The 57,671-nt window shown below is 34.0% G+C and carries 60 protein-coding genes (1 of these 60 cut by a window edge); 17 read left to right on the top strand and 43 right to left on the bottom strand.

Annotated features, from left to right (window positions below; all coding sequences use genetic code 11):
- From NHF50_RS15355 to NHF50_RS15315, 9 genes are all read left to right on the top strand, one after another.
- Positions 1-671, top strand: the 3' portion of a protein-coding gene (locus NHF50_RS15355; protein ID WP_252777267.1) for an FtsX-like permease family protein. It extends 571 nt beyond the left edge of the window; 671 of the gene's 1,242 nt are visible here — the last part of the coding sequence; its start codon lies beyond the left edge, outside the window; the stop codon is at positions 669-671.
- Positions 672-683: 12 nt separating this feature from the next.
- A complete protein-coding gene (locus NHF50_RS15350; RefSeq protein WP_252777265.1) occupies positions 684-1,358 on the top strand; it encodes an ABC transporter ATP-binding protein in 675 nt (224 codons plus the stop codon).
- An 11-nt stretch (positions 1,359-1,369) separates the two neighbouring features.
- Positions 1,370-2,257 carry a DUF6268 family outer membrane beta-barrel protein gene (locus tag NHF50_RS15345; RefSeq protein WP_252777263.1) on the top strand — a complete coding sequence of 296 codons (888 nt, stop codon included), beginning with the start codon at positions 1,370-1,372 and terminating at the stop codon, positions 2,255-2,257.
- Positions 2,258-2,271: 14 nt separating this feature from the next.
- Positions 2,272-3,252, top strand: a complete 981-nt coding sequence (locus NHF50_RS15340) for a sensor histidine kinase (protein WP_252777262.1) — start codon at positions 2,272-2,274, stop codon at positions 3,250-3,252.
- Positions 3,249-3,998, top strand: coding sequence for a LytTR family DNA-binding domain-containing protein (locus NHF50_RS15335; protein ID WP_252777261.1), 750 nt, complete (start codon positions 3,249-3,251; stop codon positions 3,996-3,998). The genes NHF50_RS15340 and NHF50_RS15335 overlap by 4 nt, the downstream gene beginning before the upstream one ends.
- A 417-nt stretch (positions 3,999-4,415) precedes the next feature.
- On the top strand, positions 4,416-4,841 hold the full coding sequence (locus tag NHF50_RS15330; protein ID WP_146193500.1) for a hypothetical protein: 426 nt from the start codon (positions 4,416-4,418) through the stop codon (positions 4,839-4,841).
- Positions 4,842-5,020: 179 nt separating this feature from the next.
- Positions 5,021-6,112 carry an efflux RND transporter periplasmic adaptor subunit gene (locus NHF50_RS15325; protein ID WP_218925804.1) on the top strand — a complete coding sequence of 364 codons (1,092 nt, stop codon included), beginning with the start codon at positions 5,021-5,023 and terminating at the stop codon, positions 6,110-6,112.
- A gap of 23 nt (positions 6,113-6,135) precedes the next feature.
- Entirely contained in the window at positions 6,136-9,300 is a 3,165-nt protein-coding gene (locus tag NHF50_RS15320; protein WP_109570467.1) for an efflux RND transporter permease subunit, read from the top strand.
- Entirely contained in the window at positions 9,290-10,729 is a 1,440-nt protein-coding gene (locus NHF50_RS15315; RefSeq protein ID WP_109570466.1) for a TolC family protein, read from the top strand. Before NHF50_RS15320 ends, NHF50_RS15315 begins: the two co-directional genes overlap by 11 nt.
- A gap of 66 nt (positions 10,730-10,795) precedes the next feature.
- Here NHF50_RS15315 and NHF50_RS15310 read toward each other — a convergent pair whose 3' ends face one another.
- The 39 genes from NHF50_RS15310 to truA form a co-directional block, all read right to left on the bottom strand.
- On the bottom strand, positions 10,796-11,524 hold the full coding sequence (locus NHF50_RS15310; protein ID WP_109570465.1) for a YoaK family protein: 729 nt from the start codon (positions 11,522-11,524) through the stop codon (positions 10,796-10,798).
- Positions 11,525-11,535: 11 nt separating this feature from the next.
- Positions 11,536-12,003, bottom strand: coding sequence for a Na(+)-translocating NADH-quinone reductase subunit F (locus NHF50_RS15305; RefSeq protein WP_252777260.1), 468 nt, complete (start codon positions 12,001-12,003; stop codon positions 11,536-11,538).
- A gap of 66 nt (positions 12,004-12,069) precedes the next feature.
- On the bottom strand, positions 12,070-12,864 hold the full coding sequence (locus tag NHF50_RS15300; protein ID WP_252777259.1) for an META domain-containing protein: 795 nt from the start codon (positions 12,862-12,864) through the stop codon (positions 12,070-12,072).
- Positions 12,865-12,876: 12 nt separating this feature from the next.
- Positions 12,877-13,290, bottom strand: coding sequence for an META domain-containing protein (locus tag NHF50_RS15295; protein WP_252777258.1), 414 nt, complete (start codon positions 13,288-13,290; stop codon positions 12,877-12,879).
- The gene (locus NHF50_RS15290) at positions 13,287-13,916 is read right to left on the bottom strand and encodes a Pr6Pr family membrane protein (protein WP_252777257.1); all 630 of its coding nucleotides are present in this window, start codon (positions 13,914-13,916) and stop codon (positions 13,287-13,289) included. The genes NHF50_RS15295 and NHF50_RS15290 overlap by 4 nt, the downstream gene beginning before the upstream one ends.
- A gap of 106 nt (positions 13,917-14,022) precedes the next feature.
- Positions 14,023-14,652 (bottom strand): DUF2306 domain-containing protein, encoded by a 630-nt coding sequence (locus NHF50_RS15285; protein WP_252777255.1) that lies wholly within the window; start codon positions 14,650-14,652, stop codon positions 14,023-14,025.
- Between the two features lie 169 nt (positions 14,653-14,821).
- Positions 14,822-15,838 carry an inorganic phosphate transporter gene (locus tag NHF50_RS15280; RefSeq protein ID WP_252777254.1) on the bottom strand — a complete coding sequence of 339 codons (1,017 nt, stop codon included), beginning with the start codon at positions 15,836-15,838 and terminating at the stop codon, positions 14,822-14,824.
- Positions 15,839-15,840: 2 nt separating this feature from the next.
- Positions 15,841-16,578: a DUF2490 domain-containing protein gene (locus NHF50_RS15275; protein WP_252777253.1), complete on the bottom strand. Its 738-nt coding sequence runs from the start codon at positions 16,576-16,578 to the stop codon at positions 15,841-15,843.
- Between the two features lie 81 nt (positions 16,579-16,659).
- A complete protein-coding gene (locus NHF50_RS15270; protein ID WP_109570457.1) occupies positions 16,660-17,094 on the bottom strand; it encodes an Rrf2 family transcriptional regulator in 435 nt (144 codons plus the stop codon).
- A gap of 153 nt (positions 17,095-17,247) precedes the next feature.
- Positions 17,248-18,051: an AraC family transcriptional regulator gene (locus NHF50_RS15265; protein ID WP_252777252.1), complete on the bottom strand. Its 804-nt coding sequence runs from the start codon at positions 18,049-18,051 to the stop codon at positions 17,248-17,250.
- A gap of 85 nt (positions 18,052-18,136) precedes the next feature.
- Positions 18,137-19,132 carry an SDR family NAD(P)-dependent oxidoreductase gene (locus NHF50_RS15260; protein WP_252777251.1) on the bottom strand — a complete coding sequence of 332 codons (996 nt, stop codon included), beginning with the start codon at positions 19,130-19,132 and terminating at the stop codon, positions 18,137-18,139.
- 434 nt (positions 19,133-19,566) lie between these two features.
- Positions 19,567-21,678, bottom strand: a complete 2,112-nt coding sequence (locus NHF50_RS15255) for a glycoside hydrolase family 9 protein (protein ID WP_252777250.1) — start codon at positions 21,676-21,678, stop codon at positions 19,567-19,569.
- 150 nt (positions 21,679-21,828) lie between these two features.
- Positions 21,829-22,230 (bottom strand): hypothetical protein, encoded by a 402-nt coding sequence (locus tag NHF50_RS15250; RefSeq protein WP_252777249.1) that lies wholly within the window; start codon positions 22,228-22,230, stop codon positions 21,829-21,831.
- Between the two features lie 98 nt (positions 22,231-22,328).
- Complete coding sequence (locus NHF50_RS15245; RefSeq protein WP_252777248.1) at positions 22,329-22,913, bottom strand: Crp/Fnr family transcriptional regulator; 585 nt, start codon at positions 22,911-22,913, stop codon at positions 22,329-22,331.
- A gap of 180 nt (positions 22,914-23,093) precedes the next feature.
- Complete coding sequence (locus tag NHF50_RS15240; RefSeq protein ID WP_252777247.1) at positions 23,094-23,636, bottom strand: YgcG family protein; 543 nt, start codon at positions 23,634-23,636, stop codon at positions 23,094-23,096.
- 31 nt (positions 23,637-23,667) lie between these two features.
- Positions 23,668-24,018 carry a hypothetical protein gene (locus tag NHF50_RS15235; protein WP_252777246.1) on the bottom strand — a complete coding sequence of 117 codons (351 nt, stop codon included), beginning with the start codon at positions 24,016-24,018 and terminating at the stop codon, positions 23,668-23,670.
- Positions 24,008-24,406, bottom strand: coding sequence for an RDD family protein (locus NHF50_RS15230; protein WP_252777245.1), 399 nt, complete (start codon positions 24,404-24,406; stop codon positions 24,008-24,010). Before NHF50_RS15230 ends, NHF50_RS15235 begins: the two co-directional genes overlap by 11 nt.
- A gap of 140 nt (positions 24,407-24,546) precedes the next feature.
- A complete protein-coding gene (locus tag NHF50_RS15225; RefSeq protein ID WP_252777244.1) occupies positions 24,547-25,215 on the bottom strand; it encodes a hypothetical protein in 669 nt (222 codons plus the stop codon).
- Between the two features lie 11 nt (positions 25,216-25,226).
- Positions 25,227-25,937: a phosphodiester glycosidase family protein gene (locus NHF50_RS15220; RefSeq protein WP_252777241.1), complete on the bottom strand. Its 711-nt coding sequence runs from the start codon at positions 25,935-25,937 to the stop codon at positions 25,227-25,229.
- Between the two features lie 42 nt (positions 25,938-25,979).
- The gene (locus tag NHF50_RS15215; RefSeq protein ID WP_252777239.1) at positions 25,980-26,480 is read right to left on the bottom strand and encodes a hypothetical protein; all 501 of its coding nucleotides are present in this window, start codon (positions 26,478-26,480) and stop codon (positions 25,980-25,982) included.
- 67 nt (positions 26,481-26,547) lie between these two features.
- Positions 26,548-27,063 (bottom strand): VOC family protein, encoded by a 516-nt coding sequence (locus NHF50_RS15210; RefSeq protein ID WP_308219325.1) that lies wholly within the window; start codon positions 27,061-27,063, stop codon positions 26,548-26,550.
- 167 nt (positions 27,064-27,230) lie between these two features.
- Positions 27,231-27,452, bottom strand: coding sequence for a hypothetical protein (locus tag NHF50_RS15205; RefSeq protein WP_252777238.1), 222 nt, complete (start codon positions 27,450-27,452; stop codon positions 27,231-27,233).
- A 216-nt stretch (positions 27,453-27,668) separates the two neighbouring features.
- Positions 27,669-28,706: a serine hydrolase gene (locus tag NHF50_RS15200; protein WP_252777237.1), complete on the bottom strand. Its 1,038-nt coding sequence runs from the start codon at positions 28,704-28,706 to the stop codon at positions 27,669-27,671.
- Positions 28,707-28,886: 180 nt separating this feature from the next.
- Positions 28,887-29,372, bottom strand: a complete 486-nt coding sequence (locus tag NHF50_RS15195) for a hypothetical protein (protein ID WP_252777236.1) — start codon at positions 29,370-29,372, stop codon at positions 28,887-28,889.
- A 213-nt stretch (positions 29,373-29,585) separates the two neighbouring features.
- Positions 29,586-30,068: a hypothetical protein gene (locus NHF50_RS15190; RefSeq protein ID WP_252777235.1), complete on the bottom strand. Its 483-nt coding sequence runs from the start codon at positions 30,066-30,068 to the stop codon at positions 29,586-29,588.
- Between the two features lie 198 nt (positions 30,069-30,266).
- Positions 30,267-30,713, bottom strand: a complete 447-nt coding sequence (locus NHF50_RS15185; RefSeq protein ID WP_252777233.1) for a hypothetical protein — start codon at positions 30,711-30,713, stop codon at positions 30,267-30,269.
- 162 nt (positions 30,714-30,875) lie between these two features.
- Positions 30,876-31,385 carry a hypothetical protein gene (locus tag NHF50_RS15180; RefSeq protein ID WP_252777231.1) on the bottom strand — a complete coding sequence of 170 codons (510 nt, stop codon included), beginning with the start codon at positions 31,383-31,385 and terminating at the stop codon, positions 30,876-30,878.
- 159 nt (positions 31,386-31,544) lie between these two features.
- Positions 31,545-31,820 carry a helix-hairpin-helix domain-containing protein gene (locus NHF50_RS15175; protein ID WP_109570443.1) on the bottom strand — a complete coding sequence of 92 codons (276 nt, stop codon included), beginning with the start codon at positions 31,818-31,820 and terminating at the stop codon, positions 31,545-31,547.
- The gene (locus NHF50_RS15170) at positions 31,820-32,242 is read right to left on the bottom strand and encodes a VOC family protein (RefSeq protein WP_252777228.1); all 423 of its coding nucleotides are present in this window, start codon (positions 32,240-32,242) and stop codon (positions 31,820-31,822) included. Before NHF50_RS15170 ends, NHF50_RS15175 begins: the two co-directional genes overlap by 1 nt.
- A 183-nt stretch (positions 32,243-32,425) precedes the next feature.
- Positions 32,426-32,887 (bottom strand): GyrI-like domain-containing protein, encoded by a 462-nt coding sequence (locus NHF50_RS15165; RefSeq protein WP_252777226.1) that lies wholly within the window; start codon positions 32,885-32,887, stop codon positions 32,426-32,428.
- 179 nt (positions 32,888-33,066) lie between these two features.
- Positions 33,067-34,695 (bottom strand): GIY-YIG nuclease family protein, encoded by a 1,629-nt coding sequence (locus NHF50_RS15160; protein WP_252777225.1) that lies wholly within the window; start codon positions 34,693-34,695, stop codon positions 33,067-33,069.
- A 257-nt stretch (positions 34,696-34,952) separates the two neighbouring features.
- On the bottom strand, positions 34,953-35,159 hold the full coding sequence (locus tag NHF50_RS15155; protein WP_252777224.1) for a hypothetical protein: 207 nt from the start codon (positions 35,157-35,159) through the stop codon (positions 34,953-34,955).
- Positions 35,160-35,220: 61 nt separating this feature from the next.
- Positions 35,221-35,763, bottom strand: a complete 543-nt coding sequence (locus NHF50_RS15150; protein WP_252777223.1) for a TetR/AcrR family transcriptional regulator — start codon at positions 35,761-35,763, stop codon at positions 35,221-35,223.
- Positions 35,763-36,263, bottom strand: coding sequence for a hypothetical protein (locus NHF50_RS15145; protein WP_252777222.1), 501 nt, complete (start codon positions 36,261-36,263; stop codon positions 35,763-35,765). The genes NHF50_RS15150 and NHF50_RS15145 overlap by 1 nt, the downstream gene beginning before the upstream one ends.
- Before the next feature lie 141 nt (positions 36,264-36,404).
- Positions 36,405-38,255: a hypothetical protein gene (locus NHF50_RS15140; RefSeq protein WP_252777221.1), complete on the bottom strand. Its 1,851-nt coding sequence runs from the start codon at positions 38,253-38,255 to the stop codon at positions 36,405-36,407.
- A 223-nt stretch (positions 38,256-38,478) separates the two neighbouring features.
- A complete protein-coding gene (gene lpdA, locus NHF50_RS15135; RefSeq protein ID WP_252777220.1) occupies positions 38,479-39,867 on the bottom strand; it encodes a dihydrolipoyl dehydrogenase in 1,389 nt (462 codons plus the stop codon).
- A gap of 157 nt (positions 39,868-40,024) precedes the next feature.
- Complete coding sequence (locus tag NHF50_RS15130) at positions 40,025-41,773, bottom strand: ABC transporter ATP-binding protein (RefSeq protein WP_252777219.1); 1,749 nt, start codon at positions 41,771-41,773, stop codon at positions 40,025-40,027.
- Positions 41,774-41,804: 31 nt separating this feature from the next.
- Positions 41,805-42,530, bottom strand: coding sequence for an acetolactate decarboxylase (locus tag NHF50_RS15125; RefSeq protein WP_252777217.1), 726 nt, complete (start codon positions 42,528-42,530; stop codon positions 41,805-41,807).
- A gap of 22 nt (positions 42,531-42,552) precedes the next feature.
- Positions 42,553-43,299 carry a tRNA pseudouridine(38-40) synthase TruA gene (gene truA / locus NHF50_RS15120; RefSeq protein ID WP_252777215.1) on the bottom strand — a complete coding sequence of 249 codons (747 nt, stop codon included), beginning with the start codon at positions 43,297-43,299 and terminating at the stop codon, positions 42,553-42,555.
- 134 nt (positions 43,300-43,433) lie between these two features.
- Here truA and NHF50_RS15115 point away from each other — a divergent pair, with 134 nt between their 5' ends.
- Positions 43,434-43,940, top strand: coding sequence for a metallophosphoesterase (locus tag NHF50_RS15115; protein WP_109570431.1), 507 nt, complete (start codon positions 43,434-43,436; stop codon positions 43,938-43,940).
- On the opposite strand, the gene NHF50_RS15110 is transcribed toward NHF50_RS15115, so the two are convergent.
- The gene (locus NHF50_RS15110; RefSeq protein WP_252777213.1) at positions 43,933-44,790 is read right to left on the bottom strand and encodes an alpha/beta fold hydrolase; all 858 of its coding nucleotides are present in this window, start codon (positions 44,788-44,790) and stop codon (positions 43,933-43,935) included. The genes NHF50_RS15115 and NHF50_RS15110 overlap by 8 nt on opposite strands.
- Positions 44,791-44,939: 149 nt before the next feature.
- Between NHF50_RS15110 and NHF50_RS15105 the strand changes: the two genes are divergently transcribed.
- The 7 genes from NHF50_RS15105 (at position 44,940) to NHF50_RS15075 (ending at position 53,021) form a co-directional block, all read left to right on the top strand.
- Positions 44,940-45,758 carry a M48 family metallopeptidase gene (locus tag NHF50_RS15105; RefSeq protein ID WP_252777211.1) on the top strand — a complete coding sequence of 273 codons (819 nt, stop codon included), beginning with the start codon at positions 44,940-44,942 and terminating at the stop codon, positions 45,756-45,758.
- Between the two features lie 56 nt (positions 45,759-45,814).
- Positions 45,815-47,104: an MFS transporter gene (locus NHF50_RS15100; RefSeq protein WP_109570428.1), complete on the top strand. Its 1,290-nt coding sequence runs from the start codon at positions 45,815-45,817 to the stop codon at positions 47,102-47,104.
- A 43-nt stretch (positions 47,105-47,147) separates the two neighbouring features.
- Complete coding sequence (locus NHF50_RS15095) at positions 47,148-47,936, top strand: hypothetical protein (protein WP_252777210.1); 789 nt, start codon at positions 47,148-47,150, stop codon at positions 47,934-47,936.
- A gap of 188 nt (positions 47,937-48,124) precedes the next feature.
- Positions 48,125-50,575: an endopeptidase La gene (gene lon / locus NHF50_RS15090; RefSeq protein ID WP_252777209.1), complete on the top strand. Its 2,451-nt coding sequence runs from the start codon at positions 48,125-48,127 to the stop codon at positions 50,573-50,575.
- Between the two features lie 111 nt (positions 50,576-50,686).
- The gene (gene porQ, locus NHF50_RS15085) at positions 50,687-51,712 is read left to right on the top strand and encodes a type IX secretion system protein PorQ (protein ID WP_109570425.1); all 1,026 of its coding nucleotides are present in this window, start codon (positions 50,687-50,689) and stop codon (positions 51,710-51,712) included.
- 10 nt (positions 51,713-51,722) lie between these two features.
- The gene (gene pdxH / locus NHF50_RS15080; protein ID WP_252777208.1) at positions 51,723-52,367 is read left to right on the top strand and encodes a pyridoxamine 5'-phosphate oxidase; all 645 of its coding nucleotides are present in this window, start codon (positions 51,723-51,725) and stop codon (positions 52,365-52,367) included.
- Between the two features lie 156 nt (positions 52,368-52,523).
- Positions 52,524-53,021 carry a CAP domain-containing protein gene (locus NHF50_RS15075; RefSeq protein WP_308219324.1) on the top strand — a complete coding sequence of 166 codons (498 nt, stop codon included), beginning with the start codon at positions 52,524-52,526 and terminating at the stop codon, positions 53,019-53,021.
- Between the two features lie 53 nt (positions 53,022-53,074).
- On the opposite strand, the gene NHF50_RS15070 is transcribed toward NHF50_RS15075, so the two are convergent.
- From NHF50_RS15070 to NHF50_RS15060, 3 genes are all read right to left on the bottom strand, one after another.
- Positions 53,075-54,988, bottom strand: a complete 1,914-nt coding sequence (locus NHF50_RS15070; protein ID WP_252777207.1) for an OmpA family protein — start codon at positions 54,986-54,988, stop codon at positions 53,075-53,077.
- 11 nt (positions 54,989-54,999) lie between these two features.
- Positions 55,000-55,908 carry a type IX secretion system membrane protein PorP/SprF gene (locus tag NHF50_RS15065; RefSeq protein ID WP_252777206.1) on the bottom strand — a complete coding sequence of 303 codons (909 nt, stop codon included), beginning with the start codon at positions 55,906-55,908 and terminating at the stop codon, positions 55,000-55,002.
- Between the two features lie 35 nt (positions 55,909-55,943).
- A partial coding sequence (locus NHF50_RS15060) for a gliding motility-associated C-terminal domain-containing protein (RefSeq protein ID WP_252777205.1) occupies positions 55,944-57,671 on the bottom strand: 1,728 nt, incomplete at its 5' end.

Here is a 57,671-nt window from a genome sequence, read left to right as displayed (position 1 = left end):
CGACCTCAGAAGGTGTGACCAGAATTTTTAAAGTGGTCGGATTGATTGAAACCGGAAATGCAGGTGTAGATAAAACTAAGGCTATAATCTCCATTCTTTCTGCCCGACAACTTTTATCTAAGAACAGAAGTTATGCTACTGAAATTTTAGCTAATGTTTCAGATTATAACACAGCACCGGAAATAGCACAACGCATACAGCCTTTTACAGATTATAAGGTGGAGCCTTGGCAGGAAGGCAACAGCCAGTTAGAATCAGCGAATGTACTGCGCGATATTTTAGCAGTGGTCGTTTCTTTGACTATACTAATCGTAGCCGGCTTCGGAATATACAATATTATGAACATGACCGTAAACGAAAAAATGAGAGAAATAGCCATTCTCAAAGCTATGGGATTTGGCGGCAATGATATAGTCAATATCTTCTTAACACAATCTTTAATTATCGGTATGTTAGGAGGCTGTGTAGGGTTATTTTTGGGTTATTTAATCTCTGCAATTGTAGACCGCATTCCTTTTAAAATTGCGTCGTTGACCGACTTGCCCATAGCTTATATTCCAACCGATTATTTTATGGCTTTGTTCTTCGGGTTGATTATCACTTTTGTAGCCGGCTATCTTCCGGCGAGGAGAGCTTCAAAAATTGATCCGGTAGACATTTTAAGAGGATAAAACAACAGTATTATGGATTTTGCACTTTCAGCTAAAAATATCAATAAATTTTTTCATGAGCCACTTGATTTTCAAGTGCTTCAGAATATTTCTTTTGATGTAAAGAAAGGGGAGTTTGTTTCAATAATAGGAAAATCAGGTTCGGGAAAATCGACTCTTTTGTATCTGTTATCGACTATGGATACCGATTATACCGGAAAGATCAGTATAAACGGAGTGCCGGTAACCGGTTTAACACAAAACGAACTCGCTTCTTTTAGAAATCAGCATATTGGTTTTGTTTTTCAGTTTCATTATTTATTACCGGAATTTTCCGTATTAGATAATGTGATGTTACCTGCTCTGAAACTCAATAAACTCTCAAAAGAAGAAATAGAACATCGTGCCATGGAATTATTAACATTACTGGATATTAAAGGACACGAAACCAAACAAGCATCCAAAATATCAGGAGGACAACAACAACGGGTAGCCATTGCCAGAGCTCTGATTAATGAGCCTGCTATCATTATGGGTGATGAGCCTACCGGAAACTTAGACTCTAAAAATACCAAAATTGTTTTCGACATCTTTAGGCAATTGGCAAAAGAAAGAGGTCAAACCATTATCGCAGTGACACACGATGATGAGTTTGCCGCGAATTGCGATAGGATAATAGAACTAGTTGATGGTAAAATTTTAAGTTAATTTGAATTGAAGTGAATAGGTTAATTATTTTTGTAGTAGTACTAAGTTTCAGTTGTTCTCCTTTTTTAAGATCTCAGACTAAGGAATTTCCCTTAGCAGGGATATCATATCAATACGATAAGTTGAAGTATGAGGATATAGACGGTTATGTGACTTCATGGGATGCTTTTATCAATTATCCGATAAAAAAAGTAAACAAAAGTGTTTTTTTAGGAAAAATGCAGTTGATCGCCCGATCGTTTGTCGACTTAGAGGATTCATATAATCAGAAAGTTTATGGTTTGGAAAATAACTTCTTTTGGAATACAACGTTGGCTAATCAGGATAAATGGACCGTTTGGGGTCAGGCAGGTCTTTTTTCTGATTTTGTCGATATAAGCGAAAAAGATATCAGGTATTCAATAGGTTTTCACTATTTGGATTATTGGCATGATCGTTTAAAGACAGGGTACGGAATAGGATATAGCCGACAATTTTACGGTCATCAGATCAATCCTTTTTTATCGATTGATTACCGCATTAATCCGAAGTTGAAATTGACAGGAATGTTGCCTGTTCGTCCTAAATTAACGTATCAGATAACTGAAAACTGGAGTTGTAGCAATGAGTTTTACGGTAATGTAGATACTTTCAGGTTATCGGAAACGGAGTATGAAAACAGTTTTATTCGGATCAATAATTGGTATTACTTAAGCAAAATAGAATATTTGTTAAAAAAACACCATTTGTTTACAATAGGAGTCGGGTTTGATTTTGTCCATAACTTGAAGTTTTATAATGATTCTAATGCCGGTACTATAACTTTATTTACCTTTGATTTAAATGAAGCCGTAAAGCCTGTCAGTGAGTTGAAAACCAGAGGGTTTAAATTTCAGGTCAGTTATCGTTTTATATTGTAATAATTTTAAAAATTATGATAAAGACTCCTATAAACAGAATATTACCTTTTGCATTATCCTTTTTGTTACCGGTAATAAATTTAGTGAGCAATAAAGAAACCAATGATTCAATCGGAAGTTTCTATGATTATCTGGAACGTTGGTTTATAACCTCTGTCATATTAGTGGTTTTATGGTTTTTAATACGTTTTATTACTAAAAAAGGAAGTGTTTTCAATTGGAGCAAGATTGTAGTCTCTGTTTTAGTGCTTTTAGCATTTTTTTACACATTACTCTCTTATACAGTTTTTGTAGAACTCGGTCTCAAATGGAACATGATTATTAAATTTCTGTTTGCTACTACACTTTTTCTGGTCATTCAGTATGCATTATATGCAAATAAAAGTATTATGCGTTTAGAATTGGTAAACGAACAGATGAAGACAGAAAATTATAAAGTACAATTAGATGCTTTGCGCACAAAAGTGGATCCCCATTTTTTGTTTAACTCGTTGAATACTTTGAGAACTATGATCCGTAACAAGCATGAACATGCCGAACAATTTGTTTTAAGCTTATCTGATTTTTACAGACAAACACTAAAGTATAATGAGTGTACTGTAATTCCGTTACGAGACGAAGTTGAGGTTTTAAAGTCGTATCTTTTTTTAATGAAGAGCCGTAATGAAGATGCAGTGCAGATCACGATATCGATCGATGAAAATCGTTTGAAAGCTTTGATACCGACTTTGGCGTTACAAACGGTTGTCGAAAATTGTTTTAAACACAATTCCATGACGGCCAAAAAACCGATTTTTATTGCCATAACAACTGATGAAAATGATACGTTAAAAGTGATAAACAATTTACAACCGAAACTGGAAGTAAAAGAGCAATCTGGTTTTGGCTTAGCCGATCTGGTAAAACGCTATGAGCTATTGGGAGTAAAAGATGGTGTAATTGTTGAACAAACGGATGAATTTTTTGAAGTAATATTAAAACTAATTACTGTATGAATGTTTTAATTGTAGAGGATGAGAAGCACACAGCTCAGTTATTGAGAGAAATAATCAATAAGCACCCCGATTTTACTGTCGTTGATTCTTTGGAATCGGTAGAAGAGGCTGTAATTTATTTAAGCCAACACCAACAAGAACTGGAATTATTATTCTTTGATATTCAATTAGCAGATGGTCATAGTTTTGAAATATTTAAACATATTGACGTTGTAGTTCCGGTAATATTTTGTACGGCTTATGATGAATATAGTTTACAAGCTATAAAAAATAACGGTATCGATTATATATTAAAGCCTTTTAAAGAAGAAGAAATAGAAAAAGCGTTGTTGAAGTACAAGAGTCTTAGAAATACAATAAAAGCAAAGCCCGTTCCGGTTACAATACAACAAGAAACGGGATCACTTCAGCAATCTTTTTTAAGTCAGTACAGAGAAAAATCTATAATTATAAAAATTAAAGACATTGCTTTGTTTGCCATCGAATTTGAAACAACCTATATGTACTGTTTTGACGGAAAAAAATATCCGTTATACAAAACATTAGATTATGTATCATCAGTTTGTGATGATCAGTTGTTTTTTAGGGTGAACCGGCAGATCGTCTTAAATCGTAATGCCGTTACAGCCTTTGAACCTTATTTTAATCGAAAAATACTGGTCCACACCAAGGTACAATTCGACCAAAAAATTATTGTAAGTCGTTTAAAAGTAACAGAATTTAAAAAATGGTTGCAAAGCGGGTGATGACCGTTTTTGTTATTTTATTGTAAATAAAATATTGTAATTTGGTAATAAGAAAATGTCCAATAAATGATCTTAGATTCTGAATTCTTTAGTTTTTAATTCAGGTAAGGAAGCATAATAAGTGTAAATAATTGAAATATTTAAAGATTATTCCTTCTTTTCTGTTTAATTGTTTTGCTAAAATTAATATTTTACTAAAATAATTAAGTGATGTTGAAAAAAGCTTTTGTATTAAATTATTCGTAATATTTTAACTTTTAAAAGTAGTTTTATTGTGGTATTCCTATTAGTTTTAACGAAATTATTGAGAATGATTTGTTAATTTTTGAATGCTAAGCTATAAAATTGTGTCATTTAACTATATTTTAAGACCAAGCTCTTGTTTGAAATTACAACTTTACATAATTTTGTTGCGAAATGAGAGAGACTTTTAAAAAATATTTCTTACTATTATGTTTCATCCTTTTGGGTGGGTATGCTCACATGTCTTCCCATACCGTTAAGGAAGTTGCAAACTGTTCTCCTGAGATTATAGCTCAGAGTCTGAGATTAGAAGATAGTGTCTCTTTTCAAACTGATGAAACTTCCGGTAACAAGTTTTCTTTAACAGCTAAAGAAAAGGAACAGGAAAAAATAGAAATAGCCGAAAACGAAATTGAAGAAGAAGAGATACTTCATGTAAAGAAATATCTTGACTATAATAATTATTTCGGGTTGTTTTGTACAAAAGTTCTGGATCCTTATTGCTACTCAAGCGACAAAAGCTTATCTATAGGGAAGTCTTCATTTTTTTATTCCTCTTTAGAATCACTCTATATCGTATTTCGGGTATTTAGACTGTGATTTGATTTTTTTTTCAGGTGTTTACGATCTTACATTTTACGCCTGAAACTTCTTGCTTATTATTTATTGTACAAAAAGGATATCTGTATCATTTTTTAATGAACTGATTTTTATCCCCTTTGTACCTTTCTTATTAAATTATCTAAGAAAACCATATCGTTAAAAACCCAAAAGTTATGTTGAAGAGAATTCTCATGTTAATGAGTTTGTCAGTTGTATTGATTAATACAAGTTGTCATTCTGATAAAAAAGATAAAGGGGAACATACCAAGTTCCTGGTAACCAGTCCTGCAATTGCAGACACCATTATCAATAAAAATTATGTGTGTCAGATACGTTCAATAAGTCACATTGAACTTAGAGCACAAGAAAAAGGTTATTTGCAAAACATCTATGTAGATGAAGGGCAACATGTTAAAAAAGGACAGTTGTTGTTTAAGATTATGCCTAATTTATACGAGGCAGATGTTCAAAGAGCTCAGGCTGAATTGAAATATACTGAGATTGAATATCAGAATACTAAAAAATTAGCTGATAATGACGTTGTAGCTCCCAATGAGTTAGCAATGGCAAAAGCTAAATATGAAAAAGCAAAAGCAGAACTTCAATTAATGCAGGTTCACCTACAGTTTACAGACATCAGAGCACCGTTTGATGGGATCATTGACCGTTTTCATGTTCGATTAGGAAGTTTAGTTGATGAAGGTGAACTATTAACAGAGCTATCTGATAATAGTAAAATGTGGGTCTATTTTAATGTTCCAGAAGCTGAGTATTTAGATTATATGACCCAAAATCAATTGAAAAAAGACAATAACTTATTACATGTAGGGCTTGAAATGGCTAACGGTAAAATGTTTGACCATGAAGGTGTTGTGGAAACAATTGAGGCTAATTTCAATAATGAAACCGGTAATATTGCTTTCCGTGCTACGTTCCCTAATCCTAATGGTTTATTGCGTTTCGGTGAAACAGGAAATGTAGTGATAACCACACCGATCAAAAATGCCATGTTGATTCCGCAAAAAGCCACTTATGAAGTATTAGACAAAAAATATGTTTATGTAATTACTAAAGATAACGTGGTTAAAGCAAGAGAAATTGATATAGAGGCTGAGATACCTCACTTATACGTGGTAAGATCAGGTCTTGAGAAAACTGATAAAATCTTGTTGGAAGGTCTCCGAATGGTTAAAGAAAATGAAAAGATTGAAACAAATTTCATGGATCCGAACAAGGTAATGAACAGTCTTGAACTATATGCCGAATAAAACCAGTATCTAAAAAAGAAAATATGTTTAGTAAAATCATACATAGACCGGTCTTTGCGATTGTAATTTCGGTCATAATAGTCTTTATAGGTACACTGGCAATTAAACAGTTACCTACATCACAATTCCCGGATATTGCACCGACAACCGTACAGGTTACCATTGCTTATCCCGGAGCAAGTGCCGACGTACTTGTAAAATCAAGTTTGATTACGTTAGAGAATGCCATAAACGGAGTACAAGGAATGCGTTATATAGCTGCCGATGCTACCAGTGCCGGTGAAGCAACAATTAATGTGATTTTTGAACCTGGGACAGATCCTAACGTTGCCGTTGTTTTGGTAAAAACAAGGGTAGATCAGGTAATGCCACTATTACCGGAATTGGTACAGAAAGAAGGGGTAGTGGTAATGCCCGTTCAGCCCAGTATGTTGATGTATGTCAACCTGTATAGTACCAATAAGAGTATGGATGAAAAATTCCTGTACAATTACGCAACGGTAAACATGATCCCTGAAATTAACAGGGTTCCCGGTATTGCACGTGCTAAAATATTAGGTAGCCGTAGATATGCTATGCGTGTTTGGTTAAATCCGGAGCGTATGAGAGCATACGATATTTCTGTTGAGGAAGTAATGAAAGCGCTTAGTGAGCAAAGTTTCATCGGGAGACCCGGAAGGATCGGTCAAAGTTCCGGTATAGCAGCTCAGTCGTTAGAGTATGTATTAACGTATCAAGGCCAATACAATACTCCGGAACAATATGAAAATATCATTGTAAAAGCGAATTCTGAAGGAGAAAGAGTTCATTTAAAGGACATTGCCAGTGTAGAATTAGGGAGTGAATTCTTCGATATTTATTCTAACTTAGACGGACATCCTTCAGCATCTATCGTGTTAAAGCAAAATTATGGTAGTAATGCCAGTGATGTAATTGAAAGTGTAAAATTGAAATTGGAGGAAATGAAGAAAAGTTTCCCTCCGGGAGTAGATTATAAAATTAGTTATGACGTATCACAATTCTTAGATGCTTCCATTGAACAGGTAATCCACACTTTACGTGATGCCTTTATCTTGGTAGCCTTGGTAGTATTTGTGTTCTTAGGAGACTGGCGTTCAACTTTGATCCCTATTTTAGCGGTTCCGGTATCACTTGTAGGAGCGTTTTTTGTGATTAAGCTTTTCGGATTGTCGATCAACTTAGTAACATTGTTTGCCCTTGTATTGGCTATCGGTATTGTGGTGGATGATGCCATTGTTGTGGTTGAGGCCGTCCATGCCAAGATGGAGGAAAAACATTTGTCACCATATAAAGCCGTGCGTGAAGTAATGGGTGAGATCAGTGGTGCTATTATCGCGATTACTTTAGTAATGGTATCCGTATTCATTCCTATTTCATTCATGACAGGTCCGGTAGGTACATTCTACCGTCAGTTCTCTATAACTATGGCCAGTTCAATTGTGATTTCGGCTTTAATTGCCTTAACGCTAACGCCGGTATTATCAGCAATGTTGTTGAAAAATAACCATGGAAAAGAAAAGAAACAAAACTGGTTCACCCGATTCATTGATAAATTCAATCAAGGTTTTGAAAAATTAACCGGGAAATATGTAGGTGTACTTAGAAAGATTGTGAGCAGAAGAACTGTAACCTGGGCGATCTTATTAATTTTCTGTGCGGGTATTTATGTTGAAAATCATTTCTTACCGGGCGGATTTATTCCAAGTGAAGATCAGGGAACTATTTATGCTATTATTCAAACACCACCGGGATCCACTTTGGAACGAACAAATGCGGTTTCAAGAAAATTACAAAAAATATGTGAGGAAATTGACGGAGTAGAATCGGTTTCATCATTAGCAGGTTATGAGATTATGACAGAAGGTAGGGGATCAAATGCCGGTACGTGTTTGATCAACCTTAAACCTTGGTCTCAAAGAGAGCATTCCGTAACGAAAATTATGGAAGAATTAGAAGAAGAGACCAAAGGGCTCGGAGCCGTTATCGAATTCTTTGAACCGCCTGCAATTCCGGGATTTGGTTCGTCAGGTGGTTTCTCTTTACGTTTATTAGATAAAAATACGACTACAGATTATCATGAATTCGATAAAATAAATAAAGAGTTCATGGAAAACTTAGGTAAGAGAAAAGAGCTGACCGGTATCTTTACGTTTTTTGCGGCCAACTATCCTCAATACGAATTGGTATTTGATAATCAGGCAGCTATGCAGAAAGGTGTTTCTTTAGGTAAAGCAATGGACAATCTTAATATCATGATCGGTAGTACCTATGAACAAGGATTTATTCGTTTCAACCAGTTCTTCAAAGTATATGTTCAGTCAGCACCGGAATTCAGAAGACTTCCATCTGATATATTGAATATGTATGTGAAAAATGAAGAAGGAGAAATGGTTCCTTATTCGTCTTTCATGAAATTGAAGAAGACACAAGGACCAAATGAGATTACCCGATTTAACTTGTACAATTCTGCTGCAATCAGAGGACTTCCGGCACCGGGTTACACTACTGCTGATGCTATTAAAGCGATCAAGGAAACAGCAGTAAAAACATTACCGCACGGATATGATATTGCATGGGAAGGTTTGTCGTATGATGAAGCACGTAGAGGAAATGAATCAGTTTATATCTTCTTAGTAGTATTAGTCTTCGTATACTTGGTATTAGCGGCACAATACGAAAGTTTTATTATTCCTTTAGCTGTAATTCTGTCTTTACCGGTAGGTATTTTCGGTTCTTTCTTTATGCTTAAAGCAATGGGATTAGCGAATGATATCTATGCGCAAGTAGGATTAATTATGTTGGTCGGATTACTCGGTAAAAATGCCGTGTTGATTGTAGAGTTTGCCGTCCAAAGGCGCCAACAAGGTGTTAGTATTTACGAAGCGGCAATTGAAGGAGCGCGTATGCGTTTCAGACCTATTTTGATGACCTCGTTTGCTTTTATCGCAGGTATGGTTCCTTTGGTATTTGCTTCAGGAGCAGGTGCGATCGGTAACCATACTATCGGTTCTTCTGCATTGGGTGGTATGTTTTTCGGAACGGTTTTCGGGGTAATAGTTATTCCGGGATTGTATTACATCTTCGGAAAATTAGCAGATGGTCGTAAGATCATCAAAAACGAAGAAGAAGGTCCTTTAACTGAAGAATTTTTTGAACATGAAGAATAAAATAAGAATATACAAATACGCAGGTATAACCTGCGTATTGTTAGCATTAGCGTCTTGTAAGTTACCCGGTAATATAACGCCAAGACAAGAAAACAATACTGTTCCGGAAGCTTATGCTGCTCTGGCACAGGATACTGTTAATTCGGGAAAATTACAGTGGAAGAACTATTTTACAGATCCGTATTTACAAGCTTTGATCGATACTGCATTGGTAAACAATCAGGAGCTAAACATTACGTTACAAGAAATAGAGATTTCCAGAAATGAAATCAGAGCACGTAAAGGTGAGTATTTACCGTTTATCGGTCTAAAAGGCGGAGCCGGATTTGAAAAAGCATCCCGATATACGAATATTGGTGCTATGGAGGCAACAACTGAAATTGAACCCGGTAAAGAGATGCCCGAGCCGCTTCAGGATTATATGGCAGGTGCATATGCAACTTGGGAAGTAGATATCTGGAACAAGCTACACAATGCTAAAAAAGCAGCGGTTAGCCGTTATTTGTCAACCGTTGAAGGAAAGAACTTTATGGTGACCAATCTGATCTCTGAAATAGCAGATTCTTATTATGAATTATTAGCTTTAGACAATCAGTTGGAAGTAGTAAATCAAAATATTACCATTCAGACCAAAGCTTTAGATATTGTTAAACTATTGAAACAGGCAGCCCGTTCTAATGAATTGGCAGTAAAAAGATTTCAGGCTCAGGTATTAAAGACCCAAGAAATGCAGTTTGAGATCAAACAGAAAATTGTGGAAACTGAAAACAGAATTAATTTCCTGATCGGTAGATTTCCACAACATGTTGATAGAAGTTCGGATAGTTTTGACAATTTGGTTCCTAATGTGGTACATGCAGGTTTGCCGTCTGATCTATTAGCTAATCGTCCGGATATTAAACAAGCCGAACTAGAATTGGCAGCAACAAAACTCGACGTGAAATCAGCTAAGGCATTATTTTATCCTTCATTAGGTATTTCAGCAGGAATAGGATATAAAGCATTTAATCCGAGTTATCTGGTAAAACCTGAATCTTTAATGTATTCATTAGCAGGTGATTTAGTTGCTCCTTTAATTAACCGAAATGCTATTAAAGCAACATATTTCAATGCTAATTCAAAACAAATTCAGGCGGTATATGACTATGAGAGAACAATTCTTAAGGCTTACATTGAAGTTTCTAACCAAATGTCAAAAATTCAGAATTTGGAGAGTAGTTACAACTTGAAAACTCAGGAAGTAGATGCTTTAACACAGTCAATTACGATTTCCAATGACCTGTTTAAATCAGCCAGAGCTGATTATATGGAAGTTTTGTTAACGCAAAGAGATGCTTTGGAAGCTAAATTTGACCTGATTGAAATAAAAATGCAGCAAATGAATGCTATGGTTACTATTTACAGAGCCCTTGGTGGTGGATGGAATTAATCGATTTTAAATAATAGCTATTAACCTTTATTTTAAAAGCCATTTTACTTTTGTAAAGTGGCTTTTTTAATGATGATATTTTCTTTTGGTTGTGATTATTTTAAACTTAAAAGGATCGTATAACATACTTATTAATAATACAGAAGCAGCTATAAGCAGTGTATTTAATTGCAGGTTAATTTCTGAAAAAAAGAAACCGCCGATCAAGCCTCCCATAAAAAATCCGCAGATGATAACAACTCTTAATGCTATTGTTGTTTTGATCTTACTTCTGTCGGGATATGATTTAGGGAAGAATAGTTGAGACAATTCGATACCCAGATCCGTAAAAAGTCCTGTTAAGTGAGTGGTTCTGACTACGGCATTGGAAATTTTGGTAACGTAGGAGTTTTGTAATCCCATAGCGAAAAGCAATAAGCAGGCGATCGTGTTGTCTGTTATGCCAAAATTATAATTACTCATCACGGCAATAGCAATTAAAATGAATGATTCTATAGCAGTAGGAATTACATAGGCGTTGATCTTAGTGTTTCCTTTGTATTTTTCAACTAAAAAATTGGCACTAAAGGAACCTAATAAAAAAGATAAAATATAAAGTAAGTAAACAGTTCCCACCCAAAACTTAAAGTGTGCAAAATCATTGATAAACAATGCAAAATGTCCTGTTACATTTGTTGTAAGCTGCTTGATCGCTAAAAAGCCGGAGACATTCACAATTCCGGCAACAAAAGACAATATAGTAGCGATTCGCAGATTGTGTTTGAAAGTTCTGCTTTTACCTTGATGCCTGAACATAATGCTTTATTTTATATAAATTGTAATGTGGGAGATTTTTTTATTGCAGTATTTTTCTTTTCATACTGAAACAGATCAGAACAGTCCATAACATCTGAGATACCATCTAATTGGCATAGTAAACTGACCACAGCTGACAGTCCGTCAAATAAAATGTCTTTATTTTTCGGATCATCCGGACGTTTATGTTTGTAATGCAAAGGAAGCTGATAACCGCAGGCATTTAAAAAAGTATGTTCAATTAACAGTAGTTCAGACGGAGAATAACCGTTGAATTTACGTCCTAATTGTTCATGTACCCGACCCAAATAATTCAGTTCTAGTGTTCCATGCTGTTCCGCAAAGTTTTTCCAGAAATCGTTATGATCTAAAATATTACCGACAGCACATTGGTTGCAACATTCCGGATGCAACGTATCGTTGTGGAAAGCTTTGTAAAGCTTATTTAGAGCCATATCCAATCTGTCGGTAGTTTTCATAGAAAAAAGATTAGCATAAAATTAGAAAAAAACGGCGTCTTTTACAAATCTTTATGTTCAGATATATCAGTCTATTTTTTTAAAGACTAAAGGAGATCCATCCGAATTAGAAAGTACCAGCCTGTTATCAGCAATAGTATAGGTTGTTGTACTTTGTAATGCTTTTAAAAATTCGGTTTCTTTACTACCGGATTCGCACATCATTTTTGTCGTCATGATTTGAGAAAATCGAAGGAGTCCTTTTTCGAAGAACAAACTACCGTTCATTTGATTGCATCCTGTAAATCCTATAAATTGATTTGTCTTTGTATTGATTTCAATTCTAGGAAATTCATTTTTAAAGTCGGATCTATCTATTGTTTTCCCATTCAATTCTTCCAGGATCCAAATATCGTGTAAACGATAATCAGTGATGTAATCTCCGCAGCCTTTTAAAATTGTAAGATCTTTGTCGAGCCCTTTTTTAAGCTCAATGTCAACCGTATAATTTGATTGTTTATCTGATGCTTGGTTCAGACATTCAACATGTTTAATTTGAATGTTTAATTCTGTTGATTCGGTATGTATTTTATAACTTTTTACATTGGCATCTGCTGCTTTAATCGGTTCGGTGTGTGGCGTTACAAAAGTCTGTTCAGGAGTTATCAGGGTTATTCGTTCATCGGTGATTTTTAGTTTCCAGAATGGTTCTGTACCATTTGCCGTAAAATAAATTCCTTCCGTTAAATCTGTATTATTTTCTTTGTTTTCAACAGCAGGGCTTTTACTGACGTTTTCTTTTGTTGTATGGTCTGACGACTTTACCTTATTGCAGGCTATAGTCATTGAACAGCTTATAATCAGAAAGGCCAAATTTCTCATTATTTTACTTCTTTAAATCGCATCATAGACATCTCCGATCATCAAATTAAGCTTTCCGTTTTCATCAATTTTATATTTATTTACCAGTTTTACAGTTTTCAGGAAAAAAGGTTCTCCTTCACCACAATACATCATGGTTGAGATTCCGGGTTCTTCAAAAGAAATAGCATCTCCATTTATCGTAAAATCGGCAGAATATCCGTTACAACCGGCATTACCTTCAACTTTTTGAGTTTCCTTATTAAAAGAAATCATTGGCTTTTTGTCCGGAAAAAGCCCTTCAAAAGCGATTCGTGGACCGGAGAGATACTCTAATTCCCAAGTTTTTCCATAAATATTTTCATCTGCTGTTTTTTGAGTTGAAGAGCAGGATTCTGTAAAGATCGTGACCAGTATAAGAAAAGCCAGTGTTTTTAAATGTTTCATAATGGGTTGTTTTTTAGGTTAGTATTGTTTCTTTTGTTATTTGCTAATGTCAGAATAGATATTGTTACCAGTATCAATACTAAAATGATGCCAATATTCAGTAGTGTCTTTTGATAACCGATAGTAGTAACATTTAAAAAAGGGTAGGGATAAAACCCGGACAAAGTACCTCTGATCAAAATAAATGAGATATAGCATACAGGATATAGTAACCATTGAAATACTTTTGGTAAACTGAGTTTACTTCGATGGGTATATAGGAGCCAATATAAAAACATGTACAAAGGGATTACTGTATGAAGTAGTTCATCAACAATAAGTTGTAAGCCTTTGGGATCCCAAATTTTTCTCAAAACTATTGTATAAACAATGCCAACGATCAGGATAAAGGAGGTTAATGCAGTAGGGGTTTCTTTTTTATGAAATAGTTTAAATGTAGTAATGTTTAATGCTTTTATCGTAAAAAAAAGAGTAACCAGCAAATTGGTCAAGATTGTAAAAAAACTGAAAAACCGAATAATAGATTCAGCGATAGATGCTTGCCTGTTTTGAATCATTAAAATGAATTGGGTAATAATGGCAAACCACCCGAGACCAAGTCCTATAAATTCGATTTTCTTTTGCATGCTCAGAATTTGTTGAACAGGATATTATACTTCTTATCAAATATAAGAAAAAAACATAAGAAAATTTTGAATACCGATTTTGAGTATTTGAGCTGCTTTTTAGTGATTATGCTTTTTTAGTGATTTTTCTGTTCCAATATGCAATAACAAATCCGCCTATAATTCCCGGAATAAACCAACCGTAAAAACTTGGAAAAAATTGATTAACCACAACAAATGCAGTTGTAGCCGCTATATAGCCACCTAACATTTTACTTAAATGCAATCTGAGCCAGCTTTTTCTTAATTGCTTTGGCTTTTTATATAAAATAAGGTCTTTTACAGAAAATAGTATTCCGAAAGCGCCAAAAACGGTAAGTATAATGTTACTATTTTTAGCTACTATAACAGGTAGTAAGATCATTAAAACTCCGGTAATGATCATAGTTGCCGAAATCCATCGATCTACAGTTAAATTAGTATTTTGTTTTTTGAATTTTAAGGCTCGGAATCCTGTTAAGATAAAGTACAAACTAAAAATACCTATAGCAAATAAAAACGGATTGTGATGATTAGGAGAAAGAGCAACAAACATAGAAATAATTACAGATGCCAGCATGGCATAGAAAAAGACTGATCCTGATTTTTTATGAGCGGTTTGTCCTTTTGGGGTAAGGATAGCAACCAATCCCGTTATTAGTGCAACGCCTCCTAACGAAGCGTGAATGTAAATTAAAATTTTAACTACTTGTTCCATATTTTTATTGAATTGAGATTAGACTGTTCAAAATTCATTTTTTTGTATGGCTTTTAAAAAATATAATTTCCGAATTGTCATTTTCACAGGATGAATTGTGCTTTCTTTTCGAAAGAAACCACTCTGTATCTTCAGATATTTAAAATAATAAATGGGTAGTTTGAGATCATTATTTTAAAAGCAATATTAAACTGTAACTTAATAAATAGGCAAAAAAGGGAGCTATGATCCAAATAAAGAAGAACTGTTTAACAGTTTTATTCTTTAAGGTATTTTTGATTCCGTTAGTATTGACACTCAATGCTATAAAGGCCGCTCCGTTTAGTTGCACTAAAGAAGTAGGAATACCGGAAGTAACAGAAGCTAAAAGTAGCAAACTGGCAACTATTAATGATAGTACCATTGCCTGAAAAGGACTGACCTTAACGATTTCTTTGCCTGTCTTTTGTGTCACTCTATGACCTAAGAGAGAACTTCCTATGGCAAAACAGGGAGCAACGACCAATACGGATAAGATCGTAATCGGTAAAAAGGTTTGAGCTTCTTTAGCCATTTCATTTACAGCTAATGAAGCAATGGGAGCAGCAGCATTAGCAACGTTATTGGCTCCGATAGAAAAGGCAACATACATAGAGGCCAACAGTAATAAGATTTTTAATATTTTGTGTTCTCTCAGATGGGAATAATTTTCAGTAAAAATTTTTGCTTTCAGTAAAGGGAAAATCCATTTCGATAAAATATACATGATAGCAAAAGATACGATAGGTAAAATGATCCAGGTAGGTATAATTTCATAAAATAGTTTTTGTGTATTCAATCCGCTTAAGGCCGTCGCAGCCCCCGAAATAGCTAATACCGTTGCCTGACTTGTGGATTGGGGAACGCCTATTACATTAGCCAAAAGTAATGATAAGCTAATGGAAAGCAATATCACGGAAGTATTCAATGGTGTGAAAAAAGATTGTTCCAACAGTCCTTTTCCTAAGGTTAATGATACTTCTTTTCCGGCAATTAAGGCTCCGCAAAGTACCATGATTCCGAACAAACCAGGAATTAAGGTACGCTGGATAACATTGGCTCCGTAAGCTGCTGCAAAAGCAGGTGAAGTTCCGCTACCTCCCATATTGATCGCTAAGAACATGGCTAAAAGGAACGGAACGGTTAGGGGAGTAAATAGTTCTGACATGATTAATTGTTATGATGTTTAGTAAAATCTATCGACTGATGGAAAGTCAGCCTTATGATATTTCGGTTGTAAAAATCAATTCCGGAATTTTGTTGCTGGAACCAATTAAGGTAACCTAATTCAAATCCATAGTTTTGGTTTGCTTTATAGTGAATGCTTGCTCCATAACGGTTTTGATTAAAGATATTTTGCTGTGTTCCTCCGTTGAGATTCAGATGGAGTTCATCAAATGCTTTGAGAACGAAGTGATCGTTAGGAGAGTATCTTAATTCCAATTTGTAACGAAATCTGTTATTTTGAAAAGCAAAGGAATGATTGGATTGTTCGTTATAGCGAAATTCCAGCCAGTAACGGTGGTGTAAACTTAATTTTTCAGATATTTTTTGTAAACAGGCTATTTCAAACTGTGGGCGTAGTTCTGTTTGATTGTGATAATTGGTTACGGAAGGATCTTGAGGAAGTGATTGCACGAAGTATGTAAACCCCAGTGCCGTATTCCAAGCTTTACCTAATTTCCGTTCCAGTTGAGTTCTTGATACGAATTGGTGCTGTCTCCAGGGAAAAGAATAAGTTCTCTCCTCTAATTCCTGATGGAGTTGATAGTTTTCATTGAATTTTAATCTTAAGTAATAGCGTGACCATAAGAGTTGTTGGGTAACTACTTTTTTCTGGGCTGTAATCCGAATAGATAAGAAACATATCAGGAGTATGCTTAAAGTAATTTTTAAATTGGATTTCATTTAAGTCATGGATTAAAATCATGACAAAGTAATTAAAACATATAATTCCTACCAAATAAATAGGATATAAAAATAAAAAAATTATTTTTTCTTCAATTTTTTCTCTCTGTTGATGATGTCGGAAAGGGTAGCGGCTTTCAGTCTTTTTACGGTTTCATTTCTGATTTCCATAGCTATTTGCCGAATCCCACAGGTTTCTTCATCAGTACATTCATCGCATTTTTCATAAAATTGATAGGTTACACAAGGAAGTAGGGCAATGGCTCCGTCAAATAACCGCATGACCTTAGCCATGTGGATTTCATCGGGTGTACCATTTAGGAAGTAACCTCCGTATTTTCCTTTTTTACTGTTTAAAATACGAGCATTTTTGAGTTCGACTAAAATAGATTCTAAAAACTTAAGCGGGATATTCTGTTCATTAGCAATTTTGCTGACGGAAATAGGTTGCTCCTCCTTGTTTTTAGCAAGGTAAACAAGTGCATTTATAGCATATTTTGTTTTCTTGGATATCACTTTAAGATCACAGCTTTAATTTTCAAATATAAGGAAGTTCATAAGAATAGTTCCGGTTTTGTGATAACTTATTATTTTTATCGATATCAACTTTTTATAATATGTTATCAATTACTTAAAAATCAATACTATTTAATTGCTAATATAAGTTTTTCATTCTGTTAATTTAGTTGGCGGATATCCGAAATGTTTTTTGAAAGCATGAGAAAAGTGAGATAAATTTTCAAATCCTACCTCATAGCAAACATCTATAGGTCTTTTGTTCTTTTCAGAGATTTGATAGTGAGCAAGCTCTAATCGTTTTCGGGTAAGCCATCGTTGCGGTGTGGTGTTAAAAGCTTTGCTAAAGTCACGCTTAAAAGTAGTAAGGCTGCGACCTGTCAGATAGCTGAATTTTTCTAAGGATAAATTGAACATAAAGTTTTTTTCCATATAATCGATCAAGCTGATTTTTCCGGGTTCTTCAAAGTTAGCCAGAATATTGTCTATGCTTTTGTCAATTGTCCTTAGAACGCTAATAGCCTCCGTTATTTTTAATGAAGCAATATCTTTAGGAAGGTCTTTCATTTCAAAATAGGGAATCAATGAAGAAAGACAACTCTCTAATAAAGGATGTTTAGTAAAACAATATATTTTTTGTGATTCTAAAGCTTTCGGTTTCGCATTTAAATTTGCATAAAAAGTTCGTAATCTTTCTACTGATAAATGCATTACCACTGTTTTATGAGGCTGTCCGTGTTTCGGGTAATTAATGATTGTTGCCAGCTGGTTTCTCGGGATTAAAAAAATATCTCCTTTTTTAAAAATGTAAGTTGCATCAGTTTGTACAATCTTAGTTTCTCCCGAAATAAACCAGATCAGCATGTGATGATCAAACATGATATCTGATTTAAAGAACGTATCCTCATACCAGGAAAGTTTAATATCGGGAGTTATATATTTTGCTTTGTATTCCATTATGTTACATTTTAATTTCTATTCAGGAAACCCGAGCATTACAAAAGTAACAAGAATTTATACTGTCTGACTTTATTTAAAGTTCCTATTCTATATTGAATGATAAATTAGTCATCTCTTCACTTAACTTCCACAATCGCTTTGCACTGTTTTCATCTAAGGAATATGCTCTTACACCACTGGAAAAAGAAGATTCTGTAGCTAATGCTGCGATATCTCCATCTTCGCAATATACACCACCTATAGTATTAAGCATAGGGTTGGTAGCACACCAAACGGTAGTTGCTGCACCTTGCGGAATTGTTTTTAAAGAGGCAGTTATTTCCGGTAGAATATTGCCTTCAGCATCGCAGAAACCCATTTGTTTAAATAGCTCTAAAGGGGCTTCTCTGCTCAATTCTGTTCCGCCAATCGATCCTGGGTGTACCGCGTATGTTCTCACATTAAACATTTTACCGCGATTGTCCAATTCAAGTGAAAATAAGTTAACGGCTGTTTTTGATTGTCCGTAGCCTTGTAACGTTTCATATTCCCGGGTTATAAAATTAGGATCGTCAAAATCGAATGGTGCAAATTGATGCCCTTGTGATGAAACATTAACTACTCTTGCTCCGTTAGCATTTTTTAAAGCTGGCCATAATTTTGCTGTTAATTGAAATTGCGCCAGGTAGTTTGTTGCTAATTGTGATTCAAAACCACGGTGATCTCTACGTAGTGGAACCCACATGATGCCTGCATTGTTGATGAGTAAATGAAGCGGTCTGTTTGATGTTAAGAACTTTTCTGCAAAAGCATCAATGGAATCAGGATTCATTAAATCCATTGTTTCTAATTCTATATTGGCTATGCCTGCCAGATTTCTTTTTGCTTTTTCTGCATCTCGAGCAGGAATAATTACTGTTGCACCGGCTGCTGCAAGTGTTTTGGCTGTTTCCAACCCAATTCCTGTGTTGCCTCCCGTTACAATAGCAATTTTTCCTGTAAGGTTACTATTTTTTATGACTTCGCTTGTTGTGGATTTAGCGTTAAATCCGGAACCTATTGGTTTTTGTAATGCTCCTTGATAATTGTTTAGTCCCATTTTTTTAAATTTAATTGTTTTTAACAGGACAAAATTAGGAGGAATGGTTTCCTATAACTTTGTTTAAACGGCTGAATACGCTTTGTTTAAAAGGTCATAAATTTTATTGTAGGTTATCTTTTTTGTTAATCCTCAGGTTTCCAAAGTTTAATTTTGTTATCTTCTGCATCCATGATATGGACAAATTTTCCGACACTTTCATAAAGTTACTTATACTGTCAAGTAGAGTTTTAAGTTGGCTTACAAGTCCTACTATATTCTGTATCTGCATAGTTAATCATAAAGCTTTTTGGGAAAGAGATAACTCGTCTCCATTTTTAAAAGGTTTCCATTGAAGCGAATTTATCTTATCGGAATTGTCAATGTTTCTGGATTTAAGACTAGATGTACCACCATATTGAGATAGTTATGATTAAGGTTATTGTCAGATAGTTTCATTTTTTAATTAATTTTAGATTGAATGTAGATTCACTATCCTTAACCTGGACTATGTATAATCCTTTTGTTAAAAAAAGCGCTTCAATAGGCTGATTTGTTTTAGTGTTGAATTCAAATATGGATTTACCGTTAATATTAAAAATTTTTACCATTATGTCTTCTGATTTCTTTGATTGTATACTGAATTCATTATCAACGGCATTTGGCACAATCACATATTTTTTAGCAGGTTCCTGAGTTACTACATCAGTAGATAAAACATTGTCATTTTCATCAAGGGACATCACCTGTGCTAATAGGCGAAGATAAGAGGCCTGATAGTAAATCGCAGGCTCACTGATTTCCCATGAACTATCAGAGCTAGTGTTAAAATCCAAATAACTTTTTTGAGGCGGTTGATTATATGGAGGAGATAGAGAAGTGTTAGCATAATAGTATTGATTAGCACCTCCTGTTACAAATCCGGGTGCAGGTCCGTAGGTAGAAGTTTGTGCATTGTCCCACACCGTGCCGTCGGAAAACCATGTATGAAACATTTCATTAAGACTTTTTTCGGCACCCAAATTATTCATATTGGTTAAATAGACAAGGCTTAAAGGATTTACACCATGAAAGTAATGAATTTGTTCTTTAGCTCGTAAATTATAGCTTGTTGTTGTAGAGGTGTTTATGCCATATTTACTAAATATATAATTTAAAATTCCGATGTTTGATTTTTGATTATTGCTTCCCCAATGATAATTCCAATCGTTGTTAAAAGCTCTATACAAGTCGGTGTCATTTTCAAAGAAAAAGTTATGATTCCAATTTCCGGAGGCCACTACATTTGCCGAATTAATAATCGTTGATACTGTCGAACTGTCTGCCCCTGATAACGTAGTATAGTACAATAAGGCATCGGAAGTTTTAATGGTATAATTATTCCAATCATAAGAAGCTATCTCTCCGGCATCATAAATATGGTTTATTATGTATTGATTGTATGCGGTATCACCTGTTAAGGCATATAAATAAATAGCGGCAACTAAAGCCATTTGATATTGTTCCTGAGAAGATTTATCAGCATCACCTGATTTTACAGAGCCATCATCGCAATTTTCATATAGTGTATTATTATTGAGATGTGGTAATACCCAGTTCCAACAACTTATTGCTTTGTTCTCTAAAGTTTGAGTGTAAGTTGACAATGAAGGAATTTGTTCAAAAACTATTGCTGAATGAGCTAACATAGCAGCTGCAGCGATGGTCGATGAAGTACAAACAGGAGTATAATACCGTAAATCTGTATTAGCACTCGGAGGAGCAAAAAGGTTTTCGGAATAACTCTTGCTACCGATCTTAATGTGTACTGAACCATCTGTATTTACCATTTTAAGTAACCAATCCAATTCCCATTTTATTTCATCTAAAATATCCGGAATACCATTTCCTGATTCTGGGATATTCATGTTATCACCAAATAGTAAAGGATTTTCCTGGTATGCCCATAGTAAGTCATGTATAGGATTTTCAGCAAAAGTGACGTACTTATTGTAGTCACCTGCGTCAAACCAACCGCCACTCATATCTTTTTCTGTTGCGGTGTTTCCCTGATCGTATACATCTCTTGAGTATGTATCTTGTGTAAATGAAATAGCGTCTGTGAATCCGGTAGCAGCATAGGGAGAAACTTTTTCTATGCCACATCTGTTATAGTAGAACATTTTAAAGGCGGCTTGAAGTACGGGATCATATACATTTTCAGAAATAGTAAAAACAGCGGAACTTACATTATTTAGCGGATCATAAATGTAATATTCTCCGGCTTGTGTGACAGCACTAAAATCAAACCACCAGCCTTGATCTCCTGATTGAGCATGTAACATACCATTATTCCAAAGTTGAATGTTTGCTGAAAATACTACAGCCTGAGTAGTTGTATTTTTAACTTGTAATACAGAATTCGGGCTGAAGCTTTCGTTAGCGTTAAATCCTTCAATTGGGTTACTGATTACAGCTACTTTAGTGTGAGACGGTCGGTAACCAAATTGATCCACATGGATAAATGGTGAAGTTTGTGCTATTGATAAATGGCTAATGATAGCTAATAAGTAGATTATTTTTTTCATCAGGCAGATTATTTATATGTTGTTTTTTTTAATATTTAATCGTTTTACTTGTCCGACTTCTATGAGTTGAATACTATAAATATAGATCACAATTTATTTAGTATGTAAAAGGGATCGAGCCAATCGAACAAATTAAGTTGCGAAACAACCCTAATTAAGTATGGATTTTGATTTTCTATTTAAAGGTTTCCAGAAGTAAATGAACCCTATTGCCAGTAGAACATGAAGAGTTAGGTTAGGGAGTATACCTGAAAGTTTTGTAATTGTTCCGTAAAAATAGGCTACTAATTCAATGATGAATAGTCCTATTTGAATGATAATGTTTCCGAAAAGAAATGCTTTTAAGGTTTCAGAGTTTTTGTGTTTTCTAATAGAGAATGCAATGAGGCCAATTGTAAGAAGTAATAATCCTGTTTCTCTTGTCCAAACCAATGTGCCCGGTAGGGGAGTAACTCCTTTACTCACTAATAAAACCGATGGAAATACTATAGCAAAAAGACCGACTAAAAATGCGATTATTGAAGCTATTGTTAAAAAAACGTGTCTGCTCATTTATATGATGTTTATAGTGTTGAGTAGCAAATTTCAATAAATAATGTTAGGATATACTTGATATTTATTAAATAAAATAAATAGTTTCTTGATAAAGATCAAGTTTTTAATGTGGATAATTTTTTTCTGATTCTGCTTAAATGTTCAGGTGTTATGTCAAGGTATGATGCAATTATTTTTAGGGGGACTCTTTGTATTAAATGCGGTTGTTCCTCAATCAGTCTCAAATATTTTTCCTCTGCTTTGTTTCCGCTAAAATTCAGTTGCTCTTTTATGGAAATGGTATGTTGCTTTTCAACCATCATTCGTCCCAATCGTTCAAATGATTTATATTTATCGAACATTTCGTATAATGCAATTCTTGGTATTACGATAAGTTCTGTTGTTTCCAAAGCAACATAATTTAACAGACAAGGTTCCTGCTTGATAAAACTGTAATCGTCATAAAAGATAGATTTTTCAAAATACAGGGTTGTAACTATTTCTTTTTCTTCTCTCTGGTGGTAACAATAAATCAGTCCACTTCCTATAAAAACTAGATGATTACAAATTTCACCTTTTTTCCATAGAGTTTCGTTTTTTAAAAGTTTGCGATACGAAAAATATTGTTCAAAGTTTGACCATTCATTTTCTGAAATAGGAGTTACATCTTGTAGTATGTTTTTAAAAATCTGCTTATCCATTTCTTTTATTACAATTGTGCAGTGGCTTTTTAGAAGTAATGGTATGATTATCAGTTCTATTTTTGATGCTAAATTTAGTTAATTCTACTGGAATTTGTATACAATTAAGTTGGCTGTAATTGATTCTTATATCTTGTTAGAAGATATTTCTTTAGATTTTTCTGGTTTAAATTACTTTTTTTACTCCCATTTTTCTATTAATTCCATTATACCTTTTTTTATTCCTTCATAAAAATGTCCGTTCATAAATTCAGGAATGATCTTATTTGTAATTACTTCTTCGCAGATTTCGTTTGTTAAGATCAGTTGAGTTTCCGTTCCGCTTGCAATTCCTATTTTTTTACAAGGTTTACATAAAATAATTATAAGACCATTGCCTTTTTCAGCCATTCCGACTCCCCAGTAGTTCCCTAAATCTGTAGCATATTTCTGGATATCAGAATAAGGTTCGATGTCCTTTACTGTTACAACTACAATTTGCCGGGTTGTTTCAATATAATAAGTATATAAAATATCAGAAAGTTCTTTTATTTCTGTAGAAGTGAATATAGTATCATAATCGTTGATAATTTGCCCTTTGTATTTAGAGGTTTTAAATTTATCAATTTGAGAAAAAACAAATCCGATAGTATCTTTTTTAGTTTCAGTTCCCTGAGCATAACTTATGGATGGAAGAAAATTTAATCCTATAAATACAATTAGTATTGTAATCTTTTTTTTCATTTTTCTATTGGTACATTGTTTATTTTACCATTCAGGTTTTAAATCTTCCGGAAGGATTGTTGCATCTAAATAACGGGTAATACATTCTGATTTTCTTTTCAAAGTAAAGCCATTCTCTTATTTCTTTTAATCCTGATTCAAATGGGTAAGTACTACCTATTGAGAAGATTCTTTTATCTGATTTATTTAGATAAAGATAGCCTTGACCAACTAATATTGAAGAAAAATCATTGGTTTTAAGATATTCTTTTGATTGATAAGTAAAACAATATAAGTCTTCAAGATCTTCAATAGAATCTTTAAGGATTGAAACATCACTGCCAATTTCAGTTTTAACGAAATCTTCTGCTATTTTAAAAAAATCATTCACATTATTCTTCAATTTTTATCATTACGCTACCACTGATGATATCGTGTAAAGCTCTTCCTTTGTGATTCATCAGTATGAAAATTAAGGAAATCCAACCAAGGGAGATTTTAAAAAAATATCTGATAAGAGATTGAATGATGTTCAGCTTTTCAGAAGTGTTTTTATTTTTTCTAACGCGAATAGAGTTTCTGTAATTTCCAAATGTTCCGTTTATAGAAACAAAAACAGGTTCGTACATTAAAAAAGTTATAAATAATAGAATTTTTACTGTGTCAGGTACATTTCCTATTGAATTTATGATATCACTTGAAAGATAGAAACAGGCAATTAAAATGATTGTGTCTATTGTTGTTGACTTCATTCTATCTAAAACCGGAGCATAATTATCTTCTGTTTCCATTTATTTGCAATGTTTTTGTTTAGATCCAAAAGTAGATAAAAAAATAGATTGAGTAGTATTTTTAGGAAAAAAGTAAATAGAATAGGAATCAGCACTGACGCCAGAGTTTATTTAATAGTTTGGTAATAAAATTAATAGTTCTATCTGGATCCTTTTCTAAGTATTCCAATTTTATTGAATTCAATGATTTTACTAAAATCTTTATCCCAAATTGAAAAATTATGAGTTTTCAGATATGTTTTAATTTTAGCAATAGTAGTCATCCTGTCTGTTTGAAAAGAATCATTTCTGTTTATTGAGACAAATAGAATTTCACTGTTAAAATAGCGTACAATTATTTCATGTATACAATTTTCATAATCAGTATTATCAAAATTAATATACATCCATTCACTTTCAGATTCCGGAGATTGTTTTAGCCATTTTATTTTATTTTGATATGCTTTATTTGTTTCATAGATCATTCTTGAATCAAGAAGAGGAATTTTTTTTGACTTTAATTTAGGATTTGAAATAGAAATTATTTTACCGGTTCCGATTATTTTTGATCCTTCTCGAAAATCAAATTCTAAATTTTCACAAAGTTGATATTTAAAATATTCTGGAGATAGAATATTAATTTCCACTTTTACTATTTCACCCGGAAAGACTTTTTCTTTATCAATAAAATTTTGAATTCCGGAAGTTAGCATTTCAGAAAATGGAAATTTTATTGAAGGGCGATATCCGGATAGTGCATAGCTAGTACGACCGCCTTCTTCCGTTTTTTTATATTCCAGTAATGCTATGAAATCAGCTTCGGGATTCATCTAAAAGATCATTATTTATTTTTTGTAGTGACTCCAATCATCACACCAAAATTTCCGTCAGTTTGTACCCATCCTTCTTCGGGTAAATACATTCTCGACACAAATCCGTCGAGGTATAATGCATTTTTACAACCTAAGCTTTGAAAATATTTTGCAAAATCATAAAAGTTGATTTCTTTTTTTGACATTGCAAATACCACTTTATTATCCGGTAGGATCCCAACGCCGTTTCTTATAGTAAGATTTTTTGATCCGTCTCTGAATGCAGGATGTATTTTTCCGTCAATAAGCAGCATTGGTCCTGATTGTGTAGCATATTTAATATTTCCATTATCTTTGAAATCATTTGTTTTGCAGACAAAAGGAGTATTGTTTGTTGTTACATAAAAAATACCATTGGGTTTTAAATAAAAATTTCCTTTTCCATTTGCAGTATCTAAAGATGATAACATCTTTTTCTCTTGAATAAAGAGCCCTTGAGGAGAAAAATCCTTATTGTACATGCCTCCGTTCATGGCAAAAATAAGAGTCTGATTTTTGCTTTCAATGTAATCTTTTAAATTTTTGATGTTTTTTAAAATTGTTCCCTCATCATTTTTCCAGTAGAATTGTAAATTCTGTATTTTAGGGTCAACCTTATAAGCTAAAATCCTATTTTCAAATGTATCTTGATTTGCTTTATAAGCAACTAATACAGTTGTAAACAGCAGAAAAAAACTCAATGATATTATTTTTCTTTGTTGTTTCAATTTTTTGATGTTCTATTAATTATTTAAAAGTTCAAAATAGATTTTTTTTATTTTTCTGAATTTCTTTTTTTCAGATCTTAAAAATTTAATGGCTTTATACTTCTTTAAAAGTTTGACCCTTACAGGAGGATTCATCCTTTCGAGTCCATAGATACTTTTAGTCGTGCATGTACAAGTTTCTCCTTGAAGTTTTAAAATACGTATTGTTAGACTTTTTATTTTAATCTTTAGTGTTTTATTCTCTTCGAAGAAGTTTTCTTCGCTGTAATGACCGGAATTTTTTTTTTGAGATATAAAAGTTTCACAACAAAGTTGTGTTTCGTATCCATCTCTTAAAGCAAGTCGAAAGGCATTATCTAGATCAGTTGTATAAACAATATAAAAATTGTCTTCAGAATCAATCCATTTTTTTTCAAATTTACGTATCCAAATAGCATAATAGTACTCATTTGAAGTCTGTCCTATTGCAGTTTGAAAGACTAAAAAAAGAAATACCGGATAAAATAGCGTTTTCATATTCTGATAGAAATTTTATTTAAATTATCCGGCTTTATTCTTTTTTTGATTATTCTTTTAGACAATATTAATCCTCAGGTTCCCAAAGTTCAATTTTGTTATCTTCTGCATCCATGATATGGACAAACTTTCCGATGCCTTCGTAAGCTGTTATACTGTCAAGTACAGTTACTCCGTTGGCTTTAAGTTGGTCTACAAGTCCTTCAATGTTTTGAACTTGATAGTTGATCATAAAACTCTTTTTAGAAGGAGAAAAATACTCATCACCATTCTTAAAGGGTTTCCATTGAAGCGAATTGATCTGTTCGGGGGTATTGATGTTTCTGGATTCAAAACTAGACGAACCCCAGTCATTGATCTCAATGCCTAAATTTTTAGTGTACCATTCTTTTGTTTCCTTCGGATTGTCGGAATAAAAGAAAATACCGCCAATTCCCGTTACTTTAGGAGTAGTAGTGTCTACAGGCGTAGTTGCTTTTTCTGCTTCCGCTTTTTGATCTGCCATAGTTTCTGTTTTTTCTGCTGTGTGATTACAACCTATTAAAAAAGTTGTCATCAAAGCTAATGTTAAAAAAGTTTTCATTTTTGTTTTTTGGTTTCAACTTTCGCACTGTTCTTTAATGTATTACACACTATTAAAAGACTACTTATTATAACCAAAGATAACAAAAAATCCGTCAGAAAATGATTAGTTAAAATTTTTAGGAAGTAATAAAATCAAAAGAAAAAAGATACTATATGTTTTATTATTTAAAATTTTCCAAATCCGATAAATAAAGCGATTGCTAAGCAAAGTACTCCTATTATTTTCCAGGAATTGGTATGAAAGTTATTCGTTTCAGATAGATGTAAGTAAATTTCTCCGTTAGGGGAACGCAAATCAAAACAATCATGATCCCGATTGATTCTTTCTCTAATTGTTCTTTGTTTTCCTACCGAAACAATAACAGTATCTCCTTCTTTTAAGAACATAAATGATTTGACTTTCAAATTGTCATAAGAGCAACTTTCAATATCAAATTCTACTGTATGATTTTTAAATTCAAAACTTATAGATTTATATTTTTAATAAAATGTTGGCTAAATATATGAGAGTATGAATAGTTTGGATTTTATACTCTGACTTTTCTATTTAGTACTAATCTTTGTTTGTAACCTCTAGCTCTTATTTTTATAGTATTACTTGGGTTAGTTTCTCTTTTTCAATATTTTAACGACCCGATTATACATTAGTTCTGACATATTCCAATTATAACCTTCAAAGTCGACCGTATTTGTATATTGTATGACAACAGCGTCAATATCCTTATGATATTTAGCAATAGTTTGGTATCCCGGTATCAGTCCTGTGTGCTCGTACTTATAAATGGATGAATAGATTTCTTGTTCCTTTTTATCTTTAAAAACAGAGCCGTCATTTAAGGCTCGGATAAATCTGCTCAGATCTTCTGCTGTTGCCAATATTGAGCCTATATTATCTGTCTTTAAATCTGCATCATAGCCTACATAGTAACCACTCATTACATCATCTATGTTTACATCCTGAATTGAGCCAAAGGTATGTTCTAGATGCAATGGGTTTAAAATTTCTTTTTGAATGTATTGGAATGTACCATATCCGAGAACTCGGGTCATTATTTTTCCAAGTAATAAGTAATTGGTATTGCAATATTCATAATCTTCATCGGGTTTAAAGTTGGCTGGTTTATCTAAGACCAAAGCAAGATTTTCATCCGCTGTCTCTTTTGGAGCAGCCCAATACATATAGGTATCCGTATAATTAGGTATGCCACTTCTGTGTTTAACCAACATGCGTAATGTGATTTTATCTGCATATTGTATTCTGCCTTTCAGTTCAGGTAAATACTCGACAAGTGTTTTGTCTAGTGATAATTTTCCGTCATAAACCAGTTTTACAACGGCTACAGCATTATACAATTTGCTTACACTGGCAATTTTGAATAAAGCATTGGGGTCGGCCGGAATTTTGTTCTCTTTGTTCTTATAGCCCGAAGTATAAAATTCTGATTGATTTCCTTTTTTGTTGACACAGACAATTATACCGTCAAATCCGTAATCCGTTGCTTTGTCGACTTGTTCTTGAACGGTATCCGGAAGAGGCTTGATCCAAGCGTTTACAATAGGCCACGGAACAAAATACAGCGAAATCATTGTTCCTAAGAACAACAAAATTCTAATTATTTTTTTTGTTTTTTTCTGAGTCATTTTATTTTCTGTATACTAATGATTTTAGGTCAAGAAGAAGTAGGGTAAATGAAGTTGGAGCCACAACAAATATAAGTAAACTTTTGAATTTTGGGAGAAATGTGTAAAGTGAAGAAGTGAAATTCAAAGGTTGCCTGAAACAGAGCATTACTTGTAAAAAATATTTCGTATCTGTATTTTTTAATCACCTCCAATCCATTTTCTTTCATTAGAATTATATTTTTCGGTATGCCACCCATCTATATCATAAAAAATATAGAAGTTTAATTTTAAAGAATCTGTTGAGTAATTAATATAATCAGTTTCAAAATCCAGATCTAATTCTTTTAATGAGTTTGGAAACTTGCCGCCCTCTTTACTTTTTTTATCAAGCATTTTAATAACAATTTCTGCCTTTTCTTTTTTCCTATTCAGTTGATATTTTCTAATAGGAAGAGAAATTATAAAAGATAAAGTCAGGCAAATAAAGAAGGTAATCAAGTATTTTGAATTTTTCTTCTTTTTAATGATATCAGAAATTCCAACTATTAAGGATAAGATTAAAATGATTATCCAAATAATTGAAAATGTCATTAAAAAAAATATAGTTGTTTTTGATAATAAAATGCATGAAACTAAAATAGATAATACAATTAAAAATTGGTTTTTAAATTTGAATATTTTCATATTTAACTTTTAAAAGAGGTATTGAGAAGTAAGTTTTTTTGACATGATATAATAGTTCCTAGTTATAAAGAAGTGGTTTAAAACCTTGATTGAACTACTACAAATATAAGTAACCTTTTTAAATTTTAGAAGAAATCTGTAAAAGTGAAGTGGGGAAATAAAATCGTAAGTATTTGGTAGTGTTTGTAATAGGGTATAAAGATGTAGAATGTCTTACTTTTTTTTATCAAATTCGATTAGTATTTGACATAATTTATAAAATTCGGTTTCTTTTTCTGGAGACCACCTAATAACTGCATGATATTTTCTTTCTGTACAATTATTTTTCTCAGTAGAAATAGCTTCTAATAACCAATTTGATCCATCAAGACCTCTTCTTTCTGTTCTGATTGGCAAAGTCCAAAAACAAGTATTTTTTATTTGGTTTTCAAAATTATCCCATTCCGTTTTTGCTAGTATTCTTTCATATTTTTTCGTGATGCTACCTTTTCCTTCTTGAATATTATAATTTTTTTTAATAATTAATTTATAATCTTCAGAACTCCTTTCAATTTTGTATACAAATGTTGAACCATCCATAATATTTTTTTTTGAAAATCGGTAAATATTTTTATTTACAAATCTAAGATCTGGTTCTTTTAAACTTTTTAAATATGCTTTCCAAGCTTTCTCATTAATTGAACTTATAGTATTCAATATACTATCATTTTTTCTGATAACATTTGAATCCACTTCACAATTACACTTACTTTGACAATTTGAGTTCAAAATAATAATGATGAAAAAAAGAAATAATCTAAAGTACATAAAGTAAGTATTATAATAATTTTCGGCTGTAAAATAAGGGGGTAGGGCAATAGCAAGCTATTACTTGTCTCCTTGTTGTATATGGTTTTATTTTAGAATGTTTTTATATTTATTGAAATTTACTGGGATATTATTTTCGATACTAACTGTATTTGAAGTTATTGTTGGCTTTACACATATTATTTTAGTGTTAAAATCAATATCAATTATTTGAACATTATTAATTTTTGCAATGTCTTTATGTTGAATTTTGAATTCGTATTTTCCTGGAAGTAGATAAATCATAGCATATTCATTTGCTTTTAGATGTCCAAGAGCTCTATTATTTATCCATATATTCAGGTCAGAAGTATCATCTATTTTATTCAGTAAACCAGCTCCATTATAAATTAAAACCTTTCCATTGTCTAATTCATTTAGCAAAGTAGGTTCTGATGAAGAACTAAGTAAAGAATATTCAGATTTAATTGGTTTTAGTGCACAAGATGAAAACAATATTGGAGTAATAATTATTGCGAGGAATTTTAAATTCATTATTTTATAATAATATATTTTGTTTTAATGGGGCAAAATGTTTTCAGCATAAAAAGTAGCGCGTAAAACCAAGACTGAACTACTACAAATATAACGTAAACTTTCGAATTTTCGGATAAAATTCGAAAGTAGGCGAGAAGCCACGATAACAGCTAACCAATGTTAACGGCAGTTGTTTTTAATTTCGGTTCGGTTGTAATAGTCTAAAAATTTCGAATGGTTTTTAAACATTGTAATAATATTGTCTTCAGGATAATTTAAATTTTCTAAATAGATGATTTTTCTTTTTATACCATTTTTTTTATAAACGATTAATCCTTTACCTTTTTTATGTTTTGAATATGATACAGTATTTAATTCAACGAAATCAATTTCATTCCATTCCCAAAATTTTAGAGAAAAAAAAGGAAAAAAAGTATTTCTATGACAAAAGCCTTCTTCGTTAATTTTTAATATAGGTTTGTTATCGAATATTTTTAAGACACTTATTAAAAAAAATACAATCAAAAAACCAAAAACGAATGTAACCATTCCATTTTGAGAGAGTCTTTTTTTATCCAAAAAAAAATTATCAGATTTTATAATTAAGACTAAAATAAAAGCAAATAAAAATAAAATTGGAATTAGTTTATTAAAGAAAGATTCTTTTACAATTATTTCGTTTTCTTTCAATTTTGATGTAGTTTTTTACAATTGTCTTTAATGGTCTCGGCTATGAGTAGTTGCTTGGTTTAGCATGAAACTTTGCAAGTACACACAAACTGAAAATCCGCAAGGATTTTCAGAAGAAAGCGAGAACAAGCAATTACTTATAGCCATTGTTGGCGGTAGTTATTTTTTGTCTTTCCAATTCCACCATTTTAGTTTTTCGCTGTCTTGTCTTTCTGTCGGTGTTTCTGCAAAATACACTGCACACCTAAAAACATAAAGTAAACACCTGTCTTGAACGCAACCTGCAAACAAATTCGAGTTGTCGTAAAGTACTTCCGGGTCTTTACCTTTCAAGTCGTCAACGTATCTAATTCCGATGTTGTATAAATCTGTCGCAATAGATTTTCCAACGCCCGGAATTATTGTCAATGCTTTTATGGTCTGAGTTGCTGTCATTACAGTTTTATGTTGTCATTTTCGTCAAGCTCCCAAAACGGATTGTAAGCAACTTCAAATAGATGTCCGTCCAGGTCTTTGAAGTAACCGCTATAACCGCCCCAATAAACTTTCTGTGCAGGTTTTACGATTGTTGCACCAAGTTTCGCAACCTTTTCTAAAATTTCGTCCACTTCTTTTTCCGATTTCGTGTTGTGCGAAATTGTAAGTCCCGAAAATGTTGTCGGCTGATATGTCAATGTCGTGTCGTCCGCAAGTTCGTGTCTTGGGTGCAGTGCTAAAATAATTCCGCCCAAGTCAAACAAGGCTAAACCATCCATACTTTTGCCGGATTTTTTCCAACCAAGTCCTTTTTCGTAAAAATCTAACGATTTCTGAAAGTCGTCAGTTCCAAGTGTTATTAAGTTAAGTTTTTGTCTCATTTGCAGAGTTTCTTTTAATTACCGCCAACGTTGATGGTATGAAAAGTTGCCGATTCCGAAGCACTTCCTTATCAAGCTACACTGAACTTTAATAGAAGTGAAAACCTTGAAACCTGCACTGCAACGGCAATTTTTTATACCATGTGTTGGCGGTTCGTTGTTTATTTCTGTCGTCATATATATTTAGGTAGTAGAAATGAAAATGTCCATCTCTGCATTACTCCAATCTTTACTTCGCTCATCATAAACTTCGAAGTCATATTTATATGTTCTATTTATTTCTGAACTCCAAATGCGTTTCCAAGCATCTGTAATACAACCTGTCATTTTTCCTTTTGCTGTTACTTTAAAGTAATTATCAGAAGGAATAAGTAAACTATCCATACCATTAGGTATTTCAGTATCAATTGCTACTTTGCAACCAATAAAATACGAGAAAGGTTTGGTGTCATCTCCTTCATAGTCAAAGTAAACGGAATAAATTTCTTCACCTAACTTATTCGGTATAATTTCTACAAAATTCTCAGTCTCAAATTTCTGCCATAAGTTACCACAGTCAATACTTGATTGTCCGCCTTCATTTGTCGTCTTTTTGTCGAGTTTGAGTCCAATCAATTTGAACTCCGAAATAGTTGTCCTATACATATTTGTTATTTATTTGTCTGTCTATTTAAGATTATAATAGCTCCCATACAATGACCGCCAACGGTTGGGCTATGAGTAGTTGCGTGGGTTAGCACTCAACTTAGCAAGTACACACCAAACTGAAAATCCGCGAGGATTTTCAGAAGTAGGCGAGAACAAGCAATTACTTATAGCCATTGTTAGGTGTTGTTATTTATTTCAGTTATCACTTTATCTATTGTGTCATTTGCTATTTTCATATCAAGTCTAAAAAACTCTCTTCTAGGGTCAACTCTGTATGAGTCTAAAATTTGGTGTATTTCTTTTTCTGCTTTTTTACAATCCTTAACAGCCCATTCTCTCATTACTCCAAATTTATCAGGTACACTTGTCTTTGATAATTGTTTTGCTCTTTCTTCCGTTTTGTTTGTTGTTAAACCAATCTTATAAATGTCTTTTTCGAATGTTGCATTTCTCATAACATAAATATAGCCTGCATTTTCTCCTTCAAATTCTTGCTGGTCGTTATTGTTGGAAATAATTAAGTCATTCGTATTAGCTTGAAAATAACTTTCTGTTTTGTTAACCCAAGTTTTACCCGTTACTTGTCTACCTTTTTTATCTGTTCCAAATTCTTCTGGTGACAACTTTTTCCAATATCCTCCATTCTCTATTTTGAAATTTTCATCTCTCAAAACAATTCTATCTGCTGAAAATCTATTTTCCTTATTTAGTAGCCATAAAGAACGATACCTGATTTTATATTTAGCATCTACGTTTTTAAATTTTCTTTTTTTAATAGGACTATTAATTAAGTCTTTTAATTGTGTTTGATGTTCTTCCTCTTCTATATCATCTTCGTGGAAATTAAAATAGTATGGCAGATATAATACGGCTTTAGCTAGTTCAAAAATTGAGTTATAACCCTCAACACTTGAAATCATATTTTCATAAGTTTCTTGTAAATCTTTTGTTATCCAATCTCCATTTCTGATAAAACCAGTTATATCATCTGTTAATATTGAAAAAGAATTACCTTCATCTTTTGCAATGTATCTCGCATCTATAGTTTGCGTTTCTAAATCAAACCTGCAGGCAATTAAGACTTTCCATAGATTTTTGTTGCCATTAAGTTGAACGGCTTCTCTTTTTCTTTCATCTGCTGGCTGTATTTCCTCCTTTCCAGGAATTCTACTTTTTGTTAAAGGGACTAATTCTTTTGTTTTTTCCTCTGTGTCAATTATCTCTCCTGTTAGAAAGAGCATAGTGACTTCATTACCTCTTCTTAAAATAGAAACTCCAGCTATTACAAACTCACTCCCTTCTTCTGTTTTAAAAGTAATTTCGTTAATTTCAGAACCTACATTGAAATTATAAATTAAATCCTCTTCTAAATTTCCTTTTATGAAGTTGATATTAAACTCAAAATCTCTTGAAGTATAGAAGTCTAAAAAATCATAAAAAGAAATTAAGTAATCTTCTTCTTCAAGTAATTTCCAAGAATTGATTGTTTTATCAAGGTCAACAAACGCTTCCATTATGTTGAACATAATGGGCATTTTTCTATGTCCATAAGTCCAAGACCTATGATTGAATTCATTTAAGAAATGTCTAATTTCAAAATCCATATTTAGTCCGATACCATTTGAATCTTGAATTTCTAATGTATTGACTGCTTTTTTGAAATTGTCTCGTAATTGTTTTTTGAGAGCTGGGTTTTCTCTCATTCTTTGTTCGTGAAGAGCCTTGATTTCTCTAAATTCCTCTGTTGATTCGTCAGGAACCGCATCTTTTGAGTATTCAATTCGTCTTTTAATGTGCTCTTTCATTTGTTGGTTTAAATTACGCACAACGGTCCTCGGCTATAAAATTGTGGCGAAAAACCACACACCGAACCATTCCAAATATAAAATTTAATTTCGAATTTTCTCCGAAAATTCGGAAAATATGCGCAAACCCAGCCATGATTTATAGCCGATGTTAGCGGTAGTATTTTTCTATTTCAATTGTATATTCTCCAACTTCGTTTCCTTTTGAAGATCTACATTTAAGAGTATATTCTATACCTTTTTCAATAAAATGATACTCATCTTTCTAAAAGTTTTTCGTCTTTCATTTTGCTTTCTATAAGTTTTTGTAGAGAGTCATTTTTAATGTCTGATATTAGTTTTCCAGATGTTACATCGTACTCGGCAACATTCTTCCAATAAACAGTTTTTACAAAAAGTCTTGAATTAACTGTGTCAAGCCAATGTCCACCATATGGATTGTCGAATTTGATTTTCCAATCCATTAGCCTTATAAAATTTTAAAAAATCTTGCCAAATCATTCTTAATTAAACATGGCAATAGACTTATTCAGATATTTGTTCCATTAAATCATTTATTTTTAGATTTGGACGAATTGCTAATAAAAATAAAATGCCTTCATATTTAGAAACCATTGTTGTTGCTATTTTTAGTGACTCTGTTTTATTATTTTTAGCGTTAATAATAATTTTTTCCAAATTTTTGTAAAATTTTTGTACTTCTTGTTTGAATTCGGGAAGAAGATTATATGCTTCAAAATACATTATGTAATATTCCGAAAATCCTTTTTCTGTTAGTGGTAATATTTTAGGAACGAAATTCAAATAAAATTTCTGTATTTCCTGTTCAATCTGTTCAACGGAAAGTTCCATTTGCCCGTACGTTTCCCAATCTACTTCTTTGTAAAAGGATAAAAAATAGTGTTCTATTACTTGATTATAAAGATCATTTTTGCTTTTGAAATAATGATAGAAAGCTCCTTTTGATAGCTTGGAAGCTTCAACTAATTGTTGCATTGAAGTATTGTGATAACCATTGTTGATAAACAATTTAAATGCAGTTGATAATATTTTTTCTTTACTATTCATTACTTTCCAGTCATTGCAGATTTGGTAGCAAAAACAATAATCGCAATACCTACTATAATTGCAAATGCAACGAGCCGATACAAGTTGTAAGATAATTTAGATTTATCTTGGCTGCTTTTCATTTTTTTTGTTTGATTGAATGATAATAGCATAAGTGGTATTGAAAGAATAATTCCTATAGCTTCTAAAAAAACTAAAAGTTGTGGCATTGAATCGGGTGATTTTGGAAAAATGTGTGCAAAATCTAAGACATAGACTAAAAAGTAACTAAGTCCACAAATAAACGCCACTAGTATACTCCATTTATATTTTCGAAAAATAAAGTAGGATAGAAATAAACTAATCATCCCGAGTGTAGTAAGAAAAATATTAAATACAGATAAGATAGATAATGGAATATGGGAAAAATCTCTCGTGTCAATGCCTCCTCCAGGTACCATTACAGTTAAGTTGATGGCAGACAAAACTAATAATGCAATGATAATTTTTGATTTATTCATTTTTTATATATTCTTTAAAACCGACCGTTCGGTATGTAAATATACAAATAAAAAGTGAATTCTAAATTTGTTATTATCATTTTGTGCTCTTCATAGTAAAAACTTATTTAGAATAGAAATAAGTTTTTTTTAATAATTAAATCACTGATACAAAATATAGGCAGGTTTTCCTACTTGGTAATCCGATAATTTTAAATCGTTATTTTCCAATGAATTGCTTTTTAAGATGTTGTCTCCTTCATACGGAATAGTAGGATAATAAGAGAACGAGATCTGAAAACTGTTGAAAACCAAATAGTCATTGTTGATCAATACACCCAGACTGAATTTAGGATATACTTTGCTTTGGAACAGATTTTTAGTATTATCGGCTAAAGCCCCCAAAGTTATGTTGGCATACGGACTAAAGTGAAAACCGTACCAGTCTTTCGGAACATACGTTTGCATTTGCATGGCTAAAAGCCATCTTTGGGTTCCGGTTATGCCATCGGTAAAATCTTGTAAACCATTTGTATTGTTTAGGCTTAACTGGTCTTTGACGGAAGCGTCCCGATTGTTACCCCAGGTATAACTGGGCTTAATGAACTGACGGTAACGCCACGAACCGATACTCCACAAAGGACTGATATATTGAAATCCGACAGAGAATGCGGTTTGTTCTGATTTTCCGTCGTTGATAAAGGTTCCCCATTCGGTGGTAGCAGTTAAATAGCCGAAAGGATAACGTTTTCCTTTAGCAAATTTAGCACCGAAATACGATCGGTTATCACCGTTTTTAGTTTGCTTCCCAAAGATAAGCGCATAAATACTACCATAAGGAACGTCTTCAGTAATACCGTAATTGAATAAATAACTGTCCTTATAGTATTTCTGAGCGGTGAAAGCTACCTGACCTATAATATTGTTTTCAGAAGCAAAAAAAGAAGTAGGATCAAACGTTGCATCGGGGACTTCAGTATAGATCTTTTTGTTAAAGGTAATCGAAGTAATTAAATTAGTTGTTTTACCTAAATAAGTGTCCGGTTTTAAAATTTTAAAAGCCCTTCCGTACCAATATTCCTGATATTCTGTTTTTACAGTTTGCCTGTAGGTACTATCAGGATAAAAGAAGTTTTCGGTTGCTTCTCTGTTTTCAAAATAGACACCTCCCGCATTTTTAGTTAACGGAGAAAAAAAGTTTCGGGTGAGACCAATACTTCTTGAACTGTTACTATAATAGTCCTTTTGATATATCAGGTCAAATGAAATATAACTGTTCTTAATGTTGTTTATAGTGTATTGGGCATAATGAGCATTGCGCTTAGTCGCAAATTCTTCTTTATAACTTCCGGATATTTTATGACCGTACCCCATAATATTTCGCTCCGTTAGTTTGGCTTCCCAATCACCGGAAGTGATATTTCCTGTCGGAATTAAACTCCACGAATCTAATAAGGTTACATAAACATCAATAGAATCCTGACTTTGGGTAGGTTGGGGTAGGACAGTAACCTGTCGTACATAACGCTGACTACGGATCAAACGCTCTGTCTCTTGTAATTTTAAAGTATCGCAACGATCGTATTGTTTAAATAAAAGCAAGTTCTGTACTGTAAATTCATTGGTTTTGACATGAACTGAATTTCCAAAGCGTTCAAATCCGGTTTTAGGACTGCGTGTACTGTCTTGTAAGGAATACCCGAAAGGATCCAGAGTTTTAATATAGACATTCCGGATCACTTTACCATTTGATGAATGATTAACTTCTCGGATCTTTTCTTCTTTTTTTTGGCGTTCCTTTTCATTATCGATCAAAGTAGCTGTGGATAAGCTGGAAGGGCGGAAAAATAACCGATACATGAACTTGGAGAACTTTCCCTTTTTTGAGTAATTGTAAATATCGTGATAGATCGTTGTAGAGTCTTTGCGTTGGACTGTGATCTGGGCATTCAGTTGCTTACAACTTAAAAAAATGAAGGTTAAAATAAATATGTATCGATACGGTATTCTCACTCTTTTTGTTTAACGTCCTAAAGTACTATTTATTTTGGATGAACTAAAGAAAAAAGTAGTTTAACAGGTTAAAGTTTTAAGCGAAGTAATGGTATCACATGAAAAAAACGCATGTTGATATCAATTTAAGCCTGTCAATTTTTTTTAAATAAAAAGAGGCTGTAAAAGTATTTCTGATACAGCCTCTTTAAGTCTATTTTTTTCCTCTTTTTTTCTAAGAGAATTATAAGTGGATTACTTCATCATAAGCATCAGCTACGGCTTCCATAACGGCTTCACTCATAGTAGGGTGAGGGTGAACTGCTTTTAAGATTTCGTGACCGGTTGTCTCTAATTTTCGTGCTACAACAGCTTCAGCGATCATATCGGTTACTCCGGCACCTATCATGTGACAGCCTAACCATTCACCGTATTTCGCATCAAAGATTACTTTTACAAATCCGTCAGGTGTTCCGGCTGCTTTTGCCTTTCCGGAAGCAGAGAACGGGAATTTCCCCACTTTAATTTCGTATCCGGCTTCTTTCGCTTTTTTCTCAGTTAAACCAACAGATGCAATTTCAGGAGTAGCATACGTACAACCCGGAATATTACCGTAATCTAACGGTTCTACGTGCATACCTTTGATCTTTTCAACACAAAGGATACCTTCAGCAGAAGCAACGTGCGCTAAAGCTTGTCCCGGAACTACGTCTCCGATGGCATAATAACCGGGAACGTTAGTCTGGTAGTAAGCGTTAACTAAAATTTTATCTCTGTCAGTAGCAATACCTACTTCTTCTAATCCGATATTTTCGATGTTTGATTTGATTCCTACAGCTGAAAGAACAATATCTGCTTCAAGGATTTCTTCTCCTTTTGGCGTTTTCACTGTAGCTTTCACGCCGGCACCGCTTGTGTCAACTTTTTCCACAGAAGAATTTGTCATAATGTTGATCCCTGCTTTTTTCAGAGAGCGCTCAAACTGTTTGGATACGTCTTCATCTTCAACCGGTACAATGTTCGGCATGAACTCAACAATGGTAACTTCTGTTCCCATTGAGTTATAGAAGTGAGCAAACTCAACCCCGATAGCTCCTGAACCTACAACGATCATTTTCTTAGGTTGCTCCGGTAATGTCATAGCCTGACGGTAACCGATCACTTTTTTTCCGTCTTGTGGTAAGTTAGGCAATTCACGCGAACGGGCTCCGGTAGCAATGATGATATGATCAGCACTGTATTCCGCTACTTTTCCGTCAGCTGCGGTTACATCAACTTTTTTACCCGGTTTTATTTTTCCGAAACCATCGATAACATCAATTTTGTTCTTTTTCATTAAGAATTGAACACCTTTACTCATTCCTTCCGCAACAGAACGCGAACGGGCAACTACAGCATTAAAATCTTTATCGAAATTTTCAACTTTTAGTCCGTAATCACCGGCATGTTTTAAATAATCAAAAACCTGAGCCGATTTTAATAAAGCTTTCGTCGGGATACATCCCCAATTCAGGCAAATACCACCTAAATTTTCTTTTTCTATAACGGCTACTTTAAAACCTAATTGTGAGGCTCTAATGGCAGTAACATAACCACCCGGACCACTTCCTAAAACGATGATGTCGTATTTCATTGTAATTCAGTTATTTGTTTTTTAATTTTAAAAGAGAAAAGGACAATGTACTTTCCCTTTTAAAATATTTTTGGTTTGTTTATTATTGTTTGCGAATTTAAGCATTTATTTTTAATTCGTAATCGATTCCAATCGTTACCAATTGTTTTTGTTTTAATTATTGATTTAAAGCAAATTGAGCTTCGTATAAACCTTTGTAGATACCATCTGTAATTTTAAGTAATTCCTGATGTGTACCTTGTTCAACGATCTGACCTTTGTCCATAACGATGATCCTATTAGCATTGACAATAGTTGCCAAACGGTGGGCAATAACAATAGATGTTCTATCCTGAGTGATCTTTTCGGTAGCTTGCTGGATCAGTTCTTCCGAATAAGTATCAATAGAGGATGTGGCTTCATCCAAGATCAAAATACTCGGGTTAGAGACATAGGCTCTTAAAAAAGCGATCAATTGGCGTTGTCCGGAAGAAAGCATCACGCCACGTTCTTTTACATTATAATCGTAATTGTTCGGTAAACTCATGATAAAATCATGAACTCCTATTTTTTGCGCGGCGAGTATCACATCTTCTTTGGTAATCGAATCGTTGTATAATGTAATATTATTCAGAATGGTATCGGCAAACAAGAAAACATCCTGTAGCACCACACTGATTTGTTTTCTGAGGCTTTCTATGGTGTAATCCTGGATAGGGACGGAGTCAATTGCAATTTCTCCTGAATCTATCTCGTAGAAACGGTTCAGTAAATTAATGATAGTTGATTTTCCGGCACCTGTGCTTCCCACAATAGCAATGGTTTCTCCAGAATTTACCTCGAGATTGATCCCTTTCAGAATTTCTTCTCCTTTGATATAGCTGAAGCGAACGTCCTTAAGGCTGATATTACCTTCAAAGTGCCGGGCTTCAACAGTTCCGACGTTCTGTATGTGGCTTTCGGTCTCTAAAATTTCAAAAACTCTTTCGGCTGCAATAATTCCCATTTGCATAACATTGAATTTATCTGCAATTTGGCGCAACGGGTTAAAGAGCATGGTAATCAACATGGTGTAAGCAAAAAGATCACCGAATGAAGTGCCAGCATCACCATGGATAATTTCTTTTCCTCCGTACCATACAATAACCGCTAATGTAAAAGAGGAAACAATATCGGCAATAGGGAAGAAGATCGAGTTATATAAAATGTTTTTAAGCCAGGCTTTGTTGTGTTTGGCATTGATAACCTTAAATTTTTCATATTCAATTTGCTCCCGATTGAACAACTGTACGATTTTCATTCCGGTTAAACGTTCCTGAACAAACGTATTCAGATTAGCAACCTGATTGCGAACTTCATTAAAAGCCACTTTCATTTTTTGTTGGAAAATATGCGTAGCATAAACTAAGATCGGCATAGCCAAAAGAACGATCAAAGTAAGTTGCCAGTTCATATAAAACATGATCCCGATGATAACGATCATCTTCAATACATCACTCACGATCATGAATAAACCCTGACTGAAGATACTTGCAATGGATTCGATATCTGAAACGGTTCGGGTAACAAGTTTTCCTACCGGTTCTTTATCAAAATATTGCAATCGGAACGAAGTAATATGTTTGAATAATTTATCTCGAATGTCTTTTATAATATCCTGTCCTAACCAATTTGCCCAATAGGTAAAATAAAATTGGGAAACAACCTCAAAGAGAAGAACTGTTGCCATGATGATAACATAGATCAACAAGCCCGTACTATCGTGTGTACTCAGGTATTTATCAACAGTTTGTTTTAACAAATAAGGGCGTGCAGCAGCGAAAACAGAAAGTAAAATAGCCCAGACAATAACCCAATTAAACCTTTTTTGATACGGTTTGGCATATTGCATTACTTTTTTTAATGATTTGGAACGAATCGGATTCATGTAATAGCTATTTCTTAATTTTTAACTCAATTTAGTTTTTGGGCAAATATAACGTCATGGTATTGATTTCTATGTCATCTAAATGCCCCATTTTACTTTCGTCTTCTGTAATTAAATGCATGTGTAAATAGGAATCGTGATGTGTAAAGATACCTTTGTGTTCAGTAGAGAAAAATCCAATGATATCACTGGTTGTATTTTCCAGTTCATACTTAACCTGTCCTTTATGGGCATCATCCGGAGAGGCAACCTGAGTTCCTTCCGGTAAATTCTGAATATGAATGACCGCTTTTGAAACAGTACCTTTTAATTTAAAGGCAAAAGGACGTTTCTTTTCTCCGGTTCTTTCCTCAATGAATTGTTCCAGTTCCGGGATGGTTTTGATCGTTGAAGGCAATTCAATTTCATTCCATTCACTTACATTAGCATAAACAAAAAATGGCGCAGAAACATCAAACTTTTTTTCGACAGTCATAGTTGAATCGGATGTAACCTCAGAAACATAACAGATTCCGTTGTTGATCAGCAATTCTCCTTTCAGATAACTTTCCGGGCCAAGTCCGTAAAGCCCTTTTTTATCGGAAATAGTATCTAAACTGATGCGACCTTCTAGTTCTCCTTTCCACATGACATTTTTCATCGTACCTACAACATGGATGTCAGAAACTGTTTTTTTAAGAGTTTCTTCTTTATTGGTTGTATTACAGCTTGTTATACAGATGGCAAATAAGCCTGTTATTATTTTTTTTATCGTCATATTTTGTTCTAACATCTTCTAATTACTGTCCGCTCTCTATATAAGGATAGGCTACTTTTACTAAATATAAACCATGAGCCGGAACAGAAAAACCGGCTTTACTTCGATTTTTACTTTCTATAATAGCCCTGAAATCGTTCAGTGAAATTTTTCCTAAACCTATAGTCACCATTGTGCCGACAATTGCTCTGACCATATTGCGCAAAAAACGGTCTGCTGAAATGGTAAAGATCAATTCATTACCTTTTTGTTGCCAATGAGCTTCATAAATTTTACAATTAAAGGTGTGAACATCAGTATTTACTTTTGAGAAACATTCAAAATCAATGTATTCAAATAAAATCTGACAAGCAGCATTCATCTGATCTACATCTAATTCCTGGTAATGATACCAGCTCAGATCAGAAATAAATGCATCTTTAAACGTATGGATGTAATATTCATACGTTCGCTTTGTAGCATCAAAACGAGCATGAGCCTCATCATGTACTTTTATAAAGTCATAGATCACAATATCTTTCGGTAAAAAAGAGTTCAGTTTTTTGACTAAGACAGGAACGTCAATTTCTCCGTCATAATCAAAATGTGCAAACATCTCTTTAGCGTGAACACCACTGTCTGTTCTGCCGGCTCCGACTATTTCAACAGTCTGCTTCATCAGTAAACTCAAAGCTTTTTCCAGTGTTTCCTGTACTGAAACGGCATTGGGTTGTATTTGATAACCAAAATAATTTTTTCCGTTATAAGCAAATTTGATGAAGTATCTCAATGGCGGTTATTTTTTCAGAAAAGCAAATTTAAAAAGAAAATATGGTTTGATCGCTTTTTTTAAGTTTTGTTTACCAAAAGGAAATAAATAAGTGCTTGAAAGTATCACGTTAAAACAAATTGTATTTTTGTTGCATGAAAAAAATACTTCTTTTGTCAGATACGCACGGTTATATTGACGATGCCATTCTAAAATATGTGAAACAAGCAGACGAAGTATGGCATGCAGGAGATATCGGAGATTTAACGGTAACGGATACCATACAGAAGTTAAAACCGTTACGGGCGGTGTACGGGAATATTGATGATGCACAGGCTCGATTAGAGTTTCCGTTAAACAACCGTTTTATGTGTGAGGAAGTGGATGTGTGGATCACCCATATCGGAGGGTATCCGGACAAATACAATATTAGTGTAAGAGAAGAATTAAGACGTAATCCGCCGGATCTTTTTATTTGCGGGCACTCTCATATCCTAAAAGTACAATACGATCAGAAACTGAAACTCTTACACATGAATCCCGGTGCTGCCGGAAAGCACGGATTTCATCATGTACGAACCATGTTGCGTTTTGAAATTGACGGAAAAAAGATCGAAAAACTGGAAGTCGTTGAATTAGGACTTCGCGCCTCGATCAGTTAGCCAGAAATTGAAGTAAGGTTTCAATAACTTTTTTATCACCTAATATTTTTCGATGTCCTAAGCCTTCGGTTAGGTACAAGCTTCCTTGTTTCAGATGTTTTACGATATTTTCAGAGGCACGATAAGGAACATCTTCATCATCTTTGTCGTGAATGACTAAAACCGGAACGGAAACAGCTTCGGCAGCTACATATCCTGAATAGGATTCCATATCGCCGTTTAGTTCGTTTTCAAAGGCCTCTTTCATTTTTTGGACATAAATAGCTTTCAGTTTTAATTTCCCGATAAAATCTTTTAAAATATCTGTCACACTATCGCCGCTACCTATAATAACTGCTTTCTTAACCTGTAATCCCTGTTTAATAGAATTAAGAACAGTCATGCCTCCTAAGGAATGCCCGATAGCAAATTCAAACGGGCCGTAGTGTTTTTCAATTTCCATGACAGAGGCAATAAAATCAGTCATTAAAGTTGTACTACCACTTGATTTTCCGTGCGCCGGTGCGTCAAAACTAATTGTTTGGTAACCCAAATCAATCAAAGCATCTGCAATTTTAACCAATTGAGTTCCTCTGCCGGACCAACCATGAACTAATAAAACTTTTTTATCGCTTTTGCCATATTCATACACCATCACTTCTTTACCTATTTCAGGAATTTTCAACAGTTTTTGAATGGTGTTTTCTTCCATTTCAAATTCTCTTTTCGGTATTTTATGTTTTAAAGGAGTAGCAAATAATTTTTGGGCAAACTTTACGGTTAGGTCAGAAGAAAGTTTCTGAAGAACTTTAGCGGTTAATAAAATACCTTTTGGAATATTAGTATTGGCACTTTTTTTGTTATGTTTCATTTCGATTAGTAATTTGGTCAAAACAAAAATACAATTAAAAAGAAGGATTGTCAGTCTATTAAGATTTTTTTAAGAACTCCTTTTGTAAGATTTGTAAAGCTTGTTTAAATTTGTATTGAAATTATAAAAATGACACTAAATAAAATTCTATGAATCTAAAAGTAAAATTAGTTTTAATGGCTTTACTGGGTTTAGTAATGGCCTGTTCTAAAAACCCCTTTACCGGTAAAAACTCATTAGCATTAGTGCCTAATAGTCAGATACTTCCGATGGCATTTCAGCAATACGATCAATTTTTATCTGAAAACAAAGTAATTACTGGAACAACAGAAGCAAAACGTGTTGAGAATGTTGGTCGTAAAATTAAAACGGCAGCAGAAAGATGGTTAAATGCACATGGCTATACGGGGTATCTGGATGGTTATGAGTGGGATTATAAATTAGTAGATAGCAAAGAGGTTAATGCCTGGTGTATGCCAGGAGGTAAAATTGTGGTGTATTCAGGGATTTTACCGGTTTGTAAGGATGATGCCGGTTTAGCGACTGTTTTAGGACACGAAGTAGCACATGCGTTAGCCAATCACGGGCAACAACGAATGAGTGCAGGTGTATTGCAACAAGCCGGAGCAGCCGGAGTAGCTATAGCTACTGGAAATAAAAGTGCCGAAGAGCAACAGTTGTGGATGACAGCTTACGGAGCAGGAAGCCAATACGGAGCAATGTTACCTTTTAGTCGTGCACATGAAAGTGAAGCAGATATGATCGGTTTAACATTGATGGCAATTGCAGGATACAATCCGGATACAGCTGTAACTTTCTGGGAAAGAATGGCTGCTGAGTCAGGAGGATCAGCACCACCGGAATTTATGAGTACGCACCCTAGCAATCAAACGCGTATTGATAACATTAAAAGCTTGATACCGGAAGCTAAGAAAGAAGCCGCAGCTTTTGGCGTTACATTCAAATAATATTTTATAAATCAATTTCAAATCCCGATATTAGTCGGGATTTTTTATTGATACTCATGAGAACACTAGAAAAAGGAAGCCCTAAGTTATTGAATGCTTGGGCATTTTATGATTGGGCTAATTCAGTTTATGCCTTAGTAATTTCATCCTCAATTTTTCCTTTATATTACGGAGCCTTGTTCCGTATAAAAGGTATTGAAGAAATTACGGTTTTTAATCAATCTGTACGAAGTGAATCTTTGATCAGTTATACCACAGCTATCGGATTCATTATTATTGCAATTATTTCACCGTTACTTTCAGGTATAGCCGATTATTTGGGGAATAAAAAATTCTTTTTAAAATTTTTCTGTTATATGGGATCAATTTCCTGTATGTTGCTTTATTTCTTTTCGTTAGATACTATTGTATTGGGACTCTTCATTTATATGTTAGCACTAATAGGTTTTTGGGGAAGTCTGGTTTTCTACAATTCGTATTTGCCTGATATTGCTTATGTAGAACAACAAGATAGAATCAGCGCAAAAGGTTTTGGGATGGGCTATATAGGAAGTGTGGTTTTATTGATTCTTAATTTAATCATGGTGATGAGTGTTCCTGATGAAGAAAAAACGCAAATGATGCGCTATTCTTTTGTTTTAGTAGGGCTTTGGTGGATAGGATTCAGTCAGTATACCTATTATTATTTGCCTAATGGAAAAAACAGTAATAAACTTCATCGAAATACATTCTTTAACGGATTCAGGGAATTGTTAAAAGTTTGGCAACAATTAAAAGAGATCAGACCGTTAAAACGATATTTAGGAGCATTTTTTGTATACAGTATGGCTGTTCAGACCGTTATGATCATAGCGGCTTATTTTGGTGAAAAAGAAGTTGAATGGGGAGGTGATGGTGAAAGAACTCAGGGATTAATTGTAAGTATATTACTGATTCAGCTTATAGCTGTTCTCGGTGCCTGGCTTACGTCAAAAGCTTCTAAAACATTCGGTAATATTATTACTCTGATCGGAATTAATTTTTTATGGATTTTGATCTGTGCGTATGCTTATTTTGTGGTTACACCTAGTGATTTTTATATTGCAGCCGCTTCTGTTGGTTTGGTTATGGGCGGAATACAGTCTCTTTCACGTTCCACCTATTCAAAATTAATTCCTGAAGATACAGCAGATACTACTTCCTTTTTTAGCTTTTATGATGTGGCTGAAAAAATAGGGATCGTGATCGGAATGTTTATTTATGGTTATGTAACAGATATTACCGGTAAAGCCCAAAATGCCATATTATTTTTGATCTTGTTTTTTATAGTTGGGCTAATTTTATTGACAAGAATACCCAAAAAGTAGAAAAAAAAAATTACATTTGAAACGTTTAAAAATTAACCCTAAAATGAAAAAAATAAAATTATTTACTTTTTTAACCGGATTATTTGCTATAACCGTTTTGTATTCTTGTGATACAGAACCAATTGATCCGGCCGTTTTACAATCAATTCCGGGAGATCCGGGAAATAATAATTCAACCGGAGGAGGTAACAACAATGGAGGTACAAATAATGGTGGGGGAACAAGCGGAGGCGGAACTTCAACAGGAGATTACTGGCCTACCACAATAGGAAATTGGTGGCAATTTGATCAAAACGGAACTGCTGCTGATCCTTTTGAAATAGTAGGAACAGATACTTTTAACGGAGCAACGTATTATAGATTTAATCCACAAAGTGGTTCAGGAACAACGGTTTTTGGTACAGCAACATTTTGGTTAAATAAAAACGGAGGAGCTTATACCATGAAAATTGATGATATTGTTATAGATGCTAATGGAATGTCCGGAGTTCAAACGGGTTATGAATATGTCGTTTTGAGAGATAATTTAAGTGTTAATGGAACATGGAACGGAAGTTATTCTCAAACCACAACTTATACTGGAATACCTGCAATTACTCAAAATGTAACATATACCGGAACTATTTTAGAAATTGGTGCTACAGAAACAGTTGACGGTGAGGTTTTTAATAATATTATAAAAGCTGAGATTGTACAAAATGTGAATGTATCCGGAATGATAACAATTATAACAACAGAATATTGGTTTGCTAAGGATATAGGTCCTGTTAAAGCTATATCTAGCGGTTTAGGAAATAATGTATCAATTTTAACGAGTTATGCAATAAACTAAGTGTCTGAAAGATTAAGATAGAAAAATCCCGAAGTTTTTACTTCGGGATTTTTTATTGGCATAAATCTTGTCATATAAAACTAAAAAAGTATAAATGGTAGCTCTAAACTATTGTAAATCTAAGTTTTACTGTTGAGGAGTTTTTATAGCTAACATTTTATAACTGACAAAATGACTTAATTATTATTATGCCAAATACAAAAATATTATCCTTAGACAATTTGTCACTTCAAGACATGCAAACCGATGCAGAATTGATTCCTTTATTGACTCCGGAAGATGAGGAGGAAATGAATAATGAATTATTGCCGAATGATTTGCCGATTTTACCACTACGGAACACAGTTCTGTTTCCGGGTGTGGTTATTCCTATTACTGCCGGAAGGGATAAATCGATAAAACTGATTAATGATGCAAATGCAACCGGAAAAGTGATCGGGGTAGTGGCTCAAAAGGATGAAGTTGTTGAAGAACCGACACCTAACGATATTTACCATATTGGTACAGTAGCTCGTATCATCAGAGTTTTAAAAATGCCTGATGGTAATACTACTGTGATCTTACAAGGTAAAAAACGCTTTGAGATAGATGCTTTTACGCAAGAAGAACCTTATTTAAAAGCAACTATAAAAGAGGTGCCTGAAGTTCGTCCGGAAAAAGAAGATCAGGAGTTTTCTACCATTATAGATTCAATTAAAGAATTAGCAATTGAAATCATAAAGGAAAGTCCGAATATTCCAACGGAAGCAACTTTTGCCATCAGAAATATTGAAAGTAATCCGTTCCTGATAAACTTTGTGTCTTCAAATATGAATTTGTCGGTTGTGGATAAGCAGAATTTACTTTCTGTACATAATCTGAAAGACAGAGCTTTGGAAACGTTGCGCTTCATGAATATGGAACTTCAAAAATTAGAATTAAAAAATGACATTCAGTCAAAAGTTCGTTTTGATTTAGATCAGCAGCAACGTGAATATTTCTTACAGCAGCAAATGAAAACCATCCAGGAAGAACTAGGAGGGGTTTCTCATGAGGCTGAAATAGAAGAAATGCGAGAGAAAGCAAAAGCTAAAAAATGGGATGAAAAAATAGCCAAGCATTTCGAAAAAGAAGTTTCTAAATTGCAACGTACCAATCCGAATTCTCCTGATTTCGGTATTCAGAGAAACTATTTAGAGGTTATGTTAGAATTGCCTTGGAGTGAATATACCAAAGATAATTTTGATTTAAAACGAGCTCAAAAAATTCTCGATCGGGATCATTATGGGTTGGAAGATGTTAAAAAGCGTATTGTTGAACATTTAGCAGTTTTAAAACTGCGCAACGATATGAAATCGCCTATTTTATGTTTATACGGACCTCCGGGAGTTGGTAAAACCTCGATCGGGAAATCAATTGCAGAAGCTCTTGGCAGAGAATATGTTCGTATGTCTCTAGGTGGTTTGAGAGATGAGGCTGAAATCCGTGGTCATAGAAAAACATATATAGGAGCTATGCCGGGAAGAATCATTCAGTCTATTAAAAAAGCAAAAACATCCAATCCGGTATTTGTGTTGGATGAAATTGATAAATTATCGTCGAGCCATAACGGAGACCCTTCTTCTGCTTTGTTAGAGGTATTAGATCCGGAACAAAATACAGAATTTCACGATAATTTCCTCGAAATAGGTTATGATCTGTCAAAAGTACTGTTCATTGCTACGTCCAATAGTTTATCAACCATACAGCCTGCTCTTCGCGACAGAATGGAGATCATTGAGATGTCGGGTTATACTATTGAAGAAAAAGTAGAGATCGCTAAGAACCACTTGTTACCGAAACAATTAAAAGAACACGGATTAACAGAAAAAGATTTACAGATCGGGAAACGACAATTAGAAAAAATCATTGTGGGCTATACCCGAGAATCCGGAGTACGTGGTTTGGAAAAGAAAATAGCGCAAATGGTTCGACATGCCGCAAAATCTATTGCTATGGAAGAACCCTATAATATCAAAGTTACAGACGAAGATATTCTTGAAGTATTAAAAGCACCTCGTTTAGAAAGAGATAAGTACGAAAATAATGAAACTGCAGGTGTGGTTACCGGTTTGGCATGGACTTCTGTAGGCGGAGATATCTTATTCATTGAATCGACGATTTCTAAAGGTAAAGGCGGTATGACCATGACCGGTAATTTAGGTACCGTAATGAAGGAATCAGTTACGATTGCTATGGAATATATTAAATCAAATGCTGAAGACCTTGGTATTACTCCTGAGATTTTAGAAAAATATAATATTCATATCCATGTTCCGGAAGGAGCAACACCTAAAGACGGACCTAGTGCCGGTATAGCAATGTTAACCTCTATGGTGTCCAGCTTTACACAAAAACGTGTGAAAAAAAGTCTGGCAATGACGGGTGAGATTACCTTGAGGGGCAAAGTATTGCCGGTAGGTGGTATCAAAGAGAAAATATTAGCGGCTAAGAGAGCAAATATCAAAGAGATTATTTTGTGCTCGGAAAACAAACGCGATATTGATGAAATTAAACCGGAATATTTAAAAGGTTTAACGTTCCACTATGTGGATACTATGAAAGAAGTTATTGATTTAGCAATAACCGATCAAAAAGCTAAAAATGCTAAAAAGCTTTAATTTTATACCTTCAACAAAATAAAATCCGGTTAAGTTTAATCGGATTTTATTTTTTATGTGTTGATATAATTTTATCTTCGCATTTGCGTTGTGCCATTATAGCTTTGCAAGATGTATAAAAAATATCAATTCTACTTATTACTTTTTATTACGTTTTCTACATATAGTCAAATAGGTGGCAAATACGTGTATCAATTTTTAAACTTATCTCAATCGCCACGTCAGGCAGCCTTAGGAGGAAAAACAGTAACAGTAGTTGATTATGATGTTAATCAGGCTGTGTATAACCCGGCAACTATTAATCCGGAAATGCATAATCGATTGGCTGTAAACTACGGAAGTTATTACGGAGAAGTGTCTTACGGTACAGCTGCTTATGCGTACACTTGGGATCGGCACGTTCAAACGTTTCATGCCAGTGCTACTTATGTAAACTACGGAACTTTTGAAGGGAGAGATGAAATGGGAAATCTCACAAGTGATTTTACCGGAAGTGAAGCAGCATTGTCCTTTGGCTATGCCTATAATATACCGTGGACGGATATGTATATTGGAACCAATGTAAAATTGATTTCTTCGACTTTAGAGAGTTACAATTCCTGGGGAGCTGCAACTGATCTGGGCTTTTTGTATATTGATGAAAAAAATGACATCAATTACGGTATTGCCGTTCGTAATCTTGGGTTTCAAATCAAACCTTACGCAGATACCCGTGAAAAGCTTCCTCTTGCCATTGATGCCGGAATTTCTCAATTGATGGAACATGTACCGATCAGATGGCACGTTACCATGGAAAATCTACAAGAATGGAACATTGCTTTTTCTAATCCCAATAGAGCAGAGACAAGTTTAGACGGGGAAACGCAAGAAGAAAAAGTTTCATTTTTCAATAATGCACTTCGTCACTTAATTTTAGGTGCTGAGCTTTTTCCGGAAAAGGGATTTAATATTCGCTTAGGATACAATTTTAGAAGAGGAGAAGAGCTACGGATCGTGGATCAGAGAAATTTTTCAGGTATTTCTGTCGGGGTCGGAATCCGTTTCGGAAAAATAAAATTTGATTATTCTTACTCTCGCTATACTTTGGCGGCCAATACAAGTTTGTTTGGTTTAATGATCAATTTAGATAACGAATAAATTTTACAACATGTCAGATTTAAGTAATTACCGTAAATCGTACGAAAAGAGCGAATTACAGGAAAGTAATATACCGGAAGATCCTATTAATTTATTTCACCGTTGGTTTTATGAAGTAGAAGAATTCGGCGGAGTTGATGAAGTAAATGCAATGACGGTTTCGACCATAGGACTGGATGGTTTTCCGAAAGCCAGAGTAGTGCTTTTAAAAAAATTTAATGAAGAAGGTTTTGTTTTTTATACGAATTACAATTCAGAAAAAGGAAAAGCAATACAGCAGAATCCGAATATTTGTCTTTCTTTTTTTTGGCATTCTATGGAACGTCAGGTTATCATAAAAGGGATTGCAGAAAAAACATCTAAACTGGATTCGGACAATTATTTTGCTTCCCGTCCGGACGGAAGTAAACTTGGGGCTATTGTTTCACCACAAAGTGAAGTGATCCCAAACAGAGAATTTCTGGAAGATAAATTAAAAGAACTGGAAAAAGAATTTGAAGGGAAGGAGATTCCGAGACCTGAAAACTGGGGCGGGTTTTTAGTTCGTCCGGTTGAAGTTGAATTTTGGCAAGGCAGACCTAATCGTTTGCATGACAGAATACGCTACAGGTTGCTTGAAGATTATATATGGAAGATCGAGCGTTTGTCTTCTTAATCGTTGTAATGTTAAACAAATGTTAAAATATTAGGTATTTCATCGATTTTATTTGCTGAATATCGATTAGATACTATCTTTGTCTTGAAAATCAGTCATTTAATCGATGAATGATTGCTTTTTACGACAATTGACTAACATTTAATAACGCTAATGATGAAGATGAAGAGAAATGTTATTAACCTTTTTGCCCTTCTGTTTACAATTGTTTTAACCTCCTGTAGTGCCGAGAGTGTAGAGGATAGCATAACCACTACAGAGACCCAAAAAAATTACAGCCATTCTAATGAAGAATTAGAAGTGCTGGATTTAATTAATACTTATCGAGTTAACCAAGGGTTAACTCCTTTAAGTATTATTGAGCACATTTCCTACAAATCCAATGAGCATAATAATTATATGGTTTCTGTCAACGCAGTGAATCATGATGGCTTTGAGCAGAGAAAAGTAAACTTTGAAAATGTATTAGGAGCTTATAGAGTAGGAGAGAATGTCGCATTCGGTTATTCATCACCACAATCGGTTGTAAATGCCTGGATTGCCAGTTCCGGTCACCTTAGTAATATTGAAGGAGATTATACACATTTTGGTATTTCAATTACTTTAGATGCTGAAGGACAAAAATATTACACAAATATGTTCATAAAAAAATAACCCCTACTGCAATAGGGGTTATCCAATGAATTAGAGTGTAGAGGTTAGAATAACTAATTCATTTTGGTAACAATAAATTCACTTCTTCTGTTTTTCTGGTGCTCTTCTTCACTACAAGGAACACCGTCTGAGCAACCGTTAACTAATTCTGTTTCACCATAACCTTTAGCGGTCAATCTACGTCTTTCAATTCCGTTTTTAACCATAAATTCCAGAGTAGATTTCGCTCTTTTATCACTCAAAATTTCATTGTAGCGATGAGTCTGTCTACTATCAGTGTGAGAGCGAATGGCAACTTCCATATCAGGATATTGCTTCATAACCTCTACTATTTTTTGTAAATCTTTAGCAGCATCAGGTCGAATATTCCATTTATCCAGATCAAAATAAATGATACTGATGTCAAATATTTTGGCAAGATCAGTTCCCTCTTCTACAGGGAATACATTTCTTTTTAAAGCAAAATTGGCTTCTGTTTTACCATCTTTTTCTGCAGTAGCGATCATTCTTTCAGAAGTTTCATATTCTTCTTTTGATACTCTTACATTATATTTTGTTTGGCAATCCAGATTGGTAAACTCATAATATGCTTTGTCATTAGCTGTTGTTTCCGACAATTTATTCATATTTTCATCAAAGATGATGACGCTTGATCCCGGAAGTAATTCATCCGTATCAATATCTGTTACAATACCATAGATAGTTTGCTGGCAATAAGCAAAGGAATAAATGTCATCATAACCTTTGCTACTTTCACGATTTGAAGTAAAATATCCTTTTTTATCTTTATCAATTATGAAAGCAAAGTCATCCATCGAACTGTTGATAGGTTTAGCAAGATTAATCGGAGTTTGGTATTCTCCGTCTTTCCATTTAGATTCAAAGATATCCAGACCACCTAAGCCCAATTGCCCATCTGAAGCAAAGAATAAATTATTATCGTCGTCTACGAACGGAAAACTTTCGCGTCCTTCGGTATTGATTACTTTTCCTAAATTTTCAGGTTTTCCGAAAGAATTACCATTGATACTTACCTTGTAAATATCTGAATTACCAAAGCCTCCCGGCATATCAGATGCAAAGAATAATGTTTTTTCGTCTTTGCTTAAAACCGGATGTGCCGTGCTGTAATTATCGCTATTGAAAGGCAATTCTTCAACGTTTTTCCATTCCCCATTCTCTAAAGTTGCTTTGTAAATTTTTACCAAGGTACTTTTATCTTCGTCTTTTCCTTTTTTACCGTTATTAAAGTTATTTCGGGTAAAATACATGGTTTTCCCGTCTTTAGTAAAAGTCGGAGAAGCTTCGTTAAATTTGGTATTTATTTCTTTAGAAAAGTTTTCAGGAGTAGAAAAACTTCCGTCTTCATTTCTGGAGACCGAATATAGATCCGTAAAGTTCTGATTGGTCCAATCGTGAATTTTATGATAAAGAGCTCCGTCCGTTCTGGCTGAAGTAAAAACGAATTCTTTCCCGAAAGGAGCTAAGCCGTAATCGGAATATTCAGAGTTCAGGTTAGTTGTGTCAATGGTATATTTTCCTGAATTTTTATCAATAATGTTCAGATAATCTTTATTTCTGGCATAACGTTTTCCTCTTGAATCATCAGTTTTTTCATTAAATACCTCCAAGTATTTATTTGCTTTTTTGTAGTCACCATTGGCTTTTAAAGCTTGGGAATATCTGAAATAATATTCAGGTTCAAGGTTTTTTTCGTCTAAAGCAAATAATTCACCATACCATTTAGCAGCCTGATCTAATTCGCCATTAAAGTAATAGGAATTACCGAGTTTTTTGAATAACTCAGGAGACTTGTATCCTTTATCAGCTACTTTTTCGTAAATGTCAATAGCATCTACGTATGAATAGTTTTTATACTTCTTGTCTGCCGTGTTTAACTGAGAGAGCTGTGCTTGTCCGGTTAAAAAGCAGCTTATCATAAATAATGTGATATATAGTGTTTTCATAATCAATCAATTTAGAAGAATCTCGGCGAAGTGATTCGGTTATTTTTAAAGATTTCAAATCGTAGAAAAATTTCATGGGAACCGGAGTTATAGTTCGACAGTTTTGTTGTCTCTCTATCATATCCGTAACCGACAAAGATTGAATTGGTAATCTGAAAACCTACAAGTCCACTTATGGCTGAATCCCAACGATAAGCAGCTCCGATAGTAAATTTATCATACAATAAAAAGTTGGCCGTAACATCTAATTGAAAAGGTGCGCCTTCTACCAGTTTCGTTAAAACGGCCGGTTTAAATTTTAAATTCGGATTGAATTCAAATACATGTCCGGCAATTGCATAGAAGTGCATTTTTTCTTTATTTACAGTAACATCGTTATCGTTGTAACGATTGGTTTCAAAAAAGTTGGGAACAGACAGACCGAAATATGTTTTATCGGAGAATAAATATAATCCGGCTCCTAAATTCGGTGAAACTGAATTGTTGAAATTTTGAAACTGAGGATCAGTCTGATGGTAAATATCCAGTTTATTAACGTCCAGATTGAAAAAATCAGCTGTTCCGCTTAACCCTACAGATAGTTTGTAGTTTTCAGAGATCTGAATAAAGTACGCTAAACTGGCTGTAATGGTATTTTCATCTGTAGGTCCTATTCGGTCATTAACAAATGATAATCCCAAACCGAAGTTTGAATCTCCCAGTGGAGTGTGTGCTGAAACGTTATTGGTTACCGGAGCTCCGTCTAATCCAACCCATTGTGTGCGGTGCAATAAAAACATGGTTAATGATTCTCTTGAACCGGCATAAGCTGGATTTACATTCAATGTATTGTACATATACTGTGTATATTGTGAATCTTGTTGACCTAAACACAAAAGAGGTAACAATACAGATAATATGATGATATATAGTGTTTTCATGATAATTTCTTTTTTGTTAATTATAGCTGTTCAGGTTAACGGGTTAAATATAAATACCCGGATAAATCGTTGGTTTGGTTTTCTTCATCTTTATATTTGATGATATAGAAATAAGTTCCGTCCGGTAAAAGTTCATTTTTGTTAAATGTACCTCTTCCGTCTGAATAACCGCTGAACGCAACCAATTGATTATCATAACCGCTTGCTTCGTAAACTAAGATACCCCAACGGTTGTAAATTTGAACCGTATTATCAGGATAACAATTGAGTCCGTCAATGAAGAATATATCATTATATCCGTCATTGTTAGGAGAAACAGCATTATAAACCTTAACCGAACATGCCGGCAATACCACACAATCATCATGTACATGCATATAGATTTCAAAAATCATCGGGCAATCATTATCCTCAAGTTCTACAATATATTGTAGGGTATAATATCCTACAGCTACATTTGTAGGATCAAAATAAGAACCGGATAATCCTCCTGAATTTGTTACTTCAATCCATTCCCCGTTTGTAGGTATTGAGCTTTCTAATATAGTAAATAAATCAATAGGTTCCTCTTCAATACAGATAGAGTAAGGAATTGCATCAAAAGGCTGACCTACAGTAACATTTACAGTTTGTGTAAAACTATCACTATTACCACAATCGTCATAATAAGTCCATTCTCTTACAATTACATATTCATAAATTGAAATGATAGTTGTCGTTTCATTATAAATAACATCTGCTACATTAGAACAATTATCACTGAACTCTAACTGCGGGATTTCCGGAACTTCATCACAATTTACTGATAATTCACTATCAACTTCAGTTACTAAAACTGGAGGTGTATTGTCAAATACAGTAATAGTCTGACTGTAAGAAGTTTCATTGCCACAATCGTCTGTAGCAGTCCAAGTTCTGATTAAAGTATATTCACCGGCACAATCGCCATTTGAAATAACTTCTTCATTTAGAGTTACTGTGGCTGTAGCCGAACAATTGTCTGTAGCCGAAATAGTTTCTGCTATAGGTACTTCATCACATTCAACAGTTATATTTGAAGGTAAAGTCGAACTAAATGCCGGAGCAGTAGTATCCTCAATGGTAAAGGTAGCGGAAGTGGAATTGGAATTACCACAATCATCTGTAGCGGTAAAAGTAACTAAAACCGAACCTGTAGCCCCGCAAAGATCGGATAGTGTCGTATAATCGTTCGACCAGGTTACATTAGAGCAATCATCGGAAGATGAAGCACCACCGTTAGCATTTAGCCAAGCCTGAAGTTGATTGGTATTTCCATTACCGTCACATTCCACCGTCATATCGTTAGCAACTGCATCGATAGTCGGCGCCGTAGTATCCTCAATGGTAAAGGTAGCGGAAGTGGAATTGGAATTACCACAATCATCTGTAACGGTAAAAGTAACGGTTACAGAACCTGTAGCCCCGCAAAGATCGGATAGTGTCGTATAATCGTTCGACCAGGTTACATTAGAGCAATCATCGGAAGATGAAGCACCACCGTTAGCATTTAGCCAAGCCTGAAGTTGATTGGTATTTCCATTACCGTCACATTCTACCGTCATATCGTTAGCAACTGCATCGATAGTCGGCGCCGTAGTATCCTCAATGGTAAAGGTAGCGGAAGTAGACGAACTGTTACCACAATCATCTGTAGCGGTAAAGGTTACTAAAACCGAACCTGTAGCCCCGCAAAGATCGGATAGTGTCGTATAATCGTTCGACCAGGTTACATTAGAGCAATC

The sequence above is a fragment of the Flavobacterium sp. NRK F10 genome (genome assembly GCF_024054235.1).
Classification (GTDB): Bacteria; Bacteroidota; Bacteroidia; order Flavobacteriales; family Flavobacteriaceae; genus Flavobacterium; species Flavobacterium sediminis.
The sequence above is the reverse complement of the archived record's forward strand: the minus strand, read 5'-3'. Positions and strand labels throughout refer to the sequence as shown.

Bases quoted from the DNA above. Each gene is read 5' to 3' on its own strand.
- NHF50_RS15255 (WP_252777250.1), bottom strand. From the start codon at position 21,678: ATGAAAAAAATAATCTACTTATTAGCTATCATTAGCCATTTATCAATA.
- NHF50_RS15260 (WP_252777251.1), bottom strand. From the start codon at position 19,132: ATGGGACTAAACAATTATCAAGGAGCATTACAAAAACCAATAGGTTCC.
- NHF50_RS15330 (WP_146193500.1), top strand. From the start codon at position 4,416: ATGAGAGAGACTTTTAAAAAATATTTCTTACTATTATGTTTCATCCTT.
- NHF50_RS15125 (WP_252777217.1), bottom strand. From the start codon at position 42,530: ATGACGATAAAAAAAATAATAACAGGCTTATTTGCCATCTGTATAACA.
- NHF50_RS15225 (WP_252777244.1), bottom strand. From the start codon at position 25,215: ATGAATCCCGAAGCTGATTTCATAGCATTACTGGAATATAAAAAAACG.
- NHF50_RS15320 (WP_109570467.1), top strand. From the start codon at position 6,136: ATGTTTAGTAAAATCATACATAGACCGGTCTTTGCGATTGTAATTTCG.
- lpdA (WP_252777220.1), bottom strand. From the start codon at position 39,867: ATGAAATACGACATCATCGTTTTAGGAAGTGGTCCGGGTGGTTATGTT.
- NHF50_RS15070 (WP_252777207.1), bottom strand. From the start codon at position 54,988: ATGAAAACACTATATATCACATTATTTATGATAAGCTGCTTTTTAACC.
- NHF50_RS15155 (WP_252777224.1), bottom strand. From the start codon at position 35,159: ATGGATTGGAAAATCAAATTCGACAATCCATATGGTGGACATTGGCTT.
- NHF50_RS15095 (WP_252777210.1), top strand. From the start codon at position 47,148: ATGAAAAAAATAAAATTATTTACTTTTTTAACCGGATTATTTGCTATA.
- NHF50_RS15280 (WP_252777254.1), bottom strand. From the start codon at position 15,838: ATGTCAGAACTATTTACTCCCCTAACCGTTCCGTTCCTTTTAGCCATG.
- NHF50_RS15165 (WP_252777226.1), bottom strand. From the start codon at position 32,887: ATGTATAGGACAACTATTTCGGAGTTCAAATTGATTGGACTCAAACTC.
- NHF50_RS15300 (WP_252777259.1), bottom strand. From the start codon at position 12,864: ATGAGAAATTTGGCCTTTCTGATTATAAGCTGTTCAATGACTATAGCC.
- NHF50_RS15100 (WP_109570428.1), top strand. From the start codon at position 45,815: ATGAGAACACTAGAAAAAGGAAGCCCTAAGTTATTGAATGCTTGGGCA.
- NHF50_RS15250 (WP_252777249.1), bottom strand. From the start codon at position 22,230: ATGAGCAGACACGTTTTTTTAACAATAGCTTCAATAATCGCATTTTTA.
- NHF50_RS15285 (WP_252777255.1), bottom strand. From the start codon at position 14,652: ATGGAACAAGTAGTTAAAATTTTAATTTACATTCACGCTTCGTTAGGA.
- NHF50_RS15340 (WP_252777262.1), top strand. From the start codon at position 2,272: ATGATAAAGACTCCTATAAACAGAATATTACCTTTTGCATTATCCTTT.
- NHF50_RS15105 (WP_252777211.1), top strand. From the start codon at position 44,940: ATGAATCTAAAAGTAAAATTAGTTTTAATGGCTTTACTGGGTTTAGTA.
- NHF50_RS15110 (WP_252777213.1), bottom strand. From the start codon at position 44,790: ATGAAACATAACAAAAAAAGTGCCAATACTAATATTCCAAAAGGTATT.
- NHF50_RS15145 (WP_252777222.1), bottom strand. From the start codon at position 36,263: ATGAATAAATCAAAAATTATCATTGCATTATTAGTTTTGTCTGCCATC.
- NHF50_RS15210 (WP_308219325.1), bottom strand. From the start codon at position 27,063: ATGAAAACTTTTTTAACATTAGCTTTGATGACAACTTTTTTAATAGGT.
- NHF50_RS15245 (WP_252777248.1), bottom strand. From the start codon at position 22,913: ATGGATAAGCAGATTTTTAAAAACATACTACAAGATGTAACTCCTATT.
- NHF50_RS15115 (WP_109570431.1), top strand. From the start codon at position 43,434: ATGAAAAAAATACTTCTTTTGTCAGATACGCACGGTTATATTGACGAT.
- NHF50_RS15335 (WP_252777261.1), top strand. From the start codon at position 3,249: ATGAATGTTTTAATTGTAGAGGATGAGAAGCACACAGCTCAGTTATTG.
- porQ (WP_109570425.1), top strand. From the start codon at position 50,687: ATGTATAAAAAATATCAATTCTACTTATTACTTTTTATTACGTTTTCT.
- NHF50_RS15195 (WP_252777236.1), bottom strand. From the start codon at position 29,372: ATGAAAATATTCAAATTTAAAAACCAATTTTTAATTGTATTATCTATT.
- NHF50_RS15350 (WP_252777265.1), top strand. From the start codon at position 684: ATGGATTTTGCACTTTCAGCTAAAAATATCAATAAATTTTTTCATGAG.
- NHF50_RS15075 (WP_308219324.1), top strand. From the start codon at position 52,524: ATGAAGATGAAGAGAAATGTTATTAACCTTTTTGCCCTTCTGTTTACA.
- NHF50_RS15065 (WP_252777206.1), bottom strand. From the start codon at position 55,908: ATGAAAACACTATATATCATCATATTATCTGTATTGTTACCTCTTTTG.
- NHF50_RS15310 (WP_109570465.1), bottom strand. From the start codon at position 11,524: ATGTTCAGGCATCAAGGTAAAAGCAGAACTTTCAAACACAATCTGCGA.
- NHF50_RS15205 (WP_252777238.1), bottom strand. From the start codon at position 27,452: ATGTTCTTAAAAGAAGGAGATACTGTTATTGTTTCGGTAGGAAAACAA.
- NHF50_RS15185 (WP_252777233.1), bottom strand. From the start codon at position 30,713: ATGAATTTAAAATTCCTCGCAATAATTATTACTCCAATATTGTTTTCA.
- NHF50_RS15295 (WP_252777258.1), bottom strand. From the start codon at position 13,290: ATGAAACATTTAAAAACACTGGCTTTTCTTATACTGGTCACGATCTTT.
- pdxH (WP_252777208.1), top strand. From the start codon at position 51,723: ATGTCAGATTTAAGTAATTACCGTAAATCGTACGAAAAGAGCGAATTA.
- NHF50_RS15170 (WP_252777228.1), bottom strand. From the start codon at position 32,242: ATGAGACAAAAACTTAACTTAATAACACTTGGAACTGACGACTTTCAG.
- NHF50_RS15275 (WP_252777253.1), bottom strand. From the start codon at position 16,578: ATGAAATCCAATTTAAAAATTACTTTAAGCATACTCCTGATATGTTTC.
- NHF50_RS15160 (WP_252777225.1), bottom strand. From the start codon at position 34,695: ATGAAAGAGCACATTAAAAGACGAATTGAATACTCAAAAGATGCGGTT.
- NHF50_RS15315 (WP_109570466.1), top strand. From the start codon at position 9,290: ATGAAGAATAAAATAAGAATATACAAATACGCAGGTATAACCTGCGTA.
- lon (WP_252777209.1), top strand. From the start codon at position 48,125: ATGCCAAATACAAAAATATTATCCTTAGACAATTTGTCACTTCAAGAC.
- NHF50_RS15215 (WP_252777239.1), bottom strand. From the start codon at position 26,480: ATGAAAACGCTATTTTATCCGGTATTTCTTTTTTTAGTCTTTCAAACT.
- NHF50_RS15240 (WP_252777247.1), bottom strand. From the start codon at position 23,636: ATGAAAAAAAAGATTACAATACTAATTGTATTTATAGGATTAAATTTT.
- NHF50_RS15200 (WP_252777237.1), bottom strand. From the start codon at position 28,706: ATGACTCAGAAAAAAACAAAAAAAATAATTAGAATTTTGTTGTTCTTA.
- NHF50_RS15230 (WP_252777245.1), bottom strand. From the start codon at position 24,406: ATGGAAACAGAAGATAATTATGCTCCGGTTTTAGATAGAATGAAGTCA.
- NHF50_RS15305 (WP_252777260.1), bottom strand. From the start codon at position 12,003: ATGAAAACTACCGACAGATTGGATATGGCTCTAAATAAGCTTTACAAA.
- NHF50_RS15290 (WP_252777257.1), bottom strand. From the start codon at position 13,916: ATGCAAAAGAAAATCGAATTTATAGGACTTGGTCTCGGGTGGTTTGCC.
- NHF50_RS15265 (WP_252777252.1), bottom strand. From the start codon at position 18,051: ATGGAATACAAAGCAAAATATATAACTCCCGATATTAAACTTTCCTGG.
- NHF50_RS15150 (WP_252777223.1), bottom strand. From the start codon at position 35,763: ATGAATAGTAAAGAAAAAATATTATCAACTGCATTTAAATTGTTTATC.
- NHF50_RS15175 (WP_109570443.1), bottom strand. From the start codon at position 31,820: ATGACAGCAACTCAGACCATAAAAGCATTGACAATAATTCCGGGCGTT.
- NHF50_RS15130 (WP_252777219.1), bottom strand. From the start codon at position 41,773: ATGAATCCGATTCGTTCCAAATCATTAAAAAAAGTAATGCAATATGCC.